49 protein-coding genes are annotated in these 57671 nt (G+C 62.4%); 26 read left to right on the top strand and 23 right to left on the bottom strand.

Annotated elements, in window-relative coordinates:
- Window positions 1–91 precede the first annotated feature (91 nt).
- The 3 genes from proV to proX are packed head-to-tail and all read left to right on the top strand — an operon-like array spanning window position 92 to window position 3431.
- Window positions 92–1288: a glycine betaine/L-proline ABC transporter ATP-binding protein ProV gene (gene proV, locus MUW49_RS06870; protein WP_010675435.1), complete on the top strand. Its 1197-nt coding sequence runs from the start codon at window positions 92–94 to the stop codon at window positions 1286–1288.
- Window positions 1285–2433, top strand: a complete 1149-nt coding sequence (proW, locus tag MUW49_RS06865; RefSeq protein WP_111896460.1) for a glycine betaine/L-proline ABC transporter permease ProW — start codon at window positions 1285–1287, stop codon at window positions 2431–2433. The genes proV and proW overlap by 4 nt, the downstream gene beginning before the upstream one ends.
- Window positions 2430–3431, top strand: coding sequence for a glycine betaine/L-proline ABC transporter substrate-binding protein ProX (gene proX / locus MUW49_RS06860; protein ID WP_244812560.1), 1002 nt, complete (start codon window positions 2430–2432; stop codon window positions 3429–3431). The genes proW and proX overlap by 4 nt, the downstream gene beginning before the upstream one ends.
- Window positions 3432–3524: 93 nt before the next feature.
- Here proX and MUW49_RS06855 read toward each other — a convergent pair whose 3' ends face one another.
- Genes MUW49_RS06855 through MUW49_RS06845 form a run of 3 tightly spaced genes read right to left on the bottom strand, consistent with a single transcriptional unit; the run spans window position 3525 to window position 7820 of the window.
- The gene (locus MUW49_RS06855; RefSeq protein WP_045525747.1) at window positions 3525–4331 is read right to left on the bottom strand and encodes a phosphoadenylyl-sulfate reductase; all 807 of its coding nucleotides are present in this window, start codon (window positions 4329–4331) and stop codon (window positions 3525–3527) included.
- Entirely contained in the window at window positions 4321–6033 is a 1713-nt protein-coding gene (gene cysI / locus MUW49_RS06850) for an assimilatory sulfite reductase (NADPH) hemoprotein subunit (protein ID WP_039040326.1), read from the bottom strand. Before cysI ends, MUW49_RS06855 begins: the two co-directional genes overlap by 11 nt.
- Window positions 6033–7820, bottom strand: a complete 1788-nt coding sequence (locus MUW49_RS06845; protein ID WP_111896457.1) for an assimilatory sulfite reductase (NADPH) flavoprotein subunit — start codon at window positions 7818–7820, stop codon at window positions 6033–6035. Before MUW49_RS06845 ends, cysI begins: the two co-directional genes overlap by 1 nt.
- Before the next feature lie 198 nt (window positions 7821–8018).
- Here MUW49_RS06845 and MUW49_RS06840 point away from each other — a divergent pair, with 198 nt between their 5' ends.
- Window positions 8019–8831 (top strand): PhzF family phenazine biosynthesis protein, encoded by an 813-nt coding sequence (locus tag MUW49_RS06840; protein WP_111896456.1) that lies wholly within the window; start codon window positions 8019–8021, stop codon window positions 8829–8831.
- 106 nt (window positions 8832–8937) lie between these two features.
- Here MUW49_RS06840 and lysS read toward each other — a convergent pair whose 3' ends face one another.
- Window positions 8938–10416 (bottom strand): lysine--tRNA ligase, encoded by a 1479-nt coding sequence (gene lysS, locus MUW49_RS06835; protein WP_223302609.1) that lies wholly within the window; start codon window positions 10414–10416, stop codon window positions 8938–8940.
- 77 nt (window positions 10417–10493) lie between these two features.
- Window positions 10494–11592 (bottom strand): peptide chain release factor 2 gene (prfB, locus tag MUW49_RS06830; RefSeq protein ID WP_102948437.1). Its coding sequence is split into 2 segments (ribosomal slippage): window positions 10494–11516 and window positions 11518–11592, totalling 1098 coding nucleotides; the frame shifts between segments, so codons are not numbered across the junction.
- Between the two features lie 252 nt (window positions 11593–11844).
- Here prfB and MUW49_RS06825 point away from each other — a divergent pair.
- Entirely contained in the window at window positions 11845–13716 is a 1872-nt protein-coding gene (locus MUW49_RS06825; protein WP_139738049.1) for a methyl-accepting chemotaxis protein, read from the top strand.
- Window positions 13717–13941: 225 nt separating this feature from the next.
- Here MUW49_RS06825 and gltS read toward each other — a convergent pair whose 3' ends face one another.
- Complete coding sequence (gene gltS, locus MUW49_RS06820) at window positions 13942–15141, bottom strand: sodium/glutamate symporter (RefSeq protein ID WP_041212483.1); 1200 nt, start codon at window positions 15139–15141, stop codon at window positions 13942–13944.
- Between the two features lie 489 nt (window positions 15142–15630).
- On the opposite strand from gltS, the gene ansA reads away from it, so the two are divergent.
- Window positions 15631–16638 (top strand): asparaginase, encoded by a 1008-nt coding sequence (gene ansA, locus MUW49_RS06815; protein WP_010675424.1) that lies wholly within the window; start codon window positions 15631–15633, stop codon window positions 16636–16638.
- A 249-nt stretch (window positions 16639–16887) separates the two neighbouring features.
- Here ansA and MUW49_RS06810 read toward each other — a convergent pair whose 3' ends face one another.
- Both MUW49_RS06810 and MUW49_RS06805 read right to left on the bottom strand, forming a co-directional pair.
- Complete coding sequence (locus MUW49_RS06810; protein WP_010675423.1) at window positions 16888–17181, bottom strand: DUF1315 family protein; 294 nt, start codon at window positions 17179–17181, stop codon at window positions 16888–16890.
- Between the two features lie 83 nt (window positions 17182–17264).
- Window positions 17265–18698, bottom strand: coding sequence for a glyceraldehyde-3-phosphate dehydrogenase (locus MUW49_RS06805; protein ID WP_104452419.1), 1434 nt, complete (start codon window positions 18696–18698; stop codon window positions 17265–17267).
- A gap of 211 nt (window positions 18699–18909) precedes the next feature.
- Between MUW49_RS06805 and MUW49_RS06800 the strand changes: the two genes are divergently transcribed.
- Window positions 18910–19713, top strand: a complete 804-nt coding sequence (locus MUW49_RS06800) for a DUF2989 domain-containing protein (protein WP_042865069.1) — start codon at window positions 18910–18912, stop codon at window positions 19711–19713.
- The gene (locus tag MUW49_RS06795; RefSeq protein WP_045525756.1) at window positions 19710–20267 is read left to right on the top strand and encodes an NUDIX domain-containing protein; all 558 of its coding nucleotides are present in this window, start codon (window positions 19710–19712) and stop codon (window positions 20265–20267) included. Before MUW49_RS06800 ends, MUW49_RS06795 begins: the two co-directional genes overlap by 4 nt.
- A 62-nt stretch (window positions 20268–20329) precedes the next feature.
- On the opposite strand, the gene sppA is transcribed toward MUW49_RS06795, so the two are convergent.
- Window positions 20330–22174, bottom strand: a complete 1845-nt coding sequence (sppA, locus tag MUW49_RS06790; protein ID WP_244812559.1) for a signal peptide peptidase SppA — start codon at window positions 22172–22174, stop codon at window positions 20330–20332.
- A 321-nt stretch (window positions 22175–22495) separates the two neighbouring features.
- Between sppA and MUW49_RS06785 the strand changes: the two genes are divergently transcribed.
- The 3 genes from MUW49_RS06785 (at window position 22496) to MUW49_RS21895 (ending at window position 26797) form a co-directional block, all read left to right on the top strand.
- Window positions 22496–24523 (top strand): NADPH-dependent 2,4-dienoyl-CoA reductase, encoded by a 2028-nt coding sequence (locus tag MUW49_RS06785; RefSeq protein WP_227263455.1) that lies wholly within the window; start codon window positions 22496–22498, stop codon window positions 24521–24523.
- 107 nt (window positions 24524–24630) lie between these two features.
- Entirely contained in the window at window positions 24631–25179 is a 549-nt protein-coding gene (locus tag MUW49_RS06780; protein WP_010675416.1) for an NAD(P)H nitroreductase, read from the top strand.
- A 538-nt stretch (window positions 25180–25717) separates the two neighbouring features.
- On the top strand, window positions 25718–26797 hold the full coding sequence (locus MUW49_RS21895) for a methyl-accepting chemotaxis protein (protein ID WP_103243627.1): 1080 nt from the start codon (window positions 25718–25720) through the stop codon (window positions 26795–26797).
- A gap of 20 nt (window positions 26798–26817) precedes the next feature.
- Here the strand turns inward: MUW49_RS21895 and MUW49_RS06765 are convergent, their stop codons facing one another.
- The 3 genes from MUW49_RS06765 to MUW49_RS06755 all read right to left on the bottom strand — a co-directional run bounded on the left by MUW49_RS06765 (window position 26818) and on the right by MUW49_RS06755 (window position 30220).
- The gene (locus MUW49_RS06765) at window positions 26818–27366 is read right to left on the bottom strand and encodes a sugar O-acetyltransferase (protein WP_171864901.1); all 549 of its coding nucleotides are present in this window, start codon (window positions 27364–27366) and stop codon (window positions 26818–26820) included.
- Window positions 27367–27793: 427 nt separating this feature from the next.
- Window positions 27794–28672: a 50S ribosomal protein L11 methyltransferase gene (prmA, locus tag MUW49_RS06760; RefSeq protein WP_045525764.1), complete on the bottom strand. Its 879-nt coding sequence runs from the start codon at window positions 28670–28672 to the stop codon at window positions 27794–27796.
- A 531-nt stretch (window positions 28673–29203) separates the two neighbouring features.
- A complete protein-coding gene (locus tag MUW49_RS06755) occupies window positions 29204–30220 on the bottom strand; it encodes a zinc-binding alcohol dehydrogenase family protein (protein WP_069784403.1) in 1017 nt (338 codons plus the stop codon).
- Between the two features lie 100 nt (window positions 30221–30320).
- On the opposite strand from MUW49_RS06755, the gene MUW49_RS06750 reads away from it, so the two are divergent.
- Window positions 30321–31193, top strand: a complete 873-nt coding sequence (locus MUW49_RS06750; protein ID WP_042014452.1) for a LysR family transcriptional regulator — start codon at window positions 30321–30323, stop codon at window positions 31191–31193.
- On the opposite strand, the gene MUW49_RS06745 is transcribed toward MUW49_RS06750, so the two are convergent.
- The 11 genes from MUW49_RS06745 to MUW49_RS06695 all read right to left on the bottom strand — a co-directional run bounded on the left by MUW49_RS06745 (window position 31194) and on the right by MUW49_RS06695 (window position 42756).
- Window positions 31194–32618 carry a PTS transporter subunit EIIC gene (locus MUW49_RS06745; RefSeq protein WP_171864900.1) on the bottom strand — a complete coding sequence of 475 codons (1425 nt, stop codon included), beginning with the start codon at window positions 32616–32618 and terminating at the stop codon, window positions 31194–31196.
- A gap of 87 nt (window positions 32619–32705) precedes the next feature.
- Complete coding sequence (panF, locus tag MUW49_RS06740) at window positions 32706–34163, bottom strand: sodium/pantothenate symporter (RefSeq protein ID WP_043153258.1); 1458 nt, start codon at window positions 34161–34163, stop codon at window positions 32706–32708.
- On the bottom strand, window positions 34153–34401 hold the full coding sequence (locus MUW49_RS06735) for a YhdT family protein (RefSeq protein ID WP_039040309.1): 249 nt from the start codon (window positions 34399–34401) through the stop codon (window positions 34153–34155). The genes panF and MUW49_RS06735 overlap by 11 nt, the downstream gene beginning before the upstream one ends.
- A gap of 269 nt (window positions 34402–34670) precedes the next feature.
- Window positions 34671–36011, bottom strand: a complete 1341-nt coding sequence (gene accC, locus MUW49_RS06730; RefSeq protein WP_010675406.1) for an acetyl-CoA carboxylase biotin carboxylase subunit — start codon at window positions 36009–36011, stop codon at window positions 34671–34673.
- A gap of 15 nt (window positions 36012–36026) precedes the next feature.
- Window positions 36027–36488, bottom strand: a complete 462-nt coding sequence (gene accB / locus MUW49_RS06725) for an acetyl-CoA carboxylase biotin carboxyl carrier protein (RefSeq protein ID WP_010675405.1) — start codon at window positions 36486–36488, stop codon at window positions 36027–36029.
- Between the two features lie 36 nt (window positions 36489–36524).
- Window positions 36525–36974 carry a type II 3-dehydroquinate dehydratase gene (gene aroQ, locus MUW49_RS06720; protein ID WP_039040307.1) on the bottom strand — a complete coding sequence of 150 codons (450 nt, stop codon included), beginning with the start codon at window positions 36972–36974 and terminating at the stop codon, window positions 36525–36527.
- Between the two features lie 283 nt (window positions 36975–37257).
- Window positions 37258–39204: an acetate--CoA ligase gene (gene acs, locus MUW49_RS06715; protein WP_039040306.1), complete on the bottom strand. Its 1947-nt coding sequence runs from the start codon at window positions 39202–39204 to the stop codon at window positions 37258–37260.
- Between the two features lie 175 nt (window positions 39205–39379).
- A complete protein-coding gene (locus MUW49_RS06710; RefSeq protein ID WP_216943920.1) occupies window positions 39380–41167 on the bottom strand; it encodes a GGDEF and EAL domain-containing protein in 1788 nt (595 codons plus the stop codon).
- 106 nt (window positions 41168–41273) lie between these two features.
- Window positions 41274–41642, bottom strand: a complete 369-nt coding sequence (locus MUW49_RS06705; RefSeq protein WP_045525778.1) for a hypothetical protein — start codon at window positions 41640–41642, stop codon at window positions 41274–41276.
- 7 nt (window positions 41643–41649) lie between these two features.
- Window positions 41650–42318 carry a molecular chaperone TorD gene (torD, locus tag MUW49_RS06700; RefSeq protein WP_167824688.1) on the bottom strand — a complete coding sequence of 223 codons (669 nt, stop codon included), beginning with the start codon at window positions 42316–42318 and terminating at the stop codon, window positions 41650–41652.
- A 150-nt stretch (window positions 42319–42468) separates the two neighbouring features.
- Window positions 42469–42756: a hypothetical protein gene (locus MUW49_RS06695; protein ID WP_069652090.1), complete on the bottom strand. Its 288-nt coding sequence runs from the start codon at window positions 42754–42756 to the stop codon at window positions 42469–42471.
- A 341-nt stretch (window positions 42757–43097) separates the two neighbouring features.
- Between MUW49_RS06695 and glyA the strand changes: the two genes are divergently transcribed.
- From glyA to MUW49_RS06625, 14 genes are all read left to right on the top strand, one after another.
- Window positions 43098–44351: a serine hydroxymethyltransferase gene (gene glyA / locus MUW49_RS06690; RefSeq protein ID WP_010675397.1), complete on the top strand. Its 1254-nt coding sequence runs from the start codon at window positions 43098–43100 to the stop codon at window positions 44349–44351.
- A gap of 87 nt (window positions 44352–44438) precedes the next feature.
- Entirely contained in the window at window positions 44439–44873 is a 435-nt protein-coding gene (locus MUW49_RS06685; RefSeq protein WP_052224829.1) for a hypothetical protein, read from the top strand.
- A gap of 134 nt (window positions 44874–45007) precedes the next feature.
- A complete protein-coding gene (gene nrdR, locus MUW49_RS06680) occupies window positions 45008–45457 on the top strand; it encodes a transcriptional regulator NrdR (RefSeq protein WP_010675395.1) in 450 nt (149 codons plus the stop codon).
- A gap of 277 nt (window positions 45458–45734) precedes the next feature.
- Complete coding sequence (ribD, locus tag MUW49_RS06675; RefSeq protein ID WP_171864899.1) at window positions 45735–46844, top strand: bifunctional diaminohydroxyphosphoribosylaminopyrimidine deaminase/5-amino-6-(5-phosphoribosylamino)uracil reductase RibD; 1110 nt, start codon at window positions 45735–45737, stop codon at window positions 46842–46844.
- A gap of 55 nt (window positions 46845–46899) precedes the next feature.
- Window positions 46900–47553, top strand: a complete 654-nt coding sequence (locus MUW49_RS06670; RefSeq protein ID WP_039040359.1) for a riboflavin synthase — start codon at window positions 46900–46902, stop codon at window positions 47551–47553.
- 137 nt (window positions 47554–47690) lie between these two features.
- A complete protein-coding gene (gene ribBA / locus MUW49_RS06665; RefSeq protein WP_039040299.1) occupies window positions 47691–48800 on the top strand; it encodes a bifunctional 3,4-dihydroxy-2-butanone-4-phosphate synthase/GTP cyclohydrolase II in 1110 nt (369 codons plus the stop codon).
- Between the two features lie 133 nt (window positions 48801–48933).
- Complete coding sequence (gene ribE / locus MUW49_RS06660) at window positions 48934–49404, top strand: 6,7-dimethyl-8-ribityllumazine synthase (RefSeq protein ID WP_010675391.1); 471 nt, start codon at window positions 48934–48936, stop codon at window positions 49402–49404.
- A gap of 14 nt (window positions 49405–49418) precedes the next feature.
- Window positions 49419–49832 (top strand): transcription antitermination factor NusB, encoded by a 414-nt coding sequence (gene nusB, locus MUW49_RS06655; RefSeq protein ID WP_010675390.1) that lies wholly within the window; start codon window positions 49419–49421, stop codon window positions 49830–49832.
- Window positions 49833–49889: 57 nt separating this feature from the next.
- Window positions 49890–50849 (top strand): thiamine-phosphate kinase, encoded by a 960-nt coding sequence (thiL, locus tag MUW49_RS06650; protein WP_029314772.1) that lies wholly within the window; start codon window positions 49890–49892, stop codon window positions 50847–50849.
- Window positions 50846–51334 carry a phosphatidylglycerophosphatase A gene (locus MUW49_RS06645; protein ID WP_010675388.1) on the top strand — a complete coding sequence of 163 codons (489 nt, stop codon included), beginning with the start codon at window positions 50846–50848 and terminating at the stop codon, window positions 51332–51334. The genes thiL and MUW49_RS06645 overlap by 4 nt, the downstream gene beginning before the upstream one ends.
- A 645-nt stretch (window positions 51335–51979) precedes the next feature.
- Window positions 51980–53704, top strand: a complete 1725-nt coding sequence (locus MUW49_RS06640; protein WP_010675387.1) for an ABC transporter ATP-binding protein — start codon at window positions 51980–51982, stop codon at window positions 53702–53704.
- Between the two features lie 58 nt (window positions 53705–53762).
- Entirely contained in the window at window positions 53763–55319 is a 1557-nt protein-coding gene (locus MUW49_RS06635) for an ABC transporter substrate-binding protein (RefSeq protein WP_010675386.1), read from the top strand.
- A 96-nt stretch (window positions 55320–55415) separates the two neighbouring features.
- Entirely contained in the window at window positions 55416–56390 is a 975-nt protein-coding gene (locus MUW49_RS06630) for an ABC transporter permease (RefSeq protein WP_010675385.1), read from the top strand.
- A 3-nt stretch (window positions 56391–56393) separates the two neighbouring features.
- Window positions 56394–57335 carry an ABC transporter permease gene (locus MUW49_RS06625; RefSeq protein ID WP_029314771.1) on the top strand — a complete coding sequence of 314 codons (942 nt, stop codon included), beginning with the start codon at window positions 56394–56396 and terminating at the stop codon, window positions 57333–57335.
- Window positions 57336–57671 lie beyond the last annotated feature (336 nt).

The raw sequence follows: 57671 nt of genomic DNA, 5'->3' as shown, positions 1-57671 counted from the left end.
TGTTTGGGTGTGAAATTGCTTAGTGTTAAAAGTAATTGGCTCACGTTCGACGGTTTGCCAGGCAAGGCGTCGGCCAAGAAAAAAGGACAATATGACAGTCAAACTCGAGGTCAAATCCCTCTACAAAATCTTCGGCGATCAGCCGGATAAAGCGTTCAAATTGCTGGCGAAAGGGCATGATCGCGCCAGTATCCTGAAAAAGACCGGACAGACCCTGGGGGTCCAGGATGTCAATCTGGCCATCAACGAAGGGGAGATCTTCGTGGTGATGGGCCTCTCCGGTTCGGGCAAGTCCACCCTGGTGCGTCTCTTCAACCGGCTGATCGAGCCGACCCGCGGCCAGGTGCTGATCGATGGCGAGGACATCGCCGCCATCTCGGAGCGCGAGCTGCGCCGGGTGCGCCGCAAGAAGATCAGCATGGTATTCCAGTCCTTCGCCCTGATGCCGCACCTGAGTGTGCTGGAAAATACCGCCTTCGGGCTGGAGCTGGCCGGTGTACCGCTGGCGGAGCGCCAGCAGAGCGCCCGTCAGGCGCTCCATCAGGTGGGGCTGGGACAGTGGATAGAGGCTTATCCGGATGCCCTCTCCGGCGGCATGAAGCAGCGGGTCGGGCTGGCCCGGGCCCTTGCCAATGACCCCGACATCCTGCTGATGGACGAAGCTTTCTCCGCGCTGGATCCCCTGATCCGCACCGAGATGCAGGATGAGCTGCTCAAGCTGCAGGCCAGCCAGCAGCGCACCATCGTCTTCATCTCTCACGATCTGGACGAGGCGATGCGCATCGGCGATCGCATCGCCATCATGCAGGATGGCCAGCTGGTGCAAGTGGGCACCCCGGACGAGATCCTGAACCAGCCCGCCAACGACTATGTGCGCGCCTTCTTTCGCGGGGTGGATCTGGCCCATGTGTTCAGCGCCCGCGATGTGGCCAGCCGCAAGCAGGTGCCCCTCATCAAGAAACACACCACCGACGGGCCGGGCAACGCCCTGCGCCAGCTCAAGGAGCTTGAGCGGGAGTTCGGCTACGTGGTGGATCGCAGCCGCCGCTTCCTCGGGGTCGTCTCGGTGGAGTCGCTCGGTCAGGCGGTCAGGGCCAAAGGCAGCCTGGAGCAGGCGTTGCTGGCGGACATCCAGCCCATCCTGGCGGACACCGCCCTCAATGAACTGATCAGCCAGGTGGCGGCCGCCCCCTGTCAGGTGCCCGTGGTCGAGGAGGATGGCACTTACCTCGGCCTCATCTCCAAGGCCAATCTGCTCAACACCCTGGACAGGAGTACTCCGGCATGAAGCTGATGAATCCCCATTTGTTGCTGAGCGGGCTGCTGGCCCTGGTGCTGCTGGCGAGCCCTTCCCTGCGGGCCGATGAGGTGGCGGCAGATCCCTGGAGCGCGCCTGCGTCCACCGAGGTGTCCGATCCCTGGGGTAGTACCGACACCCAGGCCACCGACTGGCAGAACCAGATCGAAGCCGCCGACACCACAACCGCCATCGACTGGCTGGATCCTTTCCAGCAGGCGCTGGTGCCGCTGGATACCTGGGTGGAAGGGGGCATCGGCTGGCTGGTGGAGAACCTGCGGCCGCTGTTCCAGCTGATCCGCGCACCGGTGGAGCTGACCCTGAACGCCATGACCCATCTGCTGCAGACGGTGCCCTCCACCCTGATGATGGGGCTCCTGGCCATGCTTGCCTGGCAACTGGTGAACGGCCGCATGGCGCTCGGTACGCTCGCGTCTCTTGTGGGGATCGGGCTCATCGGGGCCTGGTCCGATGCCATGGTGACCCTGTCCCTGGTGCTGACCTCGCTGTTCTTCTGCGTGCTGCTGGGGTTGCCCACCGGCATCCTGCTGGCCCGCAGCGAGCGGCTCTCCACCTGGACCCGGCCGCTGCTGGATGCCATGCAGACCACCCCGGCGTTCGTCTACCTCATCCCCATCGTGATGCTGTTTGGCATCGGCAACGTGCCCGGGGTGGTGGTGACCGTCATCTTCGCCCTGCCGCCCATGATCCGGCTCACCATGCTGGGTATTCGCCAGGTGCCCACGGATCTGGTGGAGGCGGCCCACTCGTTCGGTGCCAGCCCCTCCCAGTTGCTGTTCAAGGTACAGCTGCCGCTCGCCATGCCCACCATCATGGCCGGGGTCAACCAGACCCTGATGCTGGCGCTCTCCATGGTGGTGATCGCCTCCATGATCGCGGTGGGAGGCCTCGGCCAGATGGTGCTGCGCGGCATCGGCCGGCTCGACATGGGGCTCGCCTCCATCGGCGGCCTCGGCATCGTGCTGCTGGCCATCGTGCTCGACCGCCTCACCCAGGCGATGGGGCAACCGGATCGCACCCGTACCGGCCGCTGGTATCAGCACGGCCCCGCCGCCCTGCTGCTGCGCCTGGCCGGTCGTGACAAGAAAATCGATTACAAAGGAGTAAATGCATGAGACCGATCACCAAAGGATTGACCCTGGGCACATTGCTGCTGAGTGCCCAACTGCTGAGCCCGCTCGCCATGGCCAGCGCCGAGTTGCCGGGGGAGGGGGTTCGCGTTCAGCCCCTGCAGAGCTCCTTGCCGGAAGAGGCCTTCCAGAGCCTGCTGGTGAGCAAGCTGATGGCGCGTCTGGGTTACGATGTCCAGCCCGCCCAGGAGGTGGACTACAACGTGGCTTATGCCTCGGTGGCCCAGGGAGACGGCACCTTCCTCGCGTTCAACTGGGTGCCGCTGCAGGACAACAAGTACGAGCAGGCGGGGGGCGACAAGGTGTTCTTCCGTGAGGGCACCTATGTGGCCGGTGCCGCCCAGGGGTACCTCATCGACAAGAAGACCGCGACCCAATACGGCATTACCAACCTGGGCCAGCTCAAGGATCCCGAGGTGGCGGCGCTGTTTGACGGGGATGGCGACGGCAAGGCCGACCTCATCGGTTGCAACCCCGGCTGGGGCTGCGAGGGGGCGATCAACCATCACCTCGACGCCTTTGGTCTGACCCCCACGGTGGCCCACAAGCAGGGCAACTACGCGGCGCTGATCGCCGATACCCTGGCTCGCTACCAGGCCGGCAAGCCGGTGCTCTATTACACCTGGACCCCCTACTGGCTCAGCAGCGAACTGGTGCCGGGGCGGGATGTGGTGTGGCTGGAAGTCCCCGCCGACGCCACGGATGCGGCCAAGACCCGTTTGCCGAACGGCAAGAACTACGGCTTTGCGGTGAACACCATGCACATTGTTGCCAACAAGCGGTTTGCCGAGGCCAATCCGGCCGCCGCCAAGCTCTTCTCCATCGTCAAGCTGCCGCTGAATGACATCAACGTGCAGAACGGCCTGATGAACAAGGGGCAGAACAAGCCGGCGGACGTGGAGCGTCATGCCGACGCCTGGCTCAAGGGCCACGAGGCACTGGTGAACGACTGGCTGAATCAGGCGCGCGCCGCCGCCATGTAATGAGGGGTACGTCGCCCTTTTGCACAAAGAAAAACGCCCGGCAGTTGCCGGGCGTTTTTTTGTGGGCGCAGCACATGGCCGGGCCGCGGGGGATCAGATGCCGGAGCCGTCGCTCTCGCCACCTTCCTCATGCAGGCCGCACTCGCGCTTGAGGCCGAAGAAGCGGGTCTGCTCCTCGCTCATGCCGGGCTCCCACTTGGCGGTGGTGTGCACGTCGCCGACCGAGAGGTAGCCCTGCTCCCACAAGGGGTGGTAGGGGAGGTCGAACTCCTTGAAGTAGTAGAAGACGTCCTTGTTGCTCCAGTCGATCACCGGCAGGAACTTGAAGCGACCGCGCTGGATGGCCAGCACCGGCAGCTTGCCCCGGCTGCCGGACTGCTCACGGCGCAGGCCCGAGAACCAGGTGCGGGCACCCAGCTCGTTCAGGGCGCGGTCCATCGGCTCCACCTTGTTGAGCTGGTTGTAACGGGTGATCCCCTCCACCCCCTGCTCCCACAGGAGGCCGAAGCGGGCCTCCTGCCAGGCCGGGCTGAGTTCGGCCCGATAGATCTTGAGGTTGAGCGCGAGACGCTCGGTCAGCTCGTCGATGAAACGGTAGGTCTCGGGGAAGAGATAACCGGTGTCGGTGAGCACCACGGGCACGTCGGCCCGCTCGCGGCTCACCAGGTGCAGCATGAGCGCCGCCTGGATGCCGAAACTCGACGACAGCACATGCTCCCCCGGCAGGTTGGCCAGGGCCCAGCGCACCCGCTCGGGGGCGCTCATGGCGTCCAGCGCCCGGTTGAGGGGGGCCAGCGCCTCGACCTGCTCCTCCCGGCCCAGGGCCAGGAGGGCGTCGAGGTCGAGCCGGCCGTCGGCGGTGCGCGCCAGCCGGGCTGTATCAGTCTGTTCAGGCTGCATAGAAGTCCCTCGCGGAGTCGATAACCGGGGCGATGATCCCGGCGCGAATGACAAAATCGCCGAAGCACTCGTCCGGGTTGCGTTCGCTCGCCCAGCGGCCGATCAGGGCATCCAGTTCGGCCAGGATCTGCGGCTCGGTGATGTTCTCCAGATGCAGGCGCGGGATGCGGGTCCCCTCGAGGTTGCCCCCCAGGTGCAGGTTGTAGCGACCCGGCGCCTTGCCCACCAGACCCACTTCCGCCAGCATGGCGCGGCCGCAGCCGTTGGGGCAGCCGGTGACCCGGAAGATGATGGCGTCATCCGCCAGGCCGTGCTTGGCCAGCAGCCCCTCGATGTCGGTGACGAAGGCAGGCAGCATGCGCTCGGCCTCGGCCATTGCCAGGGGGCAGGTGGGCAGGGCCACGCAGGCCATGGACTGCTTGCGCTGCTCGCTCACGCCGTCATCCAGCAGACCGTACTGGCGTGCCAGCGCCTCGATGCGTGCCTTCTCGCCGGCAGGCACGCCCGCGATGATGAGGTTCTGGTTGGCGGTGAGGCGGAAGTCCCCCTGATGCACCTTGGCGATCTCCAGCATGCCGGTCTTGAGGGGCTTGCCCGGGAAGTCCAGCAGGCGGCCGTTCTCGATAAACAGGGTCAGGTGGTGCTTGCCGTCGATCCCCTCCACCCAGCCGAAGCGATCGCCACGACTGGTGAATTCATAGGGGTGAACCGGCCCGAACTGGATGCCGGCGCGGTTCTCCACCTCGGCCTTGAAGGCCTCGACCCCCACCCGTTCAAGGGTGTACTTGGTCTTGGCGTTCTTGCGGTTGACCCGGTTGCCCCAGTCGCGCTGGGTGCTGACCACGGCGGCCGCCACCTCCAGCACGTGGGAGAGCGGAATGAAGCCAAAGTCGCTCGCTTTGCGCGGGTAGGTGGTGGTGTCGCCGTGGGTCATGGCGAGACCGCCCCCCACCAGCACGTTGAAGCCCACCAGCTTGCCGTGATCGGCAATGGCCACGAAGTTGAGATCGTTGGCGTGGATGTCCACATCGTTGTGGGGCGGGATGACCACGGTTGTCTTGAATTTGCGCGGCAGGTAGTTGGAGCCCAGGATCGGCTCCTCGTCACCCCCTAGCTTCTCGCCATCCAGCCAGATCTCCACGTAGGCGCGGGTCTTGGGCAGCAAGTGTTCGGAGATCTTCTTGGCCCACTCGTAGGCCTCCTGGTGCAACTCGGACTCCACCGGGTTGCTGGTGCAGAGCACGTTGCGGTTTACGTCCCCCGCGGTGGCGATGGAGTCGATACCGGTGCTGTTGAGGGTCTGGTGCATCAGCTTGATGTCGCGCTTCAGTACCCCGTGGAACTGGAAGGTCTGACGGGTGGTCAGGCGGATGCTGCCGTACATGCTGTGTTCTTCGGCGAACTTGTCGATCACCTGCCACTGGGCCGGGGTGATGATGCCGCCGGGCAGGCGGGCGCGCAGCATGACATTGTGCAGGGGCTCTAGCTTCTGGGCGGCGCGCTCCGGGCGGATGTCGCGGTCATCCTGCTGATACATGCCGTGGAAGCGGATCAGCTGGAAGTTGTCGCCGTTGAAGCCGCCGGTGAGCGGGTCCTGCAGATCTTCGGCGATGGTGCCGCGCAGGAAGTTGCTCTCGCGCTTGAGGCGTTCGTTGTCAGCCAGCGGCCCTTCGACCGGTCCCGGAATAAGTTGTTTGCTCATCAATAGACATCCCTTTGATAACGTTTGGCACGACGCAATTCGCTCAGATACTCTTCTGCTTCCTCACGGCTCTTGTGGCCGTGTTCCGCAATCACTTCCAGCAGGGCTTCCTGCACATCCTTCGCCATGTGGTTGGCGTCGCCACACACATAGAAGTGAGCGCCTGCTTCCAGCCACTGGTAGAGCTCAAGCCCTGCCTCGCGCAGACGGTCCTGCACATAGATCTTGTTGGCCTGATCCCGGCTGAAGGCCAGGGAGATCTTGGACAGCAGGCCCGATTTCACATAACGCTGCCACTCCACCTGATAGAGGAAGTCCTGGGTGAAGTGGGGGTTGCCGAAGAAGAGCCAGTTCTTGCCCTCTGCCCCCTGTGCTTCCCGCTCCTGCAGGAAGGCGCGGAACGGGGCAATGCCGGTGCCCGGGCCGACCATGATGACGGGGGTGTCGGGATTGGCGGGCAGGCGGAAGTTGTCGTTGTGCTCCACGAACACCCGGACCTCGGCATCTTCCGGCAGACGGTCCGCCAGATAGGAGGAGGCGCCGCCGCTTCGCACTGTGCCATCTTCTTGGCGGTAGCGCACCACGCCGACGGTCAGGTGCACCTCTTCTTCCACCTCGCTCTGGGCGGAGGCGATGGAGTAGAGGCGGGGAGTGAGGGGGCGCAGCAGTGCGATCAGTTGATCGGCACTCAAGGCAGCCGGGAAGCGTTTCAGTACGTCCACCACCTGGGCGCTGGCCACCAGGGCGTTGACCTGGGCCTTGTCACCGGCCAGATCTTTGAGCGCCGCGTTGTCCGTGATCTCGGCGAGGCCAGTGATCAGGCCCCCGTGCAGCCGGGTCAGTTCGTAGTGACGGGTCAGCGCCTCGCGCAGGCTGCCATGGGGGGTGGCCTCGTCACCGGTCAGACCGGTCAGGGCCAGCACTTCCCCCACGAGATCGGCGTCGTTGTCGAACCAGATGCCGAGCGCATCCCCCGGTTGATAGGTGATGCCGGACTCTTCCAGGTTGATCTCGATGTGACGGATGTCCTTGGTGGAGTCGCGGCCGGTGATCTTCTGGTTCACCGAGAGTCTGGCGGGGAAGGGGTTCTCCTTGTTGTACTGGCTGTGGCCGACGGCGGCCTGCACCGAGCCCGCCACGCTGGCAGTCGCGGCGCCGGCAGAGAGGGTGGCGGCGACCGCCGCAACGGCCTGCTCGCCCCAGGCCTTGGCGGCATCCTGATAATCCACATCGAGGCTAGCTAGCTCATGGATGCGCTCGGCCCCTGCCTTGGCGAGGAAGCCATCGAAATCCTTGCCGGTCTGGCAGAAGAACTCATAGGAGCTGTCACCCAGCCCCAGCACGGCAAACTTGAGCCCTTCCAGCTTGCCGACCTTGCCCTTCTTGAGCTGCTCGAACAGATCGACGGCGCTCTCGGGGGGCTCCCCCTCCCCGTAAGTGCTCACTACCACCAGCAGGTGGCTCTCTTTCTTGAGCTGCTTGGGTTTGTAGTCCGCCATGGAGGTGAGGGTCACCGGCAGGCCGCGGGCCTCGGCCTGGGCCTTGATGGCGCTGGCCACGCCCTTGGCATTCCCGGTCTGGGAGCCGTAGAGAATGGTCAGGCTGCCGCCGGGTGCCGCGACTTCTGCGCCTGCGCTCGCCACGGGCTGGACGCCCGCCTGGGAGAGGCCGTAGAGATAACCGCTGACCCAGGCCAGTTGCTGGGTGTTGAGGGTGGTGAGAACTTGGTTGAGCTGGCGCTGCTGTTCGTCAGAGAGCGGGCTCAGGGTGGGGGCTGTCAATGGCATCACACATGTCTTCCATGGTCTGATTTTTGGTCAGGGTAAGGGGTGTAATGAATAACAACAAAGAATAAAAATATCTTCTTTATGCGATTTATGAATTTATAAAGCCAAAATCCATCTCAGCCCGGGGGGGCCCGTGATATAAAAATGGCCTTGCCGAGCCCCCTGTCCCGGGGATTTCTCATGCCCCAAGGAGCAACCATGTCCCGTCTCTATCATGTCAACGCCTTCAGCCATCACCCCTTCGGAGGCAACCCCGCCGTGGTGGTGCTGGGGGAAGCGCGGCCCGGCGCCGAGCTGCAGGCCATGGCTGCGGAGTTCAACCTCTCTGAGAGCGCCTTTCTGACCCAACTGGGAGAGGGGCATTACGGGTTGCGCTGGTTCACCCCGCAAGTGGAGGTGGACTTGTGCGGCCATGGCACCCTGGCGGCGGCCCATGTGCTGTGGCAGACGGGGGAGGTGTCAGGGGAGCTCCCCATCCGCTTCGCGACCCGCAGCGGTGAGTTGCTGGCCCGGCGGGAAGGGGAGTGGATCTGGCTCGATTTTCCGCGCATTGCCCTGGCGCCCCTTGAGCTGGACCCTGCCTTTGGGGCGGCTCTTGGCTGCCAGCCGCTGCAAACCCTGGCGGCCGGGGCCAAGTTCCTGCTTGAGCTCGGTAGCGAGGAGGCGGTCCGCGCGCTCACCCCCGATTTTCACGCCCTGCGGGCGCTGCCGGGCCGGGGGATCATGGTGACGGCGCCATCGAGCCGGGGAGAGGACGACTTCGTCTCCCGCTATTTCGCCCCCTGGGTCGGGGTGGACGAGGATCCGGTGACCGGCTCCAACCACTGCGCCCTGGTGCCCTTCTGGGCCGAGCGGCTCGGCAAACGGCAATTGCGGGCCCGCCAGATCTCGGCCCGGGGCGGGGATCTCAGGCTGGAATTGCAGGAGGAGCGAGTACTGATGGCGGGCGGGGCACTGACCCTGTGGCAGGGGGAGTGGCTGCTGCCCCCTGTCGCACCAGCGGACCGATGACCGCTCGTCACTGTGTGAGTTCTGCATAAAAAAACGCCCCGCAATTGCGGGGCGTTTTGATTGCCATGGACGGCAGCGTTTTGCTGCGGCCCTGTTTCTGCGGCGCTTACTTTTGTGGACGCAAGGCCGGGAACAGGATGACGTCGCGGATGGTGTGGCTGTTGGTGAACAGCATCACCAGACGGTCGATACCGATACCCTGACCGGCGGTCGGCGGCAGACCGTGTTCCAGCGCGGTGACGAAGTCGGCGTCGTAGAACATGGCTTCGTCGTCCCCTGCGGCTTTCTGGTCAACCTGGGCCTGGAAGCGCTCGGCCTGATCTTCCGCATCGTTCAGCTCGGAGAAGCCGTTGGCCAGCTCGCGGCCGCCGATGAAGAACTCGAAGCGGTCGGTGACGTCCGGGTTCTGGTCGTTGCGACGGGCCAGCGGGGAGACGGCGGCCGGGTATTCGGTGATGAAGGTCGGTTGCAGCAGCATGTGTTCCACGGTCTCTTCGAAGATCGCGGTGATCACGTGGCCCAGCTCCCAGCTCTTCATCAGCTCGATCTTCAGACCCTTGGCGACGGCGGTGGCCTTCTCAAGAGTGGCCAGATCGTCACGGGTCACACCCGGGTTGTACTTCAGGATGGAGTCGACCATGGAGAGGCGCTGGAACGGCTGACCGAAATCGATGGTCAGGCCCTCTTCGCCCTCTTTGGCGTAACGGATCCTGGTGTCGCCCAGGATGTCCTGTGCCAGGGTGCGCAGCATCTCTTCGGTGAGATCCATCAGATCGATGTAATCGGCGTAGGCCATATAGAACTCGAGCATGGTGAACTCGGGGTTATGGCGAACGGAGATGCCTTCGTTGCGGAAGTTGCGGTTGATTTCGTAGACACGCTCGAAACCACCGACCACCAGACGCTTCAGATAGAGTTCCGGAGCGATACGCAGGTACATGTCGATGTCCAGCGCATTGTGGTGGGTGATGAAGGGACGTGCGGAGGCGCCACCCGGGATGACTTGCATCATGGGGGTTTCCACTTCCATGAAGCGCTTGTCATTCAGGAACTTGCGAATGCCGGCCACCACCTTGGTGCGGGTCACGAAGGTCTTGCGGGACTCTTCGTTGGCGATCAGGTCCAGGTAACGCTGGCGGCAGCGGGCTTCCTGGTCGGTCAGCCCCTTGTGCTTCTCGGGCAGCGGGCGCAGGGCCTTGGTCAGCAGGCGGATGGTGGAGACGTGTACGGAGAGCTCACCGGCGTTGGTGCGGAACAGGGTGCCCTCGACACCGACGATGTCACCCAGATCCCACTTTTTGAACTGCTCGTTGTAGAAGCCTTCCGGCAGGTCGTCACGGGTCACGTAGATCTGGATCTTGCCAGCCATGTCCTGCAGGGTCGCGAAAGACGCCTTGCCCATGATCCGGCGGGTCATGATGCGACCGGCAATCTTCACCTGTTTACCCAGGGCGACCAGTTCGTCATTGCTCTTGTCGCCGAATTCGGCGTGCAGATCGCCGGAGAGGCTGTCACGACGGAAATCGTTTGGGAAGGGGTTGCCCTGGGCGCGCAAGGCGGCCAGCTTGGAGCGACGCTCAAGCATCTCGTTGTTCAGTTCGAGAGTCTGGTCGACTTCCGGGGTGGTGGTTTGTTCAGACATGGTGATTCCTGCTGCTCTGTTTACAGGCCTGATTTCAGGCTGGCTTCGATAAACTTGTCCAAGTCGCCGTCGAGTACTGATTGGGTATTGCGGGTTTCGACGCCGGTGCGCAGATCCTTGATACGGGAATCATCCAGTACGTAGGAGCGGATCTGGCTGCCCCAGCCGATGTCGGACTTGGTCTCTTCGAGGGCTTGCTTCTCAGCGTTCTGCTTTTGAATTTCCAGCTCGTAGAGCTTGGCCTTCAACTGCTTCATACACTGATCTTTGTTCTTGTGCTGGGAACGGTCGTTCTGGCACTGCACCACCACGCCGGTCGGCACGTGGGTGATACGCACCGCGGACTCGGTCCGGTTGACGTGCTGACCACCCGCACCGGAGGCGCGGTAGACGTCGATGCGAAGATCAGCCGGGTTGATCTCGATCTCGATGTCATCATCGATCTCGGGGTAGACGAACACGGAGCAGAACGAGGTGTGGCGACGGCCGCCGGAATCGAACGGCGACTTGCGTACCAGGCGGTGCACGCCGGTCTCGGTGCGCAGCCAGCCGAAGGCATACTCGCCGGTGAACTTGATGGTGGCGGACTTGATGCCGGCCACGTCGCCTTCGGAGCATTCGATGAGCTCGGGCTTGTAGCCGTGGGCATCACCCCAGCGCAGGTACATGCGCAGCACCATGTTGGCCCAGTCCTGGGCCTCGGTGCCGCCGGAACCGGACTGGATGTCTATGTAGCAGTCGGAACCGTCGTGCTGACCGGAGAACATGCGACGGAACTCGAGATCCACCAGCTTGGCCTCCAGCTCGTCCGCTTCGACAACGGCTTCGTTGAAGGTCTCTTCGTCTTCGCCTTCGACGGCCAGGCTGACCAGCATCTCGACGTCATCGACGCCCTGGGTCAGGGTATCGATGGTGCTGACGACGTTCTCCAGGGAGACTCGCTCCTTGCCCAGCGCCTGTGCGCGCTCGGGTTCGTTCCAGACATCCGGCTGTTCCAGCTCGGCATTGACCTCTTCTAGACGCTCTTTCTTGGCGTCATAGTCAAAGGTACCCCCTAAGCAGCTCGGTCCTCTCAGACAGCTCCTTAAGCTTGTTTAATACAGGATTGACTTCAAACATCGTGAAAACTCTCGGGGTCGATGTGATTTAAAAACGGGATATTCTAGCCAATTGCAGAAGGAATAAACAGGGTTGGCTGGCCTCGCTCTTTTTCCTGCTCCAATTTTCCGCAGCATTTTTAAAATTTCCGCGTAAAATATCGTCACTCACGCCATTCTCCGCTTCAGTTTTGCGCGGATTGGCCGCTAACAACACACAGTGCCACGCACTCCCGATTGATCCTGTTCCCGACCCCCACAAGAAGAAAACACGATGAAAAACCTATCACTCAAGCAGAAGATACTGTTGTCTGTGGTCATCGCCTTGTCACTGGTGATCCTGCTGCTCTCCTGGCAGAGCTACACCAGCCAGAAGTCCATGCTGCTGCAAGGCAGTCAGGAACAGGTGCAGCGCCTTGGCAGCCAGCAGGCCGCCAGCGTCAGCGACTGGCTTGCCGCCCGTCGTGACGTCATCCAGGCCCTTGGCAACAAGGCCGGTGCCGAGCCCCTCAACGCCCTGCAACAGGCCCAGGTGTCCGGCCGTTTCCAGCTCACCTATTTTGGTGAGGGCAGCGGCAAGATGAACGACTCCGACCCCTCCATCAACCGCGACGGTTACGATCCCCGCTCCCGTGGCTGGTATCAGGAAGCCATGGCCAAGGGCGGCATGATCGTCACCAAACCCTACCTCGACGTGGCCTACAACATTCTGGTGGTGACCCTGGCCCAGCCGGCCCAGGGCGGCGTGGTGGGGGGGGATCTCTCCATTGCCTCCCTGGTGGATGACATCACCAAGATGAAGCTGCCGGCGGACGGCTTCGCCATCCTGATGCACAAGGATGGCACCGTCATCGCCTACAAGGATGCGGCCAAGGCGATGAAGCCGGCCAGCGAGATCGACAACGATCTGACCAATGCCCTGATCGATCAGAGCAAGGCGAGCAACAGCCTGGTGCCTGCTTTCTTCGACAGCGAGGGGCGTGACAAGCTGCTGTGGGCGACGGACATTCCGGACACCGACTGGGAGCTGGTGCTGGTACTGGACAAGAGCACCCTGGAGGCGCCGCTCTCCTCCCTGCTGATGACCCAGCTCGGCCTGGCCCTGCTGGTGCTGGTGGGCAGCATTCTCGCCATCTCCTGGCTGGTCAGCCTGCTGCTCGGCCCCCTCACCAAGGTGTCCCAGGCCCTGGCCCGCATCGCCGACGGTAACGGTGATCTGACCCAGCGCATCAAGATCGACGCCAATGACGAAGTGGGACAGCTCGCCGGCAGCTTCAACCGCTTCGTGGGCAGCCAGCATCAGCTCATCGCCAACATCCGTCAGCTTGCCAACGAGCTGAACGCCGATGCCGAACGCAGTCTGGTGACCAACCAGGCCGCGGTGGAAGAGCTGCAGCGCCAGCAACAGGAGGTGACCATGGTCGCCACCGCCGTCACCGAGATGGCGAGTGCCACCATGGAGATCGCGGGTAACGCCGAGAACACCGCTGCCGCCGCCCAGCAATCCGCCCAGAGCAGTGAACAGGGCAAGATCCTGGTGAACCAGACTCGTCAGTCCATCAACAACCTGGCCGAGGAAGTGGGGCAGGCGACCGGCGTCATCGGTGAGCTGAGCCGTCACGCTCAGGCCATCTCCGGCATCCTCTCCACCATCCAGGGCATCGCCGAGCAGACCAACCTGCTGGCGCTGAATGCGGCCATCGAAGCGGCCCGTGCCGGCGAACAGGGTCGCGGTTTCGCCGTGGTGGCGGACGAGGTGCGGGTGCTGTCGCGCCGTACCCAGGATTCCACTCAGGAGATCCAGTCCACCATCGAAACCCTGCAACAGACCACGGCCCGCGCGGTGAGCCTGATGCAGACCAGCCAGGGGCTGGCGGACAACAGCGTGAAGGATGCCGACGCTGCCGCTGCGGCCCTGGAGGAGATCACCCAGGCCGTCAGCCTCATCTCCGACATGGCGGGCCAGATCGCCACCGCCGCCGAGGAGCAGACCCAGGTGACCGGTGAAATCACCCAGAACACCACCGCCATCAAGGATGTGAGCGACGAGATCACCGCTTCCGCCATGCGCGACCTGGATCAGGCGCACAACCTCAAGGGGCGTGCCACCAACCTGAACCAGCAGGTGTCGACCTTTATTTTGTAAGGAAGGTCAGGCCGCAATTTGAACCAGCTGGTGTTGGCCTTCATTCTGTAAGGAAGGTCAGGCCGCAGTTCTACCGTGGCGTCAGTAAAAAGCCCCGCACCTTGGTGCGGGGCTTTTTGTTGCCTGCAGTCGGCCCCTTGGTGAGGGTCGGGGCAGCGTCCAGGGGCCAGCAAGCAAAGAGCCCACCGCAAGGTGGGCTCTGTCATACGGGGCCTGCGCCCGGGATCACAGGAAGGGCAGGGCCAGGAACAGCTTGATCACCACGGCGTTGATGATGTCGATGAAGAAGGCTCCGACCATGGGCACCACCAGGAAAGCCAGGTGGGAGGGGCCGAAGCGCTGGGTAATGGCCTGCATGTTGGCAATGGCCGTGGGGGTGGCGCCGAGGCCGAAGCCGCAGTGACCCGCCGCCAGCACGGCTGCATCATAGTTGCGCCCCATGACCCGGAAGGTGACGAAGATGGCGTAGAGCGCCATGGCCACCGTCTGAACGGCCAGCAGGATGAAGATGGGCAGGGCCAGGCTTGCCAGCTCCCACAACCTGAGGCTCATCAGCGCCATGGCGAGGAAGAGCGACAGACTGACGTTGCCGAGCAGGGAGACCTCGCGGTCGCTCACTTCGTGCCAGTTGAGCAGGGTGAGCAGGTTGCGCAGCAGCACGCCGACAAACAGCACGCAGACGAAGATCGGCAACTCGAAGACGCCGCCCTTGAGATAGAGGGCCAGCATTTCGCCCCCTTTCAGGCTGATGGCGATGAGTGCCAGGGTCTCGATCAGGCTGAAGGTGGTGAGCGGGCGCTCCATGTCCGGCATTTCGAAGCCCTGGGGGGCGCCGTCACGGTTGTGCTCCTCACCGGGCACCTGCACCTTCTTCACCAGATAACGGGCCACCGGGCCGCCGATGAGGCCTCCCAGCACCAGGCCGAAGGTGGCACAGGCAATCGCCAGCTCGGCGGCGGATTGCACGCCGTACTTCTCGGTGAAGATGGAGCCCCAGGCCGCCCCGGTGCCGTGGCCGCCGGAGAGGGTGATGGAGCCGGCCAGCAGCCCCATGTGGGGATCCAGCCCCAGCAGGGTGGCCAGACCCACCCCCAGGCTGTTCTGCACCAGCAGCAGGCCGGTGACCACCAGCAGGAAGGTGGCCACCGCCTTGCCGCCGCGCTTGAGGCTGCCCAGATCGGCGGAGAGGCCGATGGAGGCAAAGAAGGTCAGCATCAGGGCCGTCTGCAGGCTGGTATCAAATTGCAGTTCGATCTGCAGGGTGGAGCGCAGCACCAGCAGCACCAGGGCAACCACCAGGCCACCGGCCACGGGTTTGGGGATGTTGAAAGTGCGCAGGGGTCCTATCTTGTTGACCAGCAGGCGGCCAAGCAGCAGCACCAGGGTCGCGGCGACCAGGGTGGCGTAGGCATCAAGTTGTAGCATTCAGTGCTCCCATGTTGATCGGCTGTGTCTTTGGCGAGAAAGACTCACGGATCCAGCCGGGATGAAACAGAGTGGCGAACGCGCCAGTGACAGAGGGGCCGCAGCCCCGTCCCTCTGCAAAAGAGGGGGTCGACACGAGCCCGTGTTCGTCGGGCGTCCAGATGAGATTTGTGAAAAATCCGCCGGATACTAGCAAAAAACACCAAGTACATCCACATATGTCACATTAATGATTAAAACGTGGTGTTAACATGGCATTTAAAACTACCTCGCCGAGTGTGCTCCGGATCGCAACAATGCTGCTGCGGCTGTCATTTGCAGCGGCACTCTTTATAATTCGCCCGGTTCCGCCCCCACGGGAGGACACAGACCCTCAAGAGGTCTGCTGATGACCGATATTGAGCCCGCCCGCACCATCTGAAGGACGGGGGCTGTATCGGTTGAGCCCTGTTTGATTTGCCGGTTTCCAGTCCAGAGAGAGGAGAGGGTGTGAAGAAGTCCATCTACATTGCCTACACAGGCGGCACCATAGGGATGCAGCGTTCCGACCACGGTTATGTACCGATGGCGGGCTTCATGGAGGACTGTCTGGCACGGATGCCCGAGTTCCATCGACCGGAAATGCCCGATTACCATATCCACGAATATGCCCCCCTCATCGACTCTTCCGACATGACGCCGGCAGACTGGCAGCGCATCGCCGAGGATATCAAGGGCAACTACGACAAGTACGACGGTTTCGTCATTCTGCACGGCACCGACACCATGTCGTTCACCGCGTCTGCGCTCTCCTTCATGCTCGAAGATCTGCACAAGCCGGTCATCATCACCGGCTCCCAGATCCCCCTGGCCGAACTGCGCTCGGACGGTCAGCAGAACCTGCTCAACGCCCTCTATATCGCGGCCAACTACCCGATCCACGAGGTGACGCTCTTCTTCAACAACCAGCTCTATCGCGGCAACCGCAGCAAGAAGGTGCATGCCGACGGCTTCCACGCCTTCGACTCGCCCAACTACCCGCCCCTGCTCAATGCCGGTATCGCCATCTCCCTGGAGGCAGGTGAGCTGGGAGTGCCGTGCGATCGCCCCCTGGTGCTGCACGACATCACCCCCCAGCCCATCGGGGTGGTGACCCTCTACCCGGGGATATCGGCGGAGGTGATAGCGAACATCCTGCAACAGCCGGTGCGTGCGCTGATCCTGCTCTCCTTCGGGGTGGGCAATGCGCCCCAGAACCCGGCCATGCTGGCGCTGCTCTCCGAGGCATCTGCCCGGGGCGTCATCATCGTCAACCTGAGCCAGTGCCTGCACGGCAAGGTCAACATGGGGGGCTATGCCACCGGCAACGCCCTCTCCCGTGCGGGAGTCATCTCGGGCTTTGACATGACCGCCGAGGCGGCGCTCACCAAGCTGCACTTCCTGCTGAGCCAGGATCTGCCGGCGCCGCGCATCCGCGAGCTGATGCAGCAGTCTCTGCGCGGGGAGCTGACCCCCTGACTTCCCTCTCACCCTAACCCTCTCCCAGCGGGAGAGGGGATAGATCGAGATGGCGAGGTTTACCATGAAGATCGCCGGCAGGTGGCCCGCTGACTGCTCGCAGGTGCGTGCCAGCTCCCTTCTCCCTTGGTGGGAGAAGGGCCGGGGATGAGGGGGATGAGTCATCCTGCATAGAGAGGAAAAAAGAGGGGAGCCATTATGGCTCCCCTCTTTCGTTTCGTTACCGCGATAGGTGACGTGCGGCCTGCCTCAGTGGCTAAGGTCGACCCGCACTATCTCTTCCTCATCGCGATACTGGCGCTTGAGCTCGCTCTTGCTCTTCATCACGATCTCGCCGTCACGGCCGATGTTCATGTGCTCGGGGTTCTCAAGGTGCATCGCCTGCCAGGCCATCACGGCCTGAAGGGAAGTGGCCTTCTGCTCCTCGGTCAGGGGCTTGCCATCCGGCCATTTGCCGAGCTCGACCGCAGTCTTGAGCCGCTCGTACACCTCTTTGGGCATCTGCGCTATCGCTTGTTGAAACGTCACTTGCTGAGACGACATCCGGCCTCTCCTTGAAAATTGAGCCATGAACACGGGTTCAGGCGGGCAGATCCTGTCGGACTATACCGGTAGATCCTGGCGGACTATACCGGTAGATCCTGGCGGACTACGCCAGCCATCTGCTCCATCACCCGTACTACCTGACAACTGTACCCGAACTCGTTGTCATACCACACGTAGAGCACGCAGTGATCCCCCTCGGCGATGGTGGCCTGGGAGTCGACAATGCCCGCAAAACGGGAGCCCACCATGTCGGAGGAGACCAGCTCGGTGCTGGCACTGAAGTCGATCTGGCGATGCAGGGCCGAGCTCAGTGCCATCTGCTGCAGATAGGCGTTGAGGCTCTCCCGATCGGTGGTCTGTTCCAGCGACAGGTTGATGATGGCCAGGGACACGTTGGGTGTGGGCACCCGGATGGCGTTGCCGGTCAACTTGCCCTTGAGCTCCGGCAGCGCCTTGGCCACCGCCTTGGCGGCGCCGGTGCTGGTCATCACCATGTTGAGGGCTGCGCTGCGACCGCGGCGCTCGCCCTTGTGATAGTTGTCGATGAGGTTCTGATCGTTGGTGTAGGAGTGGACCGTCTCCACGTGGCCGTGGCGGATGCCGTACTTGTCCTGCATCACCTTGAGCACCGGGGTGATGGCGTTGGTGGTGCAAGAGGCGGCGGAGACTATCTTGTCATCCGGACCTATCACCTCGTGGTTGACCCCGAACACCACGTTCTTCATCTCCCCCTTGCCGGGGGCGGTCAGCAGTACCCGGGCGGCGCCGCGGGCCTTGAGGTGCTCGGACAGGCCCGCCTCGTCACGCCAGACGCCGGTGTTGTCAACGATCAGCGCATTGTCGATGCCGTAGGCGGTGTAGTCGATGTCGGCCGGGCTGTTGGCGTAGATCACCTGGATGAAGGTGCCATTGGCGATGATGGCGCTGCGTTCCACATCCACCTCGATGGAGCCGTTGAAGGGGCCGTGCACCGAATCGCGGCGCAGCAGGCTGGCACGCTTCTCCAGATCCCCGTCGCGACCGCCGCGCACCACGATGGCGCGCAGGCGCAGGGAGTTGGCGGCGCCGGTGCGCTCGATGAGCAGACGGGCCAGCAGGCGGCCGATGCGACCGAAGCCGTAGAGCACCACGTCGGTCGGGGCGGGCACGGCACTGCGGTTCAGGGCCGGTGCCAGCTTGGCGCGCAGATAGTCCTCGATGCCGGCTTCATCCTGGTGATCCTGCCAGTAGCCCACGGCCAGTTTGCCGAGATCGACTTCGGCGGCGGTCGGGTTCAGGGCCAGGATGGCTTGCAGCAGGGGAAAGCTCTGTTGGATAGGGAGGGGGGCTCCCTGGTGGCGGCGAACGACCCGGTGGGCCTTGAGGATATCGATGGTGGAGGCGTTTTGCAGGGGGCGTCCGTAGAGGGTGATCTCTATCCCTTGCTGTCGGTAGAGGCGACCTATCAAGGGTTGCATGGCTTCGGCGAGCTCCTGGCTCTCCTGCCACGCCTGCAAGTAGTGCTCGTGGGTCATTAACCAGATCCTTTTATTTCACGTTGTTGAAGCAAGTTGCCTGGGCAAATTGAAATTCGTCGAAGGCAGATCAGTGTAGGGCTGATGGTTTCGTTATATTATTCTGCAATCGCGGCCTTATACGGCGCGCGCATTGTAATGGATATGTAGCCTGTTTGCTAGTTGGCGGTGGCCGGTGCGGGTTGCGATTGTTATCAACCAGATGTGAACCATGACCCTATTCTCACAGCGTCCGTTACTGCTTTCCCTCGCTTGTTGCCTGACGTTGACGGCCTGCGACGACGACAGGATCCACAACATTTGCTCCCAATATCCCGCCCTGTGCGCGGACCTGGTGGACGATGGCTGGTGTCGCTATGAGCGCAGCGACGTCATTCGCGGTCGTTACTATCTCCAGGAAGAGGGGACGGACAGGCGCAAGTACGATCTGATGCGCGGCCTGGAGCGTTATCTGCAATGCGCCGAGCACTCCACCAACATCGAGTACAAGCGGGCCAGGGAGCAGAAGAGCCCCAGAGTGGAAGGGATGCTGGCCGCCGGCCGTCAACTGGAGCAACTGGATGCACAGACCCGGGGCTCCCGGGATCCCTACCTGCTGCTCTGGCACTGGACCAACAACACCAGCCCCGAGGCCCGCGCCAGCTTCCTCGCGCAGGAGGGGACGCCGAGCCTCGAGGAGCCCGAGCTGCAACTGGCGCTCGGCGGCATCTATGCCAAGAGCGAGCCCGAGAAGGCCATCAGGCTGATGCACCATGCGCTCTCCCTCTATCGGGAGGGGGACAAGGTCAACAGCCGGATCCTCACCGCCCTCAGCACCCTCTACATGGGGCAGAAGCGATTTGATCAGGCCTATCTGTGGGGCAAGGTGAGCGAGTCATTCCAGGAGAGCCCCGAGGTCTCCGCCACCCGGCTCGGCATTTACCATGCCATCGGCAAGGAGGAGCAGGAGACGCTGGACGACCAGGCGGCCACCATCGTCGATGCACTCAGGCAGGGGAGCTACCGCACACCATGAATCCGACCCTGTCAGAAGCCCGGGAATGGGCCCATCCCTTCGATATCCGTCTCGTGCACGGCCAGATCCGCGGCGAGGACAGGGTGCTTGAACGGGCCACGGTGAGGGCCGTGGTGATGCGTGGTGATCGACTGCTGCTGGTGCACTCCAGCGTCAACGGGGATCTCATGTTCCCCGGGGGCGGCATCGAGCACGGGGAGGCGCACGATGCGGCCCTGGCCCGGGAGCTGCGGGAAGAGTGTGGCGCCGAGCTGGTGGCCGTGGGCCCCCTGCTGGGAGAGACCCGGGAGTATCGTGCCGCGCGCGAGCCGGATTACGATGCCTACTGCATCCGATCGTCCTATTACCTCTGCCGGGTCGGGGAGGACTGGAGTGCGCCGCGCCCCCAGCCCTACGAGATCCGCCTCGGCTTCACGCCGGGCTGGTTCCCCCTGGCCGAGGCCCTGCAGACCAACAAGACCCAGCTGGCGGGTCCCTGTCCCCAGTGGACGGCGCGAGAGACCCGGGTGCTGGCTGAGTTGCACCGCTGGCAAGCGTCCGGCTTGCTGACCTGACAAGGCCGCTTGCCCCATAAAAAAACCGCCTGTCGGCGGTTTTTTTATGGCTGTCTCCGACGTCAGGGGAGACAGACCGGGCAGAAGGCGTAGGTGCCCTGGGGATCGTTGAAGCGGGTCAGCGGGTCCAGAGTGCGGTTCATCTCCAGCAGCGCCTTGCCAAGCCCGGCGGGCAGCCAGCTTTGCAGGTGCGGGGCCAGCGCCTGGGCGCTGCTGTCAAACAGCTCGCGCAGGAACTTGTCCCTGGCCGACTCTTCCGGTGCGATGGGGGTGACCTGCCAACTTTTGAGGTTGGCGAGATCGGCGGCCGCCTTGAGGGCGTCATCCAGATTGCCGAACTCGTCCACCAGCCCCAGTGCCTTGGCATCCTGCCCGGTCCAGACCCGGCCTTCGGCGGCTTTTTCCGCCTCTTCCGGGCTAAGGCCCCGGCCCTTGCCCACCAGGCCGACAAAGCGCTGATAGGTGTCTTCCACGCTCAGTTGAATGGCTTCACCCACGTGATCCGGCAGGGCACGGGTCAGCCCGACCCCCACGAAGTCGGTGGTGCCGACGCCGTCGGTGTGTACCCCGTACTGGGAGAGCGCCTTGTCGATGGTGGCGAACATGCCGAACACCCCGATGGAGCCGGTGAGGGTGGTGGGGGAGGCGAAGATCTTGTCCGCATCGGCGGAGATCCAGTAGCCACCGGAGGCGGCGTAGCTGCCCATGGAGATGACCACCGGCTTGCCCGCCTGTTTCAGGGCCAGCAATTCGGCGCGGATCTGCTCGGCGGCGAAGGCGCTGCCGCCGGGGCTGTCCACTCGCAGCACCACGGCTTTCACCTGATCGTCACGGCGGGCTTCGGCCAGCAGATCGGCAAGGCTGTCGCCGCCGATGGTGCCGGCAGGCTGGACGCCATCCATGATGGCGCCGCTGGCGGTGATGAGGCCTACCTCATCCTTGCCGCTCTGGGGGTACTGCTCCGGGATGGCGGCCAGATACTCTTTCAGGCCCACGCCCTTCCAGCCGTGATCATCGGCCTCGCCCACTTCCTTGATCACCGCCTGGGTCATCTCGTCGCGGGTGGCGAGCTGATCCACCAGACCGTTGTCGAGGGCGTAGCTGGCCGCATTGCCACCGGCCTTGCGCAGCAGTTCGAGTAAGTGATCCTTGTTCGGTGCCACGGCATCCGGTTCGATCTCCCGCTGCTCCGCCACGTCGGCCACATAGGATTGCCACAGCTGATCCAGCCAGCGCTGGTTCGCCTCCTTGCTCTCGGGGGACATCTCGTCCCGGGTGTAGGGCTCGACGAAGGACTTGTAGGTGCCGACCTTGAAGACGTGCGGGGTGATATTGAGCTTCTCCAGTGCCGACTTGAAGTAGGTCTGGTAGACACCCAGCCCCTCGATCAGCACGGCACCACTCTGGTTGAGCAGCACGTGGTCGGCGTGGGCGGCGAGCAGATAGGCCCCCTGGCTGTAGTAGTCCGCCATGGCGATGACCGGCTTGCCGCTCTCCTTGAAGGCGTCGATGGCGGCCGTCACCTCCTGCAGTTTGGAGAGGCTGGCCCCTTGCAGACCCTGGGGCTTGATCACCAGCGCCTTGATGCGATCGTCATTCCCCGCGCTCTTGATGGCCCACAGCAGATCGGAGAGGACGATTTCGCTTGGCTGCTCGTCCCCCTTGTCCATCTGCCTGAGCAGTTGCACCGTGGGATCGGTCTGGGTGCGCTGTTCTACCAGCACACCGGAGAGATTGAGGGTGAGCGCCCCCTCGATGGGGGTGCTTGGGGTCTCGCTCTGGCTGACGCTGAAGACAATGACCAGCACGACGAGAAGAAACAGCAGGTTGACCAGCATCAAGCGGGTAAAGTTGAGCAGGCGCCAGAGGCTGCGAAAGAGCCATCCCAGACCTTTGAAAATAGACATAGCTGCGTTGTCGCCCTGTTAATGGGTTGAGAGCAGCCATTATTAACCAGTTGCGCAGCCAATTGCCATTTCCCCTTGAGTCGACTGCCTCCCCGCCACTTCGGAACACGGCTGTTCGCTGAAAAAATGTCCAAACATTTGTTTGAAAAAGAGTTTTCGATTCTTTACTCTAGCTCCAGTTTGATAACAAAAAATTAACTGAAAGGCCCGATGAGCCGGCCCCACCTCCACCCACCCCTTCTTTTTACTGCCCGTCACCCGAGGCAGCCAGGAAGGCTGGAGCATGACCCCGTGCACATCGACCTCGACAAGGAGTGCATCATGAGCCGTTATCCCACGCTGCTGACCCCCCTCGATCTGGGTTTTACCCAGTTGCGCAACCGCGTACTGATGGGGTCCATGCACACCGGCCTCGAGGAGGAAAAGGGGGGCTTTGACAAGCTGGCCGCCTTCTATGCTGAGCGGGCCCGTGGCGGGGTCGGTCTCATCGTGACCGGCGGTATCGCCCCCAATTTGCGGGGGCGGCTGGTGCCCCACGGCTCCCAGCTGAGCTTTCCCTGGCAGGTAGCCAAACACCGCAAGGTGACCGAGGCAGTGCACCAGGAAGGGGGCAAGATAGCGCTGCAGATCCTTCATGCGGGCCGCTACGCCTACCATCCGTTCAGCCTGGCGCCGAGCGCCCTCAAGGCTCCCATCTCCCCGTTCAAGCCGCGGGCCATGAGCGAGCGGCAGATCCGCGGCACCATCCGCGACTTCGCCGCCACTGCGGCGCTGGCCAAGGCGGCCGGTTATGACGGGGTCGAAGTGATGGGGTCGGAAGGCTATCTCATCAACCAGTTCATCTGCGAACGCACCAACAAGCGCACCGATGGCTGGGGCGGCAGCAGCGAAAACCGCATGCGCTTCCCGGTGGAGATTGTCCGCGCCATCCGTGAGCGGGTGGGCACGGATTTCATCATCATCTTCCGCCTCTCCATGCTGGATCTGGTGGAGCAGGGCTCCTCCCTTGAGGAAGTGATCGCACTTGGCCGGGCACTGGAGCAGGTGGGGGTCACCCTCATCAACACCGGTATCGGCTGGCACGAGGCGCGCATTCCCACCATCGCCACCAGCGTGCCGCGCGGTGCCTTCAGCTGGGTGACCGCCGAGCTGAAAAAGCACCTCAAGGTGCCCCTCATCACCACCAACCGCATCAACACCCCCGAGGTGGCGGAGCGCATCCTGGCGGGCGGCGAAGCGGACATGGTCTCCATGGCGCGCCCCTTCCTGGCGGACCCCGAATTCGTCATCAAGGCGGCTGAAGACAGGGCGGACGAGATCAACACCTGCATCGCCTGCAACCAGGCCTGCCTCGACCACGTGTTCAAGCAAAAGCGTGCCTCCTGCCTGGTCAATCCCCGCGCCTGCTTTGAGACCGAGTTGACGTTTGGCCGGGTGCCCCAGCCCAAGAAGCTGGCGGTGGTGGGGGCGGGTCCTGCGGGGCTGGCGTTTGCCTGCTACGCCGCCGAGCGGGGCCATCAGGTAAGCCTGTTCGATCAGGCGAGCGAAATCGGCGGCCAGTTCAACTCTGCCAAGCAGATCCCGGGCAAGGAGGAGTTTCACGAGACCCTGCGCTACTTTGCCAAACGGCTGGAGAAGTGCGGCGTCGAGCTCTATCTGGGCCAGCGCCAGAGTGCCGAGAGCCTCTTGGGCGGCGGTTTTGACGAGGTGATCCTCGCCACCGGCATCCGCCCGCGCACCCCCAATATCCCGGGTATCGAGCACCCCAAGGTGTTGAGCTATCTGGATGTGCTGCGGGATCACAAGCCGGTGGGCGAGAAGGTGGCGGTCATCGGCGCCGGCGGCATCGGCTTCGATGTGGCCGAATACCTGGTGGAAAAGAGAGGATCGCCGGATGCTGAAAGCCATCGCGATCACTGGCTCAAGGAGTGGGGTATCGACAAGCAACTGGGTGAGCGCGGCGGCTTGACTACCCCCGAAATCGATGCCCCCGAGCGCCAGATCTGGTTGCTCCAGCGCAAGGAGAGCAAGGTGGGCGACGGCCTTGGCAAGACCACCGGTTGGATCCATCGCACCGTCCTCAAGAATCGCAAGGTGCAGATGCTCTCCGGCGTCCAGTACCTGCGTATCGACGATGCCGGGCTTCACATCCAGGTGGGCGACCAACAGCAGTGCCTGCCGGTGGATCAGGTGATCATCTGTGCCGGACAGGAACCCCTCAAGGAGTTGCAGGCTGGTCTGCAGGCTGCTGGCAAGCCGGTGCACATCATCGGCGGGGCCGACGTGGCCGCCGAGCTGGATGCCAAACGCGCCATCCGGCAAGGGGCGGAGCTGGCTGCCGTCATCTAGCCTCCCGACCCTTTCGTATCCTGACAAACCCCTGAACCCCAGGGGTTTTCTTCATCCAGTGCTGTGCTAAGGTAGCGCCATCATCGCCTTTGACAAGGAACTGCCCCATGGATGCCCTCCATCTGTTACTCAATCGCCACTCCTGTGGTCGTCTGGCCGAGCCTGCCCCGAGTGGCGAAGTGCTCGACAATATCCTCAAGGCCGGGCTGCGGGCGCCGGATCACGGCACTCTGACCCCCTGGCAGTTCATCCTGTTTGAAGGGGAGGGGCGTGAGCGCCTGGGGACATTGCTGGCCGATGCCGCCCATGCCCGTGGCGAGGATGCGGACAGTGTCGAGAAGTGCCGCGCCGCGCCACTGCGTGCTCCCCTGGTGATCGCGGTGGCGACCCGTTATCAGGCGCACCCCAAGGTACCGAAACTGGAGCAGGAGCTCTCTGCCGGTTGCGCCCTGATGGCGATGCAGATGGCGGCCCAGGCCCAGGGCTTCAACGGCATCTGGCGTTCCGGCTGGTTCATCTTCGACGAGCAGATCCATGGTGCACTGGGGCTGGCACCGGAGGATCAACTGGTGGGCTTCCTCTACCTTGGCACCCCCATGCTGGAGGCCCGCAAGCTGCGCGAGTTGCCCATCCAGGACTTCGTGCGCAGCTTCTGAAGCACAGAATGCCAAAAGCCCTGATTATTCAGGGCTTTTTTGTTTTCTGACAAAGCCGTCAGGCTGTACTGATAAATGCGCACTTGCCAAGAGGGGAGAAGGGGGTTGGCCGGACATTTTTTGAATTGTGAGAGATTCTTCTCACTCCTGGTTTATTACGCTATGTAAAACGTTTGCGCCACGTTATTATCCCACTGCCAGTTTAGAAGGTGACCCCTTCTAATTTTCTGCGATGAGAGTCGCAATTCCGTAGCACCTTTTTAGAGCCCAACGTCTTGATGACATTGGGCTTCATTTTTTGTAGGGCTGGCACGTCAGCGTTCTTTCTCCTTTGCCTCTTCTCTACCTCACCCGGCCTCTTTGTGGCGATCTTTTGCACAGTCATTGGTGTGGCCTCGATTGGAATCAGGATCAGGGTCAAATATCCTGCATTTGCAGGTGAAATCCGGCCCGGGATCCGCCAGCATCGGAAGAGACAAGAGAGTCAGAGGCTTCCCTTTGACATCGACTGTCCGCACCTTTGCCATCCGGAGGCCATATGTGGTTCAACCGCAAGCTTGAAAAAGAGAATCAACAGCTCAGGGAGGCGATGCTTCTCAAAGAGCAGCAGCACCAGAGCGAGCTGGCCGAATTGCGTGCCACCATCGGTGAATACGAGCACATGCAGCGCACTAGCCGGGAACGTGGCGATCTCTTCAATCAGGTGATCTCCTGCCAGAACCAGGGAGGTGAGATGCTGCAGAGCGTGCGGGAAGCGCTGGCTGGCAGTGCCGAGCACCTGATGGCGGAAAAGGGAGCACTCTGCGAGCTGGATCAGCTCTTTGCCCAGACCCGGGGCGCCATCACCCGTCTCTCCGATCGCGCCCATGCCATCACGGATGAGGCGGCTCGCAGCCTCGCAGCCGTCCATCAGCTCGATGCCAGTACATCCGCCATCAACCAGTTCGTGACCGCCATCCAGGGCATTTCGGATCAGACCAACCTGCTGGCACTCAATGCGGCCATCGAGGCGGCCAGGGCCGGTGAAGCTGGTCGAGGATTCGCCGTGGTCGCCGATGAGGTGCGTCAGCTGGCGAGCAAGGCTCATGAAGCCAGCAGCCAGATCGAGGTGCTGGTCAGACAGATAGTGGCCCAGGCGCAGGAGATCAAGTCCATCATCGATGACAACCAGGCCAGTGCCGCCGAGGTGGCGACCTCCTCCTCCCAGATCGATGTGGTGGTGACCCAGGTGCTGGCACAATCAGGCCGGATGCAGCAGGTGATCCACAGTGCGGCCTCCACCTCCTTCCTCAATACCACCAAGCTGGATCACGCCGTCTGGAAGAACACCATCTATCGGCTCATCGATCAGCAGCATTTTCACGAGCCGGTGAGCGACCACGCTCAGTGCAGGCTGGGTAAATGGTATTTCGAGGGGCAGGGCGCAGAGCTCTTCGCCCACAAGCCGGGCTTTCGTGAACTGGACGGGCCCCACAAGCGGGTCCACGAGAGCGGCAAGGCCGCCCTGCACGCGCGCGAGCAGGGGGATATCAAAGGGATGGTCGAGCAGCTCAAGACCATGGAAAACGCCAGCATGCAGGTGGTGCACTGTATCGACCGCTTGCTGGAAAGCGCCTGAGCGAGCTTCGGGCCTTCCGCTCAACCTTTGACTGGCAGCAGCCGTGCCGGGTTGCCTGCCACCCTGGCACCGGCCGGTACATCTCTGGTCACGACCGAGCCCGCACCCACGACGGCTTCCCGCCCTATGGTGACGCCGGGCAGCAGAATGGCGCCGCCGCCAATCCAGACCCTGTCTTCGATGGTGACCGGCAGCGCCGTCTCAACCCCCTGAATACGCTCATCGGCGTCCAGCGCATGGGCGGCGGTGTAGATCTGCACGTTCGGCCCAATCATTACCTCGGCGCCGATGCGAATGGGGGCATTGTCCAGCAGGGTGGCCCCCATGTTGATGTAGCTGCCCTTGCCAAGGTGGATGTGGCGGCCATAGGTGCAGTAGAAGGGTGGGCAGATGAAGGCACCCTGTGCCAGCTCGCCGACGATCTGCAGCAGCAGCGCCAGCTGTTCATCCTCCTCGTCGCTACGATTGAAGCGGCGGTACAGGCGGGCCGTCTCCCGGCGCAACAGCTCCAGCTCTGGCGCTATGCAGTTGTAAGGCTGGCTGGCGATCATCTTCTCGTATTCGGTCATGGCTGGGCCTCGATGGGGTGGAGGAAGAGAGGATAAGCCATCGGGAGGCGGAGAAGCGTGAGGCTCTCCCCAGAGTGGGCAGAAGGAGAACGGCGTCCGGAAACGACAAGGGCACCCTGGGGTGCCCTTGTCGTTCAGCGACCTAAGTGTTGCCGCTGTGGCCTGTTGCTTGTCAGCCGGGTGTGCGGCCGATGGGTTGGCAACTGCCGTGGCTTGTTGTTTATCAGCCGAGTTTGCGGCCGATGGGTTGGCAGCCACCGTGGCTTGTTGCTTATCAGCCGAGTGTGCGGCCGATGGGTTGGCAACTGCCGTGGCTTGTTGCTTATCAGCCGAGTTTACGGCCGATGGGTTGGCAGCCACCGTGGCTTGTTGTTTATCAGCCGAGTGTGCGGCCGATGGGTTGGCAACTGCCGTGGCTTGTTGTTTATCAGCCGAGTTTGCGGCCGGAGAGGCGGCACCACTCTTCTTTCACCGCAGTCGGGTCCATCTCGAACCACTGGCCGTAGATGGTTTCCAGCTCCGGGGCCTGACTTTCCAGCACGCCGGAGAGAGCCATCAGGCTGCCCGCTTTGCCGTGGCCGGCGATAAGCGGCGCCAGCTCCCGCAGCGGGCCGGCCAGGATGTTGGCCACCACCACGTCCGCTTCGACGTCTTGCGGCTGATCCGCTGGCAGGTAGAGTTCAATCTGGTCGGCGACGCCGTTGCGCGCGGCGTTGTCGCGGCTGGCCTGAATCGCCTGCGGGTCGATGTCGATACCGATAACGCGGGCGGCACCCAGTTTCAGGGCGGCGATGCCGAGGATGCCGGAGCCGCAGCCAAAGTCCACCACGGTTTTACCGGCCAGGTCCAGCCCGTCCAGCCACTGCAGGCAGAGTGCCGTGGTGGGGTGGGTACCGGTACCGAAGGCCAGACCCGGATCCAACATGACGTTGACCGCATCGGGGTTCGGCACGTCGCGCCAGCTCGGGCAGATCCAGAGCCGCTCGCCAAACTGCATGGGGTGGAAGTGATCCATCCATTCGCGCACCCAGTCCTTGTCTTCCAGTTGCTCGACCTTGTAGCCCACGTCTTCACCGAAGATCTGCTGGAAGAAGGCGATGGTGGGAGCCGGATCGGTTTCGGCGTCGAACAGCCCCATCACTTCGGTCTCGCCCCAGAGCGGGGTTTCACCGGGCATGGGCTCATAGACGGGCACATCCTTGGCATCCATAAAGGTCACCGCCTGGGCCCCACGCCCCAGCAGCATGTTGCTCACCTTGTCTGCGGTCTTGGCAGTGGCGTTGATTCGAATTTGTATCCAGGGCATGGCGTCGGCTCTTCATAAATGTGAAACCGCGGGATTCTATCATCATGGGCCCGTGCTGTCGTGGTTTGACCATGGCCTCATGGGGAAGGGAGGTAACTCTGCCAAGTTGGCACGGTTAATGTATTCCTTCATGGGTGACGGGAAGCAACTTGTTCCCGCTGAATGCTTTGCTCTATGAAGTTCCGTCATCTTTTTTCAGCCACCTTCGGGTGGCTTTTTTTATGCCGGTGCGCTGAAAAGCGGTTAATTGGGAGGGAAAAGCAGAGATTGGCACGCTATCTGCAAAGTTACAGATGTCCTGCATAAGGATATGTGTGTGATTGTTACCCCAACGTTCAGGTTTTTAGGGCCATCCCGACGGGATGGCCTCTTTTTTATGGTTTTTTCGGGGGAGATGCCCCGTCAGGGACAAAGGTCACCTGCGGGGCTGTGCACTCTTGGGGCTTGTCACTGGTGATTTCACCCCATGATGGTGCATTTATTTACCTACAAGGGAATAGGCTGGACGGTAAGGCCCGCTTGGGCTGTGCCTCAGCGATGGAAGCCGCTCATGTCGATCACCAGCTTGCCCACCATGCGACCCGCTTCCAGCTCGGCATGAGCCCGGGCCAGGGTGAGGGGGGTCAGTTCGGGCACCACCTTGCTGAGGGTGGTCTTGAGCACCCCTTCATCGATCAGGGCCGCGACCCGGCCGAGCAGGTTGTGCTGCTCGATCATGTCCGGGGTCTGGAACAGGGAGCGGGTAAACATGAACTCCTGGCTGAAGGTGACGCTCTTGGGCTTGAGCAGACCCAGATCCCAGGGTTCACTGGACTCGGCGATGGTGCAGATATGACCAAACGGACGGATGAGGCTGGCCATGGTGTTCCAGTGCTGCTCGGTGGCGTTGGTGCAGAAGATGGCATCCACCTCGCTGATGCCGAGCGCCTTGAGCTCCGCCTGCAGATGGTGATGGCTCACCACCTGGTGGGCCCCCATGTCCAGGCACCACTCCCGTGTTTCGGGGCGCGATGCGGTGGCGATCACCTCCATGCCGGTAAGCTGGCGGGCGAGCTGGATGGCGATGGAACCGACTCCGCCGGCGCCCCCGATGATCAGCAGTCGCCCGGTGCTTTCGCGGGTGAGGCTCATGCGCTCGAACAGGGTTTCCCAGGCGGTGATGGCGGTGAGCGGCAGGGCGGCGGCTTCCAGATCGGTCAGGGTGACTGGGGCGATGGCGGCAATGCGCTCGTCCACCAGTTGCAGGGCGCTGTTGCTGCCCGGGCGGCTGATGTCGCCGGCATACCAGACCCTGTCACCGGCCTTGAACAGGGTGACGTCGCTACCGACGGCGATCACCTCGCCCACGGCGTCCCAGCCCAGCACGCGGGGGCTGCTTTCGACCTTGTCCTTGGGGGCGCGTACCTTGGTGTCGACCGGATTGATGGAGGTGGCGTTGACCCGTACCAGCAGATCCCGCGGGCCCGGTGTCGGATCGGGCAGATCGCTCTCGATGAAGCAGTGGGGGTGGTTGCTTGGCAGATAGTGAGTCAGGGCGATGGCTTTCATGGCTTTTCCTTTCAAATAGCAGTGTTCGGGATTGCCACTCACTCTAGTCTGGATGATTATCAAGATTAAGATGGGTAATTGGTAAAGACTGTTTGAATATATGAACAATGTCGAACTGGAGTTGATGGGGCTGTTCGCCACCGTGGTGGAGCAGGGGAGCTTCACCGGGGCGGCCGAGGTGCTCGGCATGCCCAAGTCCTCGGTGAGCCAGAAAATCTCGCGCCTTGAATCCCGGCTCGGGGTGAGGTTGCTGCAACGCACCACCCGCAGGCTCAGCCTGACGCCCCAGGGGGAGGTCTATGTGGCCCATTGTCAGGAGCTGCTGGCACTGGCGCGCAGCGCCAATCTGGCGATGGCGCGGTTGCGCGCGGCTCCTGGAGGGCGGGTGCGGATCACTGCTCCCGAAGCCACGGGAACCTTGCTGCTTGGTCGGATACTGGCCGAATTTCGCGCCCTCTACCCCGAGGTGGTGCTGGAGCTGACCCTTTGCGATGAACAGCTGGATCTGGTGGGGGAAGGTTACGATCTGGCGCTGCGGGCGGCGCCGCTGAAAGATTCCAGCCTCATCTGCCGGCGCATCGGCCAGGTGGCGCGCCATCTGGTGGCATCTCCCGGTTACCTGGCGGCCAACGGGACGCCGCTCCAACTCTCGGAGCTGGCCGGACACGCCTGCCTGGTACATGGCTCCTTGCCGGTGTGGCCATTGCAGGAGGGGGGCTGGCGCCCTCGCGGGGCCTGCCAGAGCAACAGCCTGCTGGCGCTGCGGGAGCTGGCACTCCATGACGGGGGGATTGCCCTGCTGCCGGCCCATGTCTGCGGCGACGATCTGGCGGCGGGGCGACTGCTCAAGGTGCTGCCGGATCTCCTGGTTCCGGTGAACCCCTTCTATCTCATCTACCCGAGCCGGGAACACCTGGCCCCCGCCCTTCGCAGCCTGATGGACTTCGTGGCCGAGCGTCTTCCCTTTGCCTGATCACTGGTGCTGGCCAAGGGGAGCCTGAGCCGGTTCGAGACCGAGCGGGACCGACTGGCGTTCCGCCAGCATGCGGATCTGCCCTTCGATGAGGCCGGCATGGGGGCCGAGCACCAGCACCAGCTGATGTTCGTTCAGCACGACCCAGGAGAGGCAGCCCAGTCTGGCCAGGCAGGATTGATCCACCAGGGCCATGTCGCGAACTCGCAGGCTGAGGCGGGTCAGGCAGACGCTCATGGCCTGCAGGTTGTCCATGCCTCCCAGCATCTTGAGGTACTGGATAGCCAGCATCTGGGGATCGGTGGGGGCCACGGTCGCGAGCCGGGAGAGATCCTCGGCGATGGGCTTGCCCGGCAGACTGAGGGGAGCGTGTTCCAGCAGCCGGGAGAAGAGCAGGGCATAGACGACGAAGAAGAGGATGCCCAGGGGGATGAGCCAGAAGCTGTGCAGACCGGCGTGGTAGCTCAGCACCAGGTCCAGCAATCCGGCAGAAAAGTAGCTGCCCACCTGTATGTCGAGCCCGCTGCAGATGGCCAGCGACAGCCCGGTCAGCAGGGCATGGGCCAGAAACAGCCAGGGAGCGGTGAAGGCAAACAGGAACTCGATGGGCTCCGTGATGCCCACCAGTGCCGAGGTGAGCGCCAGGGTGAGCAGCAGCCCTCCCTGGGGCAGTTGTTGCATCCGCTGGCGATGGATCCAGATGGCAAAACAGGCACCGGGCAGGCCGAACATGATGACCGGATAGAGCCCGGCCACATAGCCTTCATGCAGCGGCTGGGCGGTCGAGAGGGCTTGCAGGTTGCTCTCCCCGAGCCCGATGAGGCTGCCCAGCACCTGGTGCAGGCCGAGGGGGATCAGCAGCCGGTTCAGCACGCCATAGCAGAAGGCGCCAAATGGCGTGGTGAGCAGATCGGAGGCGAGCAGGGTGAGCCCCTGTTCCAGCAGCGGCCAGAGGATGGAGAGGGGGAGCACCAGCAGCAGGCAGGCCAGCGCCGAGAGCAACATGCCCGGCAGATCTTCCTGCAGCGGGCGCAACCAGCCTGGCAGCCGCAGAGCGCGGGCCCGGGAGCAGACGATGGCGGTGACGAGCCCGGCCAGCAGGCCGCAGATCATGTCCGCATGCAGCCCGGGCACCAGGGTGCCCAGCGCCGAGCTCAGCAGCAGAAAGTTGACCGCTCCGGCGAGCGCCTGGGCTCCTTGCCCCTGGCGACTCAACCCGAAGGCAATGGCCACCGCATAGATGAGCGGCATCTGGCTGAAGAGGGCGCGACCGGCGAGGGAGAGCACGGCGAGATCCAGCACGTCCGGTTGGCCGAGCCGGTGGAGCAGGGCGGCCAGGGGCAGGATGGAGACGGGCAGCAACAGGGCATAGCCGAGGCGCTGCAGGGACTGGGTCAGGATCTTTCTGGCGTTCTGGACTGGCATGGGGGCACGGTATTTGTGACGTGGCGCACATTTTACCCGTGAGCCCCCATTTGGGAATAGGCGAGCCTTCCTTTATTGATCCTTTTCTTAATTTTGATCAAACAATCGACGGACACGCTGATCCGGGGCAGGAGTGAGCAGGCTGACCAGGACAAAGGCCGCCAGGCCAAGGGCCAGGCTCGGGACGATGGCGTGCAGACCGGCCAGCTTGATCCCCCACTGGCTCAAGGTGCCGTAACAGAGGATGCCGCAGACCATGCTGGCCAGGGCTCCCGGGCCGTTGGCCCTGGACCAGTAGAGGCCGAGCACCAGGGGCCAGAGGAAGACCGCCTGCAGGCCGCCGAAGGCGAGCAGGTTGAGCCAGATGATCATCTCGGGGGGCTGGAGCGCCGCCAGCAGTACCAGGGTACCCAGGATCAGGGTGCAGAGCAGGGAGAGGCGCGGCACCCGGACCTCCAGCTTTTCCTGCCTGGGGTTGAGGTAATTGAGGTAGAGATCTTTCACCAGGGTGGCGGAGGCCTGGATCAGCTGGGAGTCGATGGTGGACATGATGGCCGCCATGGGGGCGGCCAGGAAGACCCCGGCCAGCCAGGGGGGGAGCACCTCCATCATCAGGGAGGGCATGATCTTGTCCGGGCTGTCCATGCCGGGCAGGATGGCGCGGCCCAGCGCCCCGGCCAGGTGCATGCCGAACATCAGCAGGGCGCAGACGATGGTGCCGATGAGGATGCCCCGGTGCAGCGCCTTGCTGTCCCGGTAGCCAAAGCAGCGCAGCGCCGAGTGGGGCAAGCCCACCACCCCGATGCAGACCAGCACCCAGAAGCTCAGCATGAAGGGCTGGGTCAGCATGTCGCCGGCCCCCTGGGGGCTCACCAGCTTGGGATCTATCTCCTTGAGCTGGTGGACAAGATTCGGCAACCCGTCACCGGCGATGAGGATGCCCGCCAGCAGGGCGCCAGTGCCGATGAGCATGACGATGCCCTGCAGGGCATCCGTCATCACCACGGCGCGAAAGCCGCCGATCACCGTGTAGAGCAGCACGCAACTGGCAAACAGAAAGAGTCCCTGCTGATAGCTGAGGCCGGTCGCCGTTTCCAGCAGGCGGGCGCCGCCGATGAACTGCACCACCATGGTGGCGATGAAGGCAAGGATGATGGTGACCGAGCCCAGCACGACCACCGCCCTGCTCTGGTAGCGGGCCCACAGCATGTCGTTGATGGTCACCGCGTTGACCCGGCGGGCGATGATGGCGAACTTCTTGCCAAGCACCCCCAGGGTGAGCCAGACAGTGGGCAGCTGGATCATCGCCAGCAACACCCAGCCGAGGCCGACCTTGTAGGCGGCTCCCGGCCCGCCGATGAAGGACGATGCAGAGGTATAAGTGGCCACCAGGGTCATGGCGAGCACCAGCCCCCCCATGCTGCGGTTGCCGATGAAGTACTCCTGCATGAAGTTGCCGCCGGTCCGGTGGCGACTGGCCCAGAAACCGACCCCCAGTACCAGCACCAGGTAGATGCAGAGCGGCAGCATCAGCTCAAGATTCATGGGGTGGTACCTCGCTATCCAGGGGAATATCGACGAACAGGCGATCCACCATGAGGGCGCAGAGGCCGATGAACAGCAGGGGCATCAGGATGCAACTGAGCAGGAACCAGAGGGGCAGGTCCCACAGCTCGAGATCCTCGGGGATGAAATAAGCCGAGCCATACCAGGCGACAAAGTAGAGCAGGGTCAGCAGCAGGCAGAAGGCTGCTTCCCGACGGGCGAGTGCGAAACGGTTCACTGTGGCCTCCGACGAGTGAGCGGGGCGCAAGAATAACAAAAAAGGGCCATGTCGCCATGGCCCTTTTTTACGTTGGCGATCCGGGTGGATCGCGCAATTTCCCGATGAAAGGGGTCTTTGCAGACCCGACTTCTTGTGCAGGTGGTGGCTGTTCTGTGCTGCCACCGTGCTCAATGGGTCGGGCCTCAAGCCATTACAGACCCAACTTCTTGTGCAGGTGGAGGCTGTTCTGTGCTGCCACCGTGCTCAATGGGTCGGGCCTCAAGCCATTACAGACCCAACTTCTTGTGCAGGTAGTGGATGTTAGTGCCACCGTGCTGGAAGTTTTCGTCCTTCATGATCTCTTTTTGCAGGGCGATGTTGGTCTTGATCCCTTCCACCACCAGCTCGTCGAGGGAGTGACGCATGCGGGCGATGGCCACGTCGCGGTTCTCCCCGTAGCAGATCAGCTTGCCGATCATGGAGTCGTAGTAGGGGGGGACCTTGTAACCCGCATAGATGTGGGATTCCCAGCGCACGCCCAGGCCGCCCGGCGCGTGGAAGCGCTGGATGAGACCGGGAGAGGGCAGGAAGGTGGCCGGATCTTCGGCATTGATCCGGCACTCGATGGCGTGGCCACGGATGCGGATGTCCTGCTGGGTGATCGACAGGGGCTGACCGGCGGCAATGCGCAGCTGCTCCTTGATGAGGTCGACGCCGGTGACCATCTCGGTGACCGGATGCTCCACCTGGATACGTGTGTTCATCTCGATGAAATAGAACTCGCCGTTCTCGTACAGGAACTCGAAGGTACCTGCACCGCGGTAGCCGATCTCGAGACAGGCGCGCACACAGCGCTCACCGATGAACTTGCGCATCTCGTCGGTGATGCCGGGGGCCGGCGCCTCTTCCACGACCTTCTGGTGACGGCGCTGCATGGAGCAGTCCCGCTCACCCAGATAGAGGGCGGTACCCTGACCGTCAGCCAGCACCTGGATCTCGATGTGGCGCGGGTTCTCCAGGTACTTCTCCATGTAGACCATGTCGTTCTTGAAGAACTGGCCCGCTTCGGATTTGGTCAGCGCGATGGCGGAGGCCAGTTCGGCCTCGTTGCGCACCACGCGCATGCCGCGACCACCACCGCCACCGGCGGCCTTGATGATCACCGGATACCCGATCCGCTTGGCGATGGCGGCGTTGCGCTTGGCATCGTTGTCCACCGGGCCGTCGGAGCCGGGTACGCAGGGCACGCCCGCCTTCTTCATCGCCTCGATGGCGGAGACCTTGTCACCCATCAGGCGAATGGTCTCGGCGCGCGGACCGATGAAGATGAAGCCGGATTTCTCCACCACTTCGGCGAAGTCGGCATTCTCGGAGAGGAAGCCGTAGCCCGGGTGGATGGCGACGGCACCGGTCACCTCGGCGGCGGCGATGATGGCCGGCACATTGAGGTAGGACTCACCGCTGGCAGGTTTGCCGATGCAGATGGTTTCGTCCGCCAGGAGCACATGCTTGAGCTCCCGATCGGCAGTGGAGTGAACGGCCACTGTCTTGATCCCGAGCTCTTTGCAGGCGCGCAGGATCCGCAGGGCAATTTCACCGCGGTTGGCGATGACTACTTTGTCCAACATGGGTGGCATTTTCCCTTATTCGATGATGAACAGCGGCTCGTCAAACTCGACGGCCTGACCATTTTCAACCAGGATCGCTTTGATCACGCCGGCCTTGTCAGACTCGATTTGGTTCATCATTTTCATGGCTTCGACGATGCACAGGGTGTCGCCGACATTGACGTGCTGACCGACTTCCACGAACGGCTTGGCTTCCGGGCTGGAGGAGCGGTAGAAGGAGCCCACCATGGGGGAGCGCATCAGATGACCGCTCGGGGCGGCATCGGCAGCAGGCGCAGCGGCTGCTGCCGGAGCAGCGGCAACCGGTGCGGCAACCTGAGCTGCGGCCTGGGGCATGATCATCTGCGGGGCAACGCTAACCTGGCCGGAGAAATTACGGCTGATGCGAACGGACTCTTCCCCTTCGGAGATTTCCAGCTCGGCGATGCCGGACTCTTCAACCAGTTCAATCAGCTTCTTGATTTTGCGGATATCCATTAGCATTCTCTTTCTTCTTTATCTGATCAGTGATTATCAAGCCGCGCGCAACTGATGCACGGCCGCGGTTAAAGCGAATTGGTAACCATCGGCACCCAACCCGCAGATCACCCCCTTGGCGACATCAGACAGATAGGAGTGATGACGGAAGGGCTCCCTGGCATGAACGTTTGACAGGTGAACCTCGATAAAGGGGATGGCCACACCCAGCAGGGCATCGCGCAGGGCAACGCTGGTATGGGTGAAGGCGGCGGGATTGATGATGATGAAATCCACCTGGCCCATGGCCTGATGGATGCGGCCGATCAGCTCGTGCTCGGCATTGGATTGCAGATGTTCCAGGGTGACACCGAGTTCGCTGGCGCTGCGCGTCAGATCGGCGACGATCTCATCGAGCGTCTTGCTGCCGTAGATTCCCGGTTCCCGCTTGCCCAGCAGATTCAGATTGGGGCCGTTAAGCAGGAGGATTCGGTGATGTTGCGACATATTGAGTACATCCTCGATGATTATGCTGCTATCTATCAGCTATCTTTGGACTACCAAAAATCTAGCCAATTTTTGCACAAATCGGTGTGCCCTGACACACAGATTTCGCAATTATATTGATTTCGTGAAAATTAGCAGCATTTTACTGGTCTAATCTCTACATCTGGCTATTTATCGGCCTGGTTTGCCCGCAAGCCCTGCCTGCCACCGAACTCTGCCCTGTCCGGATCCCGAAGACAACAAAGCCGGCACGTGGCCGGCTCTGTTGACGTGGGGAAGAGACTCACGCCGCTTCCGACTTCTCGCGGATCAGCTTGTCCACGACCCCCGGATCCGCCAGGGTGGAGATATCCCCCAGGCTGTCGGTTTCGCCGGTGGCGATCTTGCGCAAGATACGCCGCATGATCTTGCCGGATCGGGTCTTGGGCAGCCCTTCGGCCCAGTGGATCACGTCCGGGGTCGCGATGGCGCCAATCTCCTTGCGCACCCACTCCTTCACTTCCTTGTGCAGCTCGCGGCTCGGCTCTTCCCCGGCGATCAGGGTGACATAGGCGTAGATGCCCTGTCCCTTGATCTCGTGGGGAACACCCACCACCGCCGCTTCGGCGATCTTCGGATGGGCCACCAGAGCGGACTCGATTTCGGCGGTGCCCATGCGGTGGCCGGAGACGTTGAGTACATCATCCACCCGGCCGGTGATCCAGTAGTAGCCGTCCTCGTCGCGACGGGCACCGTCGCCGGTGAAGTAGCGACCCGGGAAGGTGGAGAAGTAGGTCTGCTCGAAGCGCTCGTGATCGCCGAACACGGTACGCATCTGGCCGGGCCAGGAGTCGGTGATCACCAGGTTGCCCTCGGTGGCGCCCTCCAGCGGCTCACCCAGGTTGTCCACCAGAGCAGGCTGTACTCCGAAGAAGGGACGGGTGGCCGAGCCGGGCTTGAGCGCGGTGACGCCGGGCAGCGGAGTGATGAGGATGCCGCCGGTCTCGGTCTGCCACCAGGTGTCGACGATGGGGCAGCGCTCGTCGCCGATGGTGCGGTAGTACCACTCCCAGGCTTCCGGGTTGATGGGTTCACCCACCGACCCCATGATGCGCAGGCTGGTGCGGGAAGTGCCTTCGACAGCCTCCTTGCCCTTGGCCATCAGTGCACGAATGGCGGTGGGGGCGGTATAGAGGATGGTGACCTGATGCTTGTCCACCACCTGGCTCATGCGGTTGGTAGCCGGGTAGTTGGGCACCCCTTCGAACATGACGGTGGTGGCGCCGTTGGCCAGCGGCCCGTAGACCAGATAGGAGTGACCGGTGACCCAACCCACGTCGGCGGTACACCAGTAGATGTCCTCTTCGTGGTAGTCGAACACGTATTTGAAGGTGAGGGCGGCATAGACCAGATAGCCGCCCGTGGTGTGCAGCACACCCTTGGGTTTGCCGGTGGAGCCGGAGGTGTAGAGCACGAACAGGGGATCTTCGGCGCCCATGGCTTCGGGCGGACAATCCGGGCTGGCGGCGTTGACCGCATCATGCCACCAGATGTCTCTGTGCTCGTGCCAGGCCACGTTGCCACCGGTGCGCTTGAGGACGATCACCTTGCTGACCTTGGTATCCGGGTGGGTAAGGGCCTCATCCACGTTCTTCTTGAGGGGGATGGGGCGACCGCCTCGCAACCCCTCATCGGCGGTGATGACGACGGAGGCGCCGGAGTCGATGATGCGGCCCGAGAGCGCCTCCGGCGAGAAGCCGCCGAAGACGATGCTGTGCACGGCCCCGATGCGGGTACAGGCCAGCATGGCGATGGCCGCCTCCGGCACCATGGGCATATAAAGGCAGACCATGTGGCCACGCTTGACCCCCTGGGCTTTGAGCACGTTGGCAAACTTGCATACTTCGGCGTGCAGTTCGCGATAGGTGATCTTGCGATCTTCGGCCGGGTTGTCCCCTTCCCAGATGATGGCGACCTTGTCGCCGCGCTCGCTCAGATGGCGATCCAGGCAGTTGGCCGAGACGTTGAGCAGGCCATCCTCATACCACTTGATGGAGACGTGGCCCGGATCGTAGGAGGTGTTCTTGACGCGGGTGTAGGGGGTCATCCAGTCGAGGATCTTGCCCTGCTCCCCCCAGAAGGCGTCCGGATCCTGCACCGACGCCTGATACATGGCTTCATAACCTTCCTTGTCCAGCAGGGCGCCGTTGCCGATGTGGGCCTTGACCGGGTAGACCTTGCTCTCGCTCATCTCTCACTCCTGTGAATACATTTTCTTAATGATTGAGTAACAACTTATACCTTTGGTTCCCGAGGGCAATTAGACTTTTGGATAGCGACGAAGATAGCGGGCGGGAAGCCATGATGATGAAGCAGAAGGGAGCCATGGGCTCCCTTCTTTGCTTTCGTGGTGGCGCGGCCAAGGCTCAATGGCGGAAGGGGAGCAGGGAAGGCAGCTGGGGTTCTGGCAGGGGATGGCTGAACAGGTAGCCCTGTCCCTCCTCGCAACGCAGGGATTGCAGGAACTGGCGCTGGGGCTGGGTTTCTATCCCTTCCGCCGTGACGGCCATGCCGAGGGAGCTGGCCAGCTGGACTATGGTACGGCACAGCTCGCGGCTGTGCTTGTCGTCGGGCAACGCCTGGACGAAGGCTCTGTCTATCTTGATGCGATCGATGGGCAGGCTCCTGAGCAGGCTCAGGGAGGAGAAACCGGTGCCGAAGTCGTCGATGGCGATCTGCACCCCCAGCGCCTTGAGACGGGTGAAGAGCCGCAGACTGTGATCCACGCTCTGGATGATGCTCTCGGTCACCTCGATCTCCAGCCGTTCGGCAGGAAAACCGGTCTCGGCCAGAATGGCTGTCACCCGCTCCACGTAGTCGTGGGAACGCATCTCCCTGACCGACACATTGACCGAGAGCCGGGGCACGGCGAGCCCTTCGGCTAGCCACTGCTGCCCTTGCCGGCAGGCGGTGCGCATCACCCATTCGCCCAGTGGTTCGATGAGACCGCACTCCTCTGCCACCGGAATGAAACGGTCCGGGGATATCATGCCAAGGCTGGGATGCTGCCAGCGGATCAGGGCCTCCAGGCCGCTGAGATGACCATCCGCCAGATCCGTCATGGGTTGGTAGAGCAGGCGAAACTGTTGCTGCTCAATGGCCTTGAGCAGTCCCTGCTCCAGCAGCATCCGCTCCCTGGTCTGTGCCGTCATGTCGGGGGAGTGGAACAGATAGCCGTTGCGGCCACGGCGCTTGGCTTCATGCATGGCGTTGTCCGCCGCGCTGATGAGGCTGTCCGGGGTCTGGCCATGCTCCGGATAGAGGGAGACGCCGATGCTGGCGGAGAGCCTCACCCGCTCCTGGCCGATGTCGGCGGGATCGTGCAGCCTGCGTTGCAACCCCTCGATGAGACCCAGCAGATCCTGGGTCTCCCTGATGGCGGGCAGCAACACCAGAAATTCGTCTGCCCCCAGCCGGATGGCGATGTCTCCGGGGCGCAGACAGTGGCGAATGCGGTCTGCCGACAGCTTGAGCAGCAGATCGCCGGCACTGTGCCCCAGGTTGTCGTTGATGAGCTTGAAGCCGTCGAGATCGATGAACAGCAGCGCCAGGACGTGGTGGTTCACCCTGGCCGTCTCTATCTCCAGGGTGAGGCGCTCTTGCAGCAGATGGCGATTGCCGAGATCGGTGAGGGGATCGTAATAGGAGAGGTGCTGCAAGCGGGCTTCGGCCTGATAGAGACGCAGTGCATGGCGGTGGGTCATCTCCTGCAGGCCGGGTGACGCGGGTGCGTCGAGGTGGGGGCCTGTCTGCGCGGATTCCCTCATCACGAGGAAGATGCCGCTGAAGGTGCCCTCCTCATCCAGCACGGAGCTGACGCTCACTTGCCAGCGTGCCGGGGAGGCCGCGCGGGAGAGACCGACCATTTCCACCTCAAATGTGCATCGGGGGGGACCTTGCCGCAGTTGCTGAAACAGCGGGAGCAGCTGGGGAGTCTGGGCAGGGACAATGTCGAACAGCGTCTTGCCCGGGTGCTCTGCCCGCGCGAGGCCGGTCAGTTCGGCAAAGCGTCCGTTGACGTCGCGACACCTGAATTCGTGATCGAAGACCCCAATCCCGACGGGCGCCTGGGCGAACAGCTGTTGCAACTCGTGGGGAGAGAGCGGGCCTGACAAATGCCGTGTCGGAACCGATTCGGGTAGCACTTTTTCCATGGAGGCTCCTGAATTGATTGCTTTGTCATTTGGACGACTGTGTCAGTATGGCAGGAAGTGTCAGGAGAGAAAGAAAGTGTGAGAAGGGTGTGAAATCAACGAGATGTCAGCCTTTCTGGCGGCCAAACGCCTGGATCCCGCGAACAAATACCAGCCAGCCCACCAGATGAAACGGCAACGCCATGGCGTAGAGCACCAGCCAGTGGCTCTCGGTGCCGCTGCTGTTGATGAAATCTGTCCAGGCGGCGAGCAGGGCCAGCATGCCCGCTATCTGGAAGCGGCGACGCAGCACCACTTCCACCCCGAGATTGGCGAGGTAGAGGGTCAGCAGGATGCCGGCAAAGCCGGTGAGCTGGGCGGTGCCGTAGAGCGCGCGGTCCGGGTTGAACAGCAGCGTCACGAGGGGAGTGAGACCCTGATCCAGCGGGATCAGGGCCAGCAGCCAGCATGCGATAAGAAGCAGGGCTGTCTTCATGCCGGGCTCAGTCGGCGGACGGTGCCGGTTTGACCAGGGAGAGGTAGTTGGCGTCCATCTTGAGGAACACCCCCAGCAGGCGGGCACTGGCACCGTAGAAGCCAAACTTGTCGGCGGCCCGGCAGGCCTGCTCGAAGCGCTCGAACCAGCCCAGCAGGTGGCCGTGCAGCAGGGACTCCTGCTCGCCAAGCCACGCCTCGCGCTGGTCGGCGGTGGTCGACTCGGCGGCGCGGATGATGAGGCTGCCCATCAGGTCCAGCTCGATGGCCAGATGATCGGCAGGCTCATTGTATTTGTCGCTGACATTGATGCCGAGGCGATCGAGGCGTGCCTGCATCTCGGTCATGGGTGCCTGCATCAGCTGCTTGTCTTCGCCCCGGTAGAGGGATTCGTAGGGCAGGGCACCCTGCCCGGGAGCGCTCAGGAACAGGCCGGCGAAGTCGGCGGCCAGGGCCGTCTGGCGCTCGGGGCGCACCAGCAGGCGGGCGATGGCGTCGTTGAGCTCGGCCACGGCTTCGCGCATGGGATCGAGGGTGGAGAGGCTCTTCAAGAAGCTGCGCACGTCATAGGTGTCGTATTCAGCGATCTGTGCATCACTGAGTTCGGCAGCAAACAGGGTGGAAAACCACCAGTAAAGCTCGGCCCGGCGTTCGCTGGTCGCCATGAATTCCTGCATTTTTCCTCCGTGGATGACAATCGGGAGCCTTGATGGCCCCCGATTCTAACGACTTTAAAAATAAAGGAAACTCATGGGGCCTTTTGGCCGGATAGCGCCAGGAGAGGGGGGCGCTATCGCGGGATCGCCGTGGGCGACGAGGAGGCCGACCTACTCCTCGACGCGATAGAGCACCTGCTTGCAACGGGGGCAGATGTGCTGGCGGCGGTAATCCATCTGGTGCACCAGGCCGACCTCCCGCTGCTGATGATGACCGCAATGGATGCAGAAAATGAGATCCCCGTCGGCGGCGCCGGGATGGGCCGCCAGGTACTGCTCCCGGGTGGGAAGTGTCTCCCAGTTGGCGGTGCAGGCACCCTTGCGGCTGCCGGTGTAGTAGACCCAGTAGAAGAGAGCGAAGACCGCGACAATCACGAACAGCATCAGATGATCCATCATGGCGTTTCCCCTTGTGTTCCGGGATGGCAGGGAGCGACACCCGCTCGTGCAGATGTCCCATGGCCTAAAGATGTTATCTGTTAGTAAATGCTATATCCATGATCTGGCTCTGGTTTTCATCGCCTTGCCCGGGAAGCGGGGACGATGGCTGGAGCCGGATTGCTGGTGTGGGGAGGCCGGGGGGATGAGCGAAGCCAGGGGGCGGGATTCGAAATTTGCGACGTATTTTACATTTTATAAACAATTTTTTGGGTGGTTGGACTGTCTCTTTGATCCAGCTCACGTTACAATGCGCGGGCCCACTTCACCTATCGCGCAAACGATTTTCAGGAGATAAACGGATGTTGAAACGTGACATGACCATCGCCGGCTATGATCCAGAGCTGTGGCAGGCCATCACAGACGAGACCCGTCGTCAGGAAGAGCACATCGAGCTGATTGCGTCCGAGAACTACACCAGCCCCCGCGTCATGGAAGCCCAGGGCTCCCAGTTGACCAACAAGTACGCCGAAGGCTACCCGGCCAAGCGTTACTACGGCGGTTGCGAGTATGTGGATGTGGTTGAAACCCTGGCCATCGAGCGCGCCAAAGAGCTGTTCGGTGCCACCTACGCCAACGTGCAGCCGCACTCCGGCTCCCAGGCCAACAGCGCCGTCTACATGGCCCTGCTGCAACCAGGCGACACCGTGCTCGGCATGAACCTGGCCCACGGCGGTCACCTGACCCACGGCTCCCCCGTCAACTTCTCCGGCAAGCTGTACAACATCATCCCCTACGGCATCGACGAGTCCGGCAAGATCGACTACGACGAGATGGAGCGCCTGGCCGTTGAGCACAAGCCGAAGATGATGATCGGCGGCTTCTCCGCCTACTCCGGCATCGTCGACTGGGCCCGCATGCGCGAAATCGCCGACAAGATCGGTGCTTACCTGTTCGTGGACATGGCCCACGTAGCCGGTCTGATTGCCGCCGGCGTCTACCCGAACCCGGTGCCCCACGCTCACGTGGTCACCTCCACCACCCACAAGACCCTGGCCGGTCCGCGCGGTGGTCTGATCCTCTCCGCCGCCGACGACGAAGATCTGTACAAGAAACTGAACTCCGCCGTCTTCCCGGGTGGTCAGGGCGGCCCGCTGATGCACGTCATCGCCGGCAAGGCCGTGGCCTTCAAGGAAGCGCTGGAGCCCGAGTTCAAGACCTACCAGGCCCAGGTCGTCAAGAACGCCAAGGCCATGGCGGCGACCTTTATCGAGCGCGGCTACAAGATCGTCTCCGGCGGTACCGACAACCATCTGATGCTGGTTGATCTGATCGGTCGCGAGCTGACCGGCAAAGATGCCGACGCAGCCCTCGGCAAGGCCAACATCACCGTCAACAAGAACTCCGTACCGAACGACCCGCGTTCCCCGTTCGTGACCTCCGGCGTGCGTATCGGCACCCCGGCCATCACCCGCCGCGGCTTCAAGGAAGCCGAGTCCATCCAGTTGGCCAACTGGATCTGCGACGTGCTGGACAGCCACGACAACGAAGAAGTGCTGGCGACCGTGCGCGAGAAGGTGCTGGACATCTGCCGCCGCTTCCCGGTCTACGCATAATCAGCCTGACCTTCAGGTTGAAGACCAATGCCACCCTCGGGTGGCATTGTTTTTTGCAGCGTCTGGCAAGATGAGACAGAGGTGATCATGTGCGATGACATGGAAGAGGACGTGCTGGAGGCGTCACTGCGGCAGACGGTTCGCGCCCAGTACCACTTTCGCGCCAGCGAACAGGGGCTGCTGGCCTGGGATGTGCGCCGCTTGATCCGGCTGAGCCGCAACCTGCCGGTGCAGGCGGTGGCACTCGGCGAGATTGCCGAGCTTGACCGCGACCACTGGTACGGCCATGGAGACGCCACGCCCACGGTGCGCAGCGTGGTGGCGCATTGCCAGCTCATGATGGCGGCGGATCTCGCCTATCCCATCCTGCTGGACAGCGCCGGCCGGGTGATGGATGGCATGCACCGGGTGGGCAAGGCGCTGATGCTGGGTCACAGCCATGTGGCTGCTCGCCGGTTCGCGGCGGATCCTGCCCCCGATTACCAGGATTGCGACCCCGAGGCGTTGCCCTATGACGACTGAGTCCTGCCCGAAGGTCTGGCTGGTTGTCCCTTGTTTTCATGGGCTTTTACCGGTTCTGGATGGCCGTGTTACACTGGCCGGCCTAGCGCCAGCCCCCGGGGCCCGCGCCCATTTTCATCCACGCCGGAGGTCAGATGCATTGCCCTTTCTGTAGTGCCGTTGATACCAAGGTGATCGATTCCCGTCTGGTGGCCGAGGGCCATCAGGTGCGCCGCCGTCGCGAATGCCTGCTCTGTCACGAGCGTTTTACCACCTTCGAAATGGCCGAACTGGTCATGCCCCGCGTCATCAAGTCCAACGGCTCCCGCGAGCCCTTCAACGAAGACAAGCTGCGTGCCGGCATTCTGCGGGCGCTGGAGAAGCGGCCGGTGAGCATGGAGGCCATCGAGAAGGCGGTCAACCACATCAAGTCCCGCCTGCGGGCCACCGGTGAGCGGGAGGTGGCCTCCCAGCTGGTGGGCAATCTGGTGATGGATGAGCTCAAGAGCCTGGACAAGGTGGCCTACATCCGCTTTGCCTCCGTCTACCGCAGCTTTGAAGACATTCGCGAATTCGGGGAAGAGATCGCCAAGCTGGAGAAGTAACGTCGGCCTGTCGCTCCCTATGTGAATAAGAGAGGGGCTGCCGTTGCGGCAGCGCCAGTTGTTACACCAGTGAGACATCCAGATAGCGCATCGTTGCACTGGTGAAAAAGTATGAGGGCGTGCGGCCGCATCCTGCGATGTGTGTGCCCGTCGCCATGGCGTCAGATGCCATGGCCGATCTGCCCGAGAAGGCGTGCTGCAAGCGCGTACACCCTATTTTCTTGTCCCATCGGATGGCCGTGCCACGGGGGACAGGTTGCTGGACACAGGAGCCCGGATGTTTAGTCAAGACGATTACCAATGGATGAGCCGGGCCCTCGAACTGGCCCGGTGCGGCCGTTACACCACGGCCCCCAACCCCTGCGTCGGCGCCGTGCTGGTGAAGGCCGGCGTGGTGGTGGGGGAGGGCTGGCACAAGCGGGCCGGTGAGCCCCATGCCGAGGTCTATGCTCTGCACGCGGCAGGGGAAGAGGCCCGCGGTGCCACCGCCTATGTGACCCTGGAGCCCTGCTCCCATCATGGTCGCACGCCCCCCTGCGCCGAGGCGCTCATCAAGGCCGGGGTGACCCGGGTGGTCGCCGCCATGGTGGATCCCAATCCCCAGGTGGGCGGGCGTGGCCTGCGGATGCTCTCCGAGGCGGGGATCAAGACCGATTTCGGCCTGCTGGCCGCGGAAGCCGAGGCCCTCAATCCCGGTTTCTTCAAGCGGATGCGCACCGCGTTTCCGCTGGTGACGGTCAAGCTGGGGGCGAGCCTGGATGGTCGCACCGCCATGGCGAGTGGCGAGAGCCAGTGGATCACCTCTCCGGAGGCGCGCCGGGACGTGCAGCGGCTGCGGGCCCGTTACGATGCAGTCCTCTCCAGCGCCGAAACCGTGCTGGCGGATGGCGCCTCCCTCACCGTGCGCTGGGACGAGCTGCCCCCCTCGGTCAAGGCGGTCTATCCCAAAGAGACCCTGCGCCAGCCACTTCGAGTCATCGTGGATTCGCAAAACCGGCTCACCCCGGATCTGCCCCTGTTCCAGAGCGAGAGCCCGGTACTGCTGGCCCGCCACAAGGCATCCGGTGAGTGGCCCGCCTGGGTGCAGCAGCTGGAGGTGCCGCTGCTGGATGGCAAGCTGGATCTGGTCAGTCTGTTCATGCTGCTGGCCAAACAGAACGTCAACTCGGTACTGGTGGAGGCGGGGCCGCGGCTGTGCGGCGCCCTGCTGGAGAAGGGGCTGGTGGACGAGCTGGTGCTCTATCAGGCGCCCAAACTGATGGGGGATGAGGGGCGCGGCCTGTTCCATCTGCCGGGGCTGACCCGGCTGTTCCAGGCTCCCAAACTCAACCTCAAGGATGTGCGCATGCTTGGCCAGGATATTCGCATCACTGCGAAAATAGCCTGATTTTTCAATGTTCACGGGGGCATCCATCGCCCCCGTCATCAGCAAGGTGATCTGCATGTTTACCGGAATTATCGAAGCGGTGGGAACCCTGGCCGAGCTGCGTCGCCAGGGGGAGGACATGGCCCTCACCGTGCACGCGCCGACCCTGGACTTCAGTGACGTCAAGCTGGGCGACTCCATCGCCACCAACGGCGTCTGTCTCACCGTGGTGGCGCTTGGGGATCACAGCTATACCGCCGACGTCTCCCTGGAAACCCTCTCCCGCACCGGTTTTTCTGCCGCCAAGGTGGGGGATCCGGTCAACCTCGAGAAGGCGTTGATGCCCACTTCCCGCCTCGGCGGCCACCTGGTCTCTGGCCACGTGGACGGCATCGGCGAGGTGAAGAGCAAATCGTCCAGCGGCCGCGCCATCGAATACTGGATCAAGGCGCCGGGGGAGCTCTCGCGCTACATCGCCGAGAAGGGCTCCATTGCAGTGGATGGAATCAGCCTCACCGTCAATGCGGTTCAGGGGGATCTGTTCCGGCTGACCATCGTGCCCCACACCGCCCAGGAGACCACCATCGCCCGCTGGAAACCCGGCTACCGGGTCAACCTCGAGGTGGACCAGATAGCCCGCTATCTGGAGCGGCTGATGACGGGCAAGCGCGAGGAGAGCAGTGCCTCTACCCTGACCCTGGAGAAGCTGGCCCAGTCCGGATTCTTGTGAGCCGTTTTGACGGGAAAACGCGGTTCTGTGATCCCGCGCGGATTGAAACGGGGCCGCGTGCCCCCATCTAGAGCACAATACGCAGTATCAAGTCGAGCCGACTGGCTCAATCCCCAAGCATGTTGATGGAGTAGCCCATGGCGCTGAGCACGACCCAGGAAATCATTGCCGATATCAAGGCTGGCAAGATGGTGATCCTGATGGATGACGAAGACAGGGAGAACGAAGGGGACCTGATCATGGCCGCCTCCTGTGTCCGCCCGGAAGACATCAACTTCATGGCGCGCTACGGTCGTGGCCTCATCTGCCTGACCCTGACCCGGGATCGCTGCAAGCAGCTGGCGCTGCCGCTGATGGTCGATCGCAACAATGCCCAGTTCTCCACCGCCTTCACCGTCTCCATCGAGGCGGCGGAAGGGGTGACCACCGGCATCTCCGCCGCCGACCGCGCCGTCACCGTGCAGGCTGCGGTGGCGCCCCATGCCAAGGCCGCCGATCTGGTGCAGCCCGGCCACATCTTCCCGCTGATGGCGCAGGATGGCGGTGTGCTGACCCGCGCCGGCCACACCGAAGCGGGCTGCGATCTGGCCCGGCTGGCCGGCTTCGAGCCTGCCTCCGTCATCGTCGAGATCCTCAACGAAGACGGCACCATGGCCCGGCGCCCGGATCTCGAGATCTTCGCCGAGCAGCACGGCATCAAGCTCGGCACCATTGCCGACCTTATCGAATACCGCAACCAGCACGAGACCACGGTAGAGAAAGTGGCCGAGTGCAAGTTGCCCACCGAATACGGCGAGTTCGACCTCGTCACCTTCCGAGACACCATCGACAACCAGGTGCACTTCGCCCTGAAGAAAGGGGACGTGAAGGCCGACCAGCCGACCCTGGTACGGGTGCACCTGCACGACGTGCTGAGCGATCTGCTGCTCACCGACCGCCACAGCGCCCGCAGCTGGCCGCTGCCCAAATCCATGGCCCGCATCGCCGACGAGGGCGGGGTACTGGTGATCCTGGGGGCGGAAGCCCATGGCGCCGAGCTGCTGGCCAGGGTCAAGGGTTTTGAAGCCGCCGACAAGGGGCTGGCGCCGGAAGGGGCCAAGTGGCAGGGCACCTCGCGCCGGGTCGGCGTCGGTTCCCAGATCCTCAAGGCGCTGGGGGTCGGCAAGATGCGCCTGTTGAGCTCTCCCAAGAAGTACCATGCCCTCGGTGGCTTTGGTCTGGAAGTGGTGGAGTACGTCGGCGAGTAAGCGCTGCGTACGGTTGAATTCATCACCATGGCCGCCCGTTGCGGCCATGGTTTTTTGTCGCGGCTCTGTTGTGCTAGAATGCGTGCACTTTTGAGCCCGGCCCCTAATTGATTGCACAGAGACAGGATTTCCAATGAAGATTATCGAAGGAAATATCGCCGCTCCCGAGGCGCGTGTTGCTATTGTCGTTGCCCGTTTCAACAGCTTCATCAATGACAGCCTGGTGAACGGCGCGCTGGACGTGCTGAAGCGTCAAGGTCAGGTCCAGGAGAGCAATCTGACCCTGGTGCGTGTACCGGGGGCCGTCGAAATTCCCCTGGCGGCCAAGAAGCTGGCCAAGAGCGGTCAATACGACGCCATCGTCGCACTCGGCACCGTCATCCGCGGCGGTACCTACCACTTCGAACTGGTAGCGAGCGAGAACGGCAAGGGTCTGGCCCAGGTAATGATGGAATACGACATTCCCGTTGCCTTCGGCGTGCTGACCACCGAAAACATTGAACAAGCCATCGAACGCGCCGGTACCAAGGCGGGTAACAAGGGTGCAGAGGCTGCACTGAGCGCGCTCGAAATGATCAACGTCCTGAAACAACTGGACGTGTAACGAGGAGAAATGCATTGAAACCGTCCGAGCGCCGTAAGGCCCGCCATTGCGCCACCCAGGCCATCTACCAGTGGCAGATGACCCAGGCCAACGTGGGCGACATCGAAGAGCAGTTCAAGATCGATCAGGACACCAAGGGTGTGGACCTGAACTATTTCCGCGATCTGCTGTTCGGGGTAGCGGTCCACTGCAACGAGCTGGACAAGGTGTTCGCGCCTTTCCTCTCCCGTCCGCTGGAAGAAGTGGACATGGTGGACAAGGCGATCCTGCGTCTGGCGACCTACGAGCTGACCCGTCGTGAAGATGTGCCGCCGCGCGTGGTGATCAACGAAGCGATCGAGCTGGCCAAAGCCTTCGCCGCCGATGACAGCCACAAGTTTGTCAACGGCGTCCTGGACAAGGTGATCAAGACGCTGCCCAAGCGCTGATCCTGCTGTCCGTCAGCAATTAAGAGAGGAGCCAGCTTATTGCTGGCTTTTTACTGTATGGGTGAATTTGAGCTGATTGAGAAGTACTTCAAGGTCCCCCACGCCCGCAAGGACGTGGTGATGGGCCCTGGAGATGACTGTGCCCTGCTGACCCTGCCCCCCGACGCCCAGTTGGCGGTGAGCACGGACACCCTGGTGAGCGGCGTGCACTTCTTCCCCGACATGGATCCGGTGGATCTCGGCTACAAGGCGCTGGCGGTCAATCTCTCCGATCTGGCCGCCATGGGTGCCGAGCCGCGCTGGGTCTCCCTGGCCCTGACCCTGCCCGCCATCAACGAGCGCTGGGTCGCCGGTTTCGCCGAAGGGTTCCTCGAGCTCGCCGAGTACTACAACGTGGCGCTGGTGGGGGGAGACATGACCCGCGGGCCCCTCTCCATCACCGTCTCGGTGAAAGGATCTGTCCCGGCAGGTCGCGCCCTGATGCGCAGCGGCGCCAAGGCCGGTGACGGGGTCTACGTGACCGGTACCCTGGGAGATGCCGCCCTGGCGCTCTCCCACCTGCTGGGCAAGCGCACCCTCAACGAGAACCAGCTGGCGGCCGTGTTGCCGCGCCTCGACCATCCCCATCCCCGCATCCTGGCCGGTCAGGCCCTGCGCGGGCTGGCCAGCAGCGCCCTGGATCTCTCAGACGGCCTGGCGTCCGATCTCGGCCACATCCTCAAGGCGTCCGGTGTGCGGGCCCAGATCGATCTCAATCTGCTGCCCCTCTCCCCCGTGTTGCAGGATGCGGTGCCGGCCATGGATGCCTGGCAGCTGGCCCTGGCCGGGGGCGACGACTACGAGCTCTGCTTCACCGTGCCCCAGGAGCATCACGGCGCCCTGGACACGGCGCTGGCCAATTGTGGCGTGAAGTTCACCCGCATCGGTCGCATCCTGGCCGGGGAGCCTGGCATCGACTACCTGCAGGACGAACAATCCGTCGAACTGCACCTCAAGGGCTGGGATCACTTCGCATGATGTCTTTCAAGATAAAGCCCGAGCTGACGCGGCTGAACCTTAAAAACCCGCTCCACTTTCTGGCGGTGGGGTTTGGCTCCGGCCTCTCCCCCAAGGCGCCGGGCACCATGGGGACCCTGGCAGCCATCCCGCTCTATCTCTTGGTGAGCGGGCTGCCGACCTCCTGGTTCATCGCCCTGCTGGTGGTGGGTTTCGTGGCGGGCATCCGCATCTGCCAGAGCGCCACCGACGCCATCGGGATGCCGGATCACGGGGCTATCGTCTGGGACGAGGTCATCGGATTCGGGGTCACCATGATTGCGGCCCCGGCCGGCTGGGAGTGGGTGCTGGCGGGCTTCGTGCTGTTTCGCCTGTTCGACGTGCTCAAGCCCTGGCCCATCTCCTGGTTCGATCGCCGCATTCACGGCGGGCTTGGCATCATGCTGGACGATCTCATTGCCGGCCTGTTCGCCCTGGCCTGCATGCAACTGCTTGCCCACTGGTGAGGGGAGGTGGCTCCCGAACGCCCTCTCGCTGTTTTTCACTCCTCTCCTCTTGCAAAGAGGCCGGATATACCGCACACGCATGCCCTGAGGGGCCTGCGTTTTTTTGTATGCAATCCCTCCCGGCTTGCCGTGCCGGCGGGCCTGTGGCCCAGGTTGATCCTTCTGCATTGTCCCTATTTAGCTCTGCCTATTTTTCCTTACTCCGGATATGCTGCCGTCAAAAAATCATTTCACATAAATATTCACTACTCATTCGAGGCTGGCCAGCATAATGCTGATAGTGAATAAGATGGTTTGTTGCTATTTTGTTGAAACATAATTGGTTGATGGTCTCGCATTGCCAGCGTAATCTCTGGTAATGTGACTTTTATCGACATTTTAACCCCAGGGTGTCGGCATTCTCTGGGCAAAGTATTGCGAAATTGTATAACTGGATCATTTACACCCGCGGGCAAACCGACTAACTTACTCGCGGGTTATTCCAAAAAAATGCAAAAAACCCGCCCGGATCGCTGGTTTGGCTGCCTCATGGATTGAGCGTTAATTACACAACAACGGCTCTCGAGCAGTACCAAGGCACAACCAGCATCTGCGGCTGATTTACGGACGAATTATTTGGGACGGATGTCCCCCGCAGAGGTAACCATGTCCTTGCTTGAAGTCAAAAACTTGCGGATCGAGTACCCCTCCCGCTACGGGGTGCTTGCCGCGGTCAAGGATCTCTCTTTTTCTGTTGAAAAGGGCGAGATCGTCGGCGTCGTCGGTGAGTCCGGCGCTGGCAAATCCACTATCGGCAACGCCGTCATCGATCTGTTGAGCCCGCCCGGTCGCATCGCCCGTGGTGACATCTACCTCAACGGCGAGCTCATCTCCGGCAAGAGCCAGAACGAGATGCGGGCCATTCGTGGCTCGCGCATCGGTTTCATCTTCCAGGATCCCATGACCTCCCTCAATCCGCTGTTCACCGTGGAGCAGCAGCTGGTGGAGACCATCCTCGCCAACACCGACCTGTCCCGCGAGGCGGCCTTTGCCAAGGCCCTCGAGCTGATGGGGGCGGTGGGGATCCCGAACCCGGACGTGCGCATCAAGCAGTATCCTCACCAGTTCTCCGGTGGCATGCGCCAGCGGGTGGTGATCGCCATCGCCCTCTCCGGGGATCCCGAGCTCATCATCGCCGATGAGCCGACCACGGCGCTGGACGTCTCCATCCAGGATCAGATCCTCCAGCTCATCCGCAACCTGTGCAAAGAGCGCCAGGTAGGCTGCATGCTGGTGACCCATGACATGGGTGTGGTCTCCAACGTCACCGACAAGGTGGCGGTGATGTACCGCGGCGATCTGGTGGAGTTCGGCACCACCGAACAGGTGCTGGGCCGCCCCAATCACCCCTATACCCGCAGCCTCATCTCGGCGGTGCCCCGCTCGGATGTGAAGCTGGTGCGCTTCCCCCTGGTCTCCTATATCGAGGATGCCGGTGCGGCGGATACCAGCATCGATCTCAAGACCCACTGGCTCGGCCAGAGTCAGGACGAGCGCACCTATGAAGGTGCGCTGCTGCGGGTGGAGAACGTGGATCTGAAGTTCGTCACCAAGGATTCCATCTTCCCGAGCCGCCGCCAGTACGTGCGCGCCTGCAACAACATCAGCTTCGAAATCTTCGAGGGTGAGACCTTCGGCCTGGTGGGGGAGTCGGGCTCCGGCAAATCCACCATCGCCCGTGCCATCACCGGGCTCTATCCGCCTGATACCGGCAAGATTGTCTTCGAGGGGATCGATCTCACCGCCCTGAAAGGGGAGCACGAGCGTCGCCCCCTGCGCCGCCAGATGCAGATGGTGTTCCAGAACCCGTACTCTTCGATGAACCCGCGCATGAAGGTGCGTGACATCATCGCCGAGCCGATCCGCTTCCACCGCCTCGCCGAGAGCGAGCGGCAGATAGAGCAGATCGTCGGGGACCTGCTGGATCACGTGGGCCTGGGCCGCGGCGCCGGGGTCAAGTATCCCCACGAGTTCTCCGGTGGCCAGCGCCAGCGCATCTCCATTGCCCGCGCCCTGGCGACCCGCCCGCGCTTCCTCATCTGCGACGAGCCCACCTCGGCGCTGGATGTCTCGGTGCAGGCCCAGATCCTCAACCTGCTCAAAGACTTGCAACAGGAGCTTGGGCTCACCATGCTGTTCATCAGTCACGATCTGCCGGTCATCCGTCAGATGTGCGACCGCATCGGTGTGATGCAGCACGGTCATCTGGTGGAAGTGGCCGAGACCGAGAAACTGTTCACCAATGCCGAGCATGAGTACAGCCGCAAGCTGATCTCCCTCATGCCGGAATTCAAGGGAATGTCCCGCGAGGGGCTGGAAATCGCAAGCTAGGAAAGCACCGGTTCGCCGGTTTGTCTGTCAATAAAAAGCCAAAAGCATGGAGAAAGACATGAAGAAAGGATTATCCAAGATCGCCATGGCGCTGTTCGCCGCTGGTCTCGCGTTCAACGTTTCTGCTGCCGACATCAAGGTCGCCGTCGCGTCCGACGCCACCTCTCTGGACCCGCAGGAGCAGCTCTCCGGTCAGACCCTGGAGATGTCTCACCTGGTGTTCGACCCCCTGATGCGTTACACCCAGGATCTGCAGTTCGAGCCGCGTCTGGCCGAGAAGTATGAGCGCATCGACGACAAGACCGTCCGTTTCCACCTGCGCAAGGGTGTGAAGTTCCACTCCGGCAACGACTTCACCGCCGATGACGTGGTATGGACCGTCAACCGTCTGAAGGCCTCCCCGGACTTCAAGGCGATCTTCGACCCCATCGCCGAAGCCAAGAAGGTGGATGATTTCACCGTGGATCTCGTCACCGCCAAGCCGTTCCCGCTGGTGCTGCAGACCGTCACCTACATCTTCCCGATGGACTCCAAGTTCTATAGCGGCAAGACCGAGGCGGGCAAGGACAAGGCCGAGATCGTGAAGAACGGTGACTCCTTCGCCTCCACCAATGTCTCCGGTACCGGTCCGTTCAGCGTCAAGTTCCGCGAGCAGGGCGTGAAGCTGGAATACGTGCGCAACGCCAACTACTGGGACAAGGCCTCCAAGGGCAACGTCGAAAACCTGACCGTGGTACCGATCAAGGAAGACGCCACCCGTGTTGCAGCCCTGCTGGGCGGCGACGTGGACATGATCTACCCGGTTGCCCCGAACGATCTGGAGCGCGTGAAGAACGGCAAGGATTCCCAGCTGGTCACCCTGTCCGGTACCCGTGCCATCATCATCGAGCTGAACCAGAACACCAACCCGGCGCTGAAAGACAAGCGCGTGCGTCAGGCGATCAACTACGCCATCAACCAGGTGGGCATCGTCGACAAGATCAACAAGGGCTTCGGTACCCCGGCCGGCCAGCTGAGCCCGAAAGGCTACGCAGGCTACAACGAGGCGCTCAAGCCCCAGTATGATCTGGCCAAGGCCAAGGAGCTGATGAAGGAAGCCGGTTACGAGAAGGGCTTCAAGATGAGCTTCATCTCCCCGGCTGCCCGCTACGTCAACGACGTCAAGATTGCCCAGGCCGTCTCCGCCATGCTGTCCAAGATCAACATCAAGGTGGATCTGAAGACCATGCCGGTGGCCCAGTACTGGCCGGAGTTTGACAAGTGCGCCGCTGACATGCAGCTGATCGGCTGGCACTCCGACACCGAAGACAGTGCGAACTTCTTCGAGTTCCTGACCTTCACCAAGGATGCCAAGACCGGCATGGGTCAGTACAACTGCGGCGGTTATGCCAACGCAGAAGCTGACAAGATGGTGATGGAAGCCAACACCGAGACCGATCCTGCCAAGCGTGCCGCCATCCTGCAGAAGGTGGAAGCCATGCTGATCGACGACGCTGCCTATGTGCCGCTGCACTGGGAAGACCTGGCCTACGGTGCCAAGAAGAACGTCGACATCAAGCCGGTGGTCAACGTGATGAACTTCCCTTATCTGGGTGACCTGGTGGTCAACAAGTAAGCGAAGCGTTTAAGGAAGGACCCGGCGGGGCACCCATGGTTGCCCCGCCATTAACAGAAGCCTGTGCCAAGACACAGGCCACGTAGAAGGACAAGCATGTTTACATTCCTGCTGAAACGGTTCTATCAGGCCGTGATAGTGATGTTCGTCATCAGCCTGGTCGCCTTCTCCATCCAGGACAACCTGGGGGATCCGCTGCGCGAGCTGGTGGGACAATCCGTCTCCGAGTCCGTGCGCCAGGAGCTGCGCGACAAGATGGGACTCAATGATCCCTTCCTCGTGAAATACAGCCGCTTCTTGAAGAACGCGGTACACGGGGATCTGGGCACTTCCTATTTCTTCAAGCGACCAGCCCTCGAGGTTATCCTCGACAAGCTGGTGGCTACCCTTGAGCTGGTGTTTGCCGCCGCGCTCATCATCGTCGTGGTCTCCATTCCGCTGGGGGTTTATTCGGCGATAAGACCGCGCAGTTTCCTGACCAAGCTCATCATGGCGGTGAGCAGCATCGGCATCTCGATCCCGGTCTTCCTGACCGCCATCATGCTGATGTACCTCTTCTCCATCCAGCTGGGCTGGCTGCCTGCCTATGGCCGTGGCGAGACTTACAACCTGCTGGGCTGGGAGTCGGGATTCTTCACCTGGGACGGTATCCTGCACCTGGTGCTGCCTGCGGTCTCCCTCTCGTCCATCATGCTGCCGCTGTTCATCCGGCTGGTGCGCTCGGAGATGCTGGAGCAGCTCTCCTCCGAGTACGTCAAGTTTGCCCGTGCCAAGGGGCTGGACAACAACAAGGTCTACTACCAGCACGCCCTGAAGAACACCATGCTGCCGGTCATCACGGTGGGCGGTGTGCAGATCGGGACCATGGTGGCCTACACCATCTTGACCGAGAGCGTGTTCCAGTGGCCGGGGACCGGCTTCCTCTTCCTTGAGGCGATCCACCGGGTCGATACGCCGCTGATCACCGCCTACGTCATCTTCGTGGGCCTGATCTTCGTGGTGACCAATACCCTGGTCGACCTGCTCTACGGGTTGATCAACCCGACCGTCAACCTGACCGCCAAGGGGTAACAGATGACTAATGCTGTAACTGCAAGCCCAAGCCGTTGGGCACGCTTCAAAAATTCCGACATCGTCTACTACTTCCTGCGGGACAAGGTAGCCATGTTCAGCTTTGCGGTGTTTGTGGTCTTCGTGCTGGCGGCCCTGCTGGCACCCTGGATCGCACCGCACAACGTCTATGACCAGACCAGCTTCGATCTGATGGATGCGGAGCTGCCCCCCTCCTGGCTGGAAGGGGGCGAGGCCCGCTTCTGGCTCGGGACCGACAACCAGGGACGCGACATCTGGAGCACCATCCTCTATGGTGCCCGCATCTCGCTGACCATTGGTCTGTTCGCGGTGGGGCTGCAGCTGGTGCTCGGTATCGTCATCGGTCTGATGGCCGGTTACTTTGGTGGTCGCATCGACAACCTGCTGATGCGCTTTGCCGATGTGCAGCTGTCGTTCTCCACCATGATGGTGGCCATCATCATCTCCGCCATCTTCCAGGCGACCTTTGGCTCCGAGTTCTACTCGAAGTTCGCCATCCTGATGCTGGTGGTGATCATCGGTATCGCCGAGTGGCCCCAGTATGCCCGGACGGTGCGCGCCTCCGTGCTGGCGGAGAAGAAGAAGGAGTATGTTGAAGCGGCTCAGGTGATGGGGTTCCGCGCCCCGCGCATCATGTTCCGCCACATTCTGCCGAACTGCCTGTCGCCCATCCTGGTCATCTCCACCGTGCAGGTGGCGAACGCCATCATGAGCGAGGCGGCCCTCTCCTTCCTGGGTCTGGGGATGCCGGTTGATCAACCGTCCCTGGGGTCGCTCATCAGCGTGGGCTTCAACTACATCTTCTCCGGATCCTGGTGGATCACCGCCTTCCCGGGCCTCTGCCTGGTGGTGCTGGTGCTGGTGATCAACCTGCTGGGTGACTGGCTGCGGGATGTGTTCAACCCGAAGATCTACAAGGGCTGATAAACCTTTCCACGAACTGGCTGCGAGGCCGTGATCAAGGTTCATGTGCTGCTCGCTTATGTAGAACCAAGGAGTGCTCATGTATGTCTCGGTTCCTGAGCGGCTTGTAACCTTGTTGACGGCCTTCTCGCGACAGTATCTGAACAGGGTTGGTCTGGCACAGTGAATAACAAAAAAGGGCGCCATCAGGCGTAATGCCGATCAGTTAAGGATCCATTGACCGATCCTCAGGCTGTGTAAGAATCCGAAACTCCTTGTTGGGTTTCGGATTTTTTTATGCGTATCGACCAAGCTCTCGACTTCATTCACGCCTGTCCTCCCGGAAAGTTTGAGTCC

The organism is Aeromonas sp. LsrichE-8G (assembly GCF_022869435.1).
Classification (GTDB): Bacteria; Pseudomonadota; Gammaproteobacteria; order Enterobacterales; family Aeromonadaceae; genus Aeromonas; species Aeromonas caviae.
The sequence above is the reverse complement of the archived record's forward strand: the minus strand, read 5'-3'. Positions and strand labels throughout refer to the sequence as shown.

Bases quoted from the DNA above. Each gene is read 5' to 3' on its own strand.
- proV (WP_010675435.1), top strand. From the start codon at position 92: ATGACAGTCAAACTCGAGGTCAAATCCCTCTACAAAATCTTCGGCGAT.
- proW (WP_111896460.1), top strand. From the start codon at position 1,285: ATGAAGCTGATGAATCCCCATTTGTTGCTGAGCGGGCTGCTGGCCCTG.
- proX (WP_244812560.1), top strand. From the start codon at position 2,430: ATGAGACCGATCACCAAAGGATTGACCCTGGGCACATTGCTGCTGAGT.
- MUW49_RS06855 (WP_045525747.1), bottom strand. From the start codon at position 4,331: ATGCAGCCTGAACAGACTGATACAGCCCGGCTGGCGCGCACCGCCGAC.
- cysI (WP_039040326.1), bottom strand. From the start codon at position 6,033: ATGAGCAAACAACTTATTCCGGGACCGGTCGAAGGGCCGCTGGCTGAC.
- MUW49_RS06845 (WP_111896457.1), bottom strand. From the start codon at position 7,820: ATGCCATTGACAGCCCCCACCCTGAGCCCGCTCTCTGACGAACAGCAG.
- MUW49_RS06840 (WP_111896456.1), top strand. From the start codon at position 8,019: ATGTCCCGTCTCTATCATGTCAACGCCTTCAGCCATCACCCCTTCGGA.
- lysS (WP_223302609.1), bottom strand. From the start codon at position 10,416: ATGCTTGAGCGTCGCTCCAAGCTGGCCGCCTTGCGCGCCCAGGGCAAC.
- MUW49_RS06825 (WP_139738049.1), top strand. From the start codon at position 11,845: ATGAAAAACCTATCACTCAAGCAGAAGATACTGTTGTCTGTGGTCATC.
- gltS (WP_041212483.1), bottom strand. From the start codon at position 15,141: ATGCTACAACTTGATGCCTACGCCACCCTGGTCGCCGCGACCCTGGTG.
- MUW49_RS06810 (WP_010675423.1), bottom strand. From the start codon at position 17,181: ATGTCGTCTCAGCAAGTGACGTTTCAACAAGCGATAGCGCAGATGCCC.
- MUW49_RS06805 (WP_104452419.1), bottom strand. From the start codon at position 18,698: ATGACCCACGAGCACTACTTGCAGGCGTGGCAGGAGAGCCAGGAGCTC.
- MUW49_RS06800 (WP_042865069.1), top strand. From the start codon at position 18,910: ATGACCCTATTCTCACAGCGTCCGTTACTGCTTTCCCTCGCTTGTTGC.
- MUW49_RS06795 (WP_045525756.1), top strand. From the start codon at position 19,710: ATGAATCCGACCCTGTCAGAAGCCCGGGAATGGGCCCATCCCTTCGAT.
- sppA (WP_244812559.1), bottom strand. From the start codon at position 22,174: ATGTCTATTTTCAAAGGTCTGGGATGGCTCTTTCGCAGCCTCTGGCGC.
- MUW49_RS06785 (WP_227263455.1), top strand. From the start codon at position 22,496: ATGAGCCGTTATCCCACGCTGCTGACCCCCCTCGATCTGGGTTTTACC.
- MUW49_RS06780 (WP_010675416.1), top strand. From the start codon at position 24,631: ATGGATGCCCTCCATCTGTTACTCAATCGCCACTCCTGTGGTCGTCTG.
- MUW49_RS21895 (WP_103243627.1), top strand. From the start codon at position 25,718: ATGTGGTTCAACCGCAAGCTTGAAAAAGAGAATCAACAGCTCAGGGAG.
- MUW49_RS06765 (WP_171864901.1), bottom strand. From the start codon at position 27,366: ATGACCGAATACGAGAAGATGATCGCCAGCCAGCCTTACAACTGCATA.
- prmA (WP_045525764.1), bottom strand. From the start codon at position 28,672: ATGCCCTGGATACAAATTCGAATCAACGCCACTGCCAAGACCGCAGAC.
- MUW49_RS06755 (WP_069784403.1), bottom strand. From the start codon at position 30,220: ATGAAAGCCATCGCCCTGACTCACTATCTGCCAAGCAACCACCCCCAC.
- MUW49_RS06750 (WP_042014452.1), top strand. From the start codon at position 30,321: ATGAACAATGTCGAACTGGAGTTGATGGGGCTGTTCGCCACCGTGGTG.
- MUW49_RS06745 (WP_171864900.1), bottom strand. From the start codon at position 32,618: ATGCCAGTCCAGAACGCCAGAAAGATCCTGACCCAGTCCCTGCAGCGC.
- panF (WP_043153258.1), bottom strand. From the start codon at position 34,163: ATGAATCTTGAGCTGATGCTGCCGCTCTGCATCTACCTGGTGCTGGTA.
- accC (WP_010675406.1), bottom strand. From the start codon at position 36,011: ATGTTGGACAAAGTAGTCATCGCCAACCGCGGTGAAATTGCCCTGCGG.
- accB (WP_010675405.1), bottom strand. From the start codon at position 36,488: ATGGATATCCGCAAAATCAAGAAGCTGATTGAACTGGTTGAAGAGTCC.
- aroQ (WP_039040307.1), bottom strand. From the start codon at position 36,974: ATGTCGCAACATCACCGAATCCTCCTGCTTAACGGCCCCAATCTGAAT.
- acs (WP_039040306.1), bottom strand. From the start codon at position 39,204: ATGAGCGAGAGCAAGGTCTACCCGGTCAAGGCCCACATCGGCAACGGC.
- MUW49_RS06710 (WP_216943920.1), bottom strand. From the start codon at position 41,167: ATGGAAAAAGTGCTACCCGAATCGGTTCCGACACGGCATTTGTCAGGC.
- MUW49_RS06705 (WP_045525778.1), bottom strand. From the start codon at position 41,642: ATGAAGACAGCCCTGCTTCTTATCGCATGCTGGCTGCTGGCCCTGATC.
- torD (WP_167824688.1), bottom strand. From the start codon at position 42,318: ATGCAGGAATTCATGGCGACCAGCGAACGCCGGGCCGAGCTTTACTGG.
- MUW49_RS06695 (WP_069652090.1), bottom strand. From the start codon at position 42,756: ATGATGGATCATCTGATGCTGTTCGTGATTGTCGCGGTCTTCGCTCTC.
- glyA (WP_010675397.1), top strand. From the start codon at position 43,098: ATGTTGAAACGTGACATGACCATCGCCGGCTATGATCCAGAGCTGTGG.
- MUW49_RS06685 (WP_052224829.1), top strand. From the start codon at position 44,439: ATGTGCGATGACATGGAAGAGGACGTGCTGGAGGCGTCACTGCGGCAG.
- nrdR (WP_010675395.1), top strand. From the start codon at position 45,008: ATGCATTGCCCTTTCTGTAGTGCCGTTGATACCAAGGTGATCGATTCC.
- ribD (WP_171864899.1), top strand. From the start codon at position 45,735: ATGTTTAGTCAAGACGATTACCAATGGATGAGCCGGGCCCTCGAACTG.
- MUW49_RS06670 (WP_039040359.1), top strand. From the start codon at position 46,900: ATGTTTACCGGAATTATCGAAGCGGTGGGAACCCTGGCCGAGCTGCGT.
- ribBA (WP_039040299.1), top strand. From the start codon at position 47,691: ATGGCGCTGAGCACGACCCAGGAAATCATTGCCGATATCAAGGCTGGC.
- ribE (WP_010675391.1), top strand. From the start codon at position 48,934: ATGAAGATTATCGAAGGAAATATCGCCGCTCCCGAGGCGCGTGTTGCT.
- thiL (WP_029314772.1), top strand. From the start codon at position 49,890: ATGGGTGAATTTGAGCTGATTGAGAAGTACTTCAAGGTCCCCCACGCC.
- MUW49_RS06645 (WP_010675388.1), top strand. From the start codon at position 50,846: ATGATGTCTTTCAAGATAAAGCCCGAGCTGACGCGGCTGAACCTTAAA.
- MUW49_RS06640 (WP_010675387.1), top strand. From the start codon at position 51,980: ATGTCCTTGCTTGAAGTCAAAAACTTGCGGATCGAGTACCCCTCCCGC.
- MUW49_RS06635 (WP_010675386.1), top strand. From the start codon at position 53,763: ATGAAGAAAGGATTATCCAAGATCGCCATGGCGCTGTTCGCCGCTGGT.
- MUW49_RS06630 (WP_010675385.1), top strand. From the start codon at position 55,416: ATGTTTACATTCCTGCTGAAACGGTTCTATCAGGCCGTGATAGTGATG.
- MUW49_RS06625 (WP_029314771.1), top strand. From the start codon at position 56,394: ATGACTAATGCTGTAACTGCAAGCCCAAGCCGTTGGGCACGCTTCAAA.